This window comes from Martinezella tropici (genome assembly GCF_008370325.1).
Taxonomy (GTDB): Bacteria; Pseudomonadota; Alphaproteobacteria; order Rhizobiales; family Rhizobiaceae; genus Rhizobium; species Rhizobium tropici_B.
This window is the reverse complement of sequence record NZ_VNIP01000001.1, coordinates 505,211-562,601: the sequence shown is the minus strand read 5'-3', so window position 1 is coordinate 562,601 and position 57,391 is coordinate 505,211. Positions and strand designations below refer to the sequence as shown.

Genomic DNA, 57,391 nt, shown 5'->3' with positions numbered 1-57,391 from the left:
CGGACTGATCGGCCATATTGCCGGATATGCCTTCGTTCTCGACGAAATGCTGCGCCAGCCGTTTTGGCAGGATCTCGGCAAGGGCTGTCTGCGCGGATTGCCGACCATTCACCTGCTTGGCCTTCTTGAGAAGCTCGAACAGGTCGATATCAGGCTCGATCACGACGGTGATATCCTCACCCTCCCGCCAATAGGAGGAAATCTGCAGGATGGCGGGGCCGCTGAGGCCGCGATGTGTGAAGAGAAGGGCCTCGCGGAAGGCTGTCTTGCCATGGCGGATCTCGGCGGGCGCGGCAATGCCCGACAGCGGCGCCAGATGCTGAAGCAATTGCGGATCGAGCGTCAGCGGCACGAGCCCCGGACGAGTCTCGACAACGGGCAATCCGAATTGCTCGGCGATGCGATAGGCAAAGCCGGTAGCCCCCATCTTGGGGATCGACTTGCCGCCCGTCGCCACGACCAGCGAGGTTGCTTCGAAAACGCCTTCGGAGGTGCTGATGCGATAGCCGCCAGCACTTTGCTCGATGCCGCCGACCTCGGTTCGCAACCGAAGTTGCGCTCCGGCAGCGCGCATCTCGTCGGTCAGCATGCGGATGACGTCCTTGGCGCTGTTGTCGCAGAAGAGTTGGCCGAGCGTTTTCTCGTGCCAGGCAATGCCATGGCGCTCGACCATGGCCAGGAAATCCTTGGGCGTGAAACGCGCCAACGCCGATTTGGCGAAATGCGGATTGGCGGACAGGAAGTTCCTCGGACCGGCATTGATATTGGTAAAGTTGCAGCGGCCGCCGCCGGAAATGCGGATCTTTTCGCCGGGTGCGGCGGCATGATCGAGCACGAGGGCGGAGCGCCCGCGCTGGCCGGCCCGGATGGCACACATCATGCCCGCCGCGCCCGCACCGAGGACGATTACATCATATCTGCCAACCACGCTTCAGCCCTTCATTCTTCGCCGCGCTCTCTCGTTTCCTTTTCCATCATACGGCGAAAGTCCGAGCGGTTTCCCCCTCGCCAATTGGCAAACTGCGGTTATGATGCAGTCTCCGACAAACGCAAATACGGTGTTTTATGCCTGCGAGAAAGACCCCGCTGAAAGCTTCCGTGCCTGTCTCGAAAATCCCTACGGTTCCTCCCAGTCTGAGATCGGCACGCGGCGTGGCAAACTGGAAAGAGGCAGCCCAATGGCTCCGGGCACGCGGGATCGAGGACATAGAATGCATCACGCCGGACCTCGCAGGCGTACCGCGCGGCAAGATGATGCCGACGTCGAAATTCACCTCCAATACATCGCTGGCACTGCCCTCGGCGATCTATCGCCATACGATTTCCGGCGAGTATCCGGAGGAGACCGAAAGCTTCCGCTACGAGCCGCGCGACAGCGACCTGAAGCTGGTGCCCGATCTTTCGACGCTTTCGGTCGTGCCCTGGGAGAGCGATCCGACGGCGCAGGTCATATGCGATATCGTCAATTCCGATGGCGATGCGGTGTCCTACACACCGCGCAATCTGCTGAAGCGCATCATGGGTCTCTACCGCGAGCGCGGGTGGAAGCCGGTGGTCGCGCCGGAAATCGAATTCTATCTCGTCGCTAAGAACGACGATCCGGACTATCCGCTGCATCCGCCGAAAGGCCGTTCCGGCCGCTCGATCCTCGGCGGCCAGGGTTATTCGATTGCCGGCATCAACGAATTCGACGAATTGATCGATGATATCTATCACTTCTCTGAGAAGCAGGGCCTGGAGATCGATACGCTGATCCATGAAGAGGGTCCGGCGCAGCTCGAAATCAACCTGCGCCATGGCGACCCGATCGAGCTTGCCGACCAGGTGTTCATGTTCAAGCGCACCATTCGCGAAGCGGCCATGAAACACGGCATCTACGCCACCTTCATGGCAAAGCCGATCCAGAGCCAGCCCGGCTCGGCGATGCATATCCACCAGTCGGTCGTGAACATCGAGACCGGCAAGAACGTCTTCACCAATCCGGATGGCAGCCCGTCACAGGAATTCTTCCAATTCATCGGTGGCATGCAGCGCTACGTGCCGAATGCGCTGGCGATGCTCGCGCCCTATGTGAATTCCTATCGCCGGCTGGCACCGAACATGTCTTGCCCGGTCAACAATGCCTGGGGCTATGACAACCGCACCACCGCCTTCCGCGTGCCGGTTTCCGATCCGCAGGCACGGCGCGTCGAAAACCGGCTGCCGAGCTCCGACGCCAATCCCTATCTGGCGCTCGCCGCCTCGCTCGCCTCCGGCCTGCTCGGCATCATGAAAAAGGTGGAGCCGACCGCGCCGACCGAGGATTCCGCCAATGAAGGTTCCATCGACCTGCCGCGCGGGCTTCTCGAAGCCATTGCGCTCCTGGAAGGCGAGCCGGCTTTCGAAGAGGTCCTGGGTAAGGATTTCATCGACATCTATGTCGGCGTCAAGCGCGGCGAATTCGAAACCTTCATGCAAGTGATCAGCCCGTGGGAGCGGGAATTCCTTCTGCTCAACGTGTGAAGGAGCTGCCCATGACACTGCAGGAAACATGGCAGAGCCCGATTGCGCCGGGCCTTTCCTTCTATCAGGCGACAGTCGGCCCGCGGGCGAGCTATCCTAAGCTCGACGGTTCGCGCCGGGCCGATGTTGCGATCGTCGGCGGCGGCTATACCGGCCTGCAGGCCGCCTATAATCTTGCCAAGGGCGGCGTCGACGTCGTCCTGATCGACGCCAACCGCTTCGGCGATGGTGCCTCCGGCCGCAATGGCGGCCAGCTCGGCACCGGCCAGCGCTGGTGGCCGGAAGAGATGGAAGAGAAGATCGGCTACGAGCGCTCGAAGGCTCTCTTCGATTTGGCCGAGGACGCCAAGCGCCATCTTCTCGATTTCTCTTCCGAGCATGGCATCGACATCGACTTCCTACCCGGCCAGATGAATGTCACCCACAAGCGCGGCTACAAGCGCGACTACATGGACAATGCGGAGATCGCGGCGACCCGCTACGGCTATCCGCACGTAACGTTCATGGATCAGGCCGAGACCCAGGAGCGGCTGGGTTCGCAATTCTATCTCTATGGCGTCCGGGATATGGGCACGGGCCATATCAACCCGCTGAAGCTTCTCATCGGCCTTGCCCGCGTCGCGGCCGAAGCCGGTGCCTCCCTCTTTGAGATGACCCAGGCAAAGGGCTTTCGCCAAGCGGACGGCAAGACCGTTATCGAAACGGATGGCGGCGAGATCACCGCCGACCGGGTACTGATCGCCTGCAACGGCTATATCGGCAACCTCGAGCCGGTGACCTCGAGCCACGTCATGCCGATCCGCTCCTTCATCGGCGCCACGGAACCGCTCGATCGCTTCCCGCAGGTTCTTCCGGGCAACGAGGCCGTTGCCGATTCGCGGTTCGTCGTGCGCTATTTCCGCAAATCGAAGGACGGGCGCCTGCTGTTCGGCGGGCGTGAGGCCTATACATCAGACAATCCACGCGACATAACGCAGCACATCCGCCGGCAGATCACCGAAATCTATCCTGCTCTGAGCGATATAAAGATCGACTATGCCTGGGGCGGTTCGGTAGGCATCACCATGCCGCGCCAGCCCTTCGTGCGCGAAGTCATGCCCGGCGTCACCTCGATCGGCGGTTATTCCGGCCATGGGGTTATGCTGTCAAATTATTGCGGTAAACTCTATGCGAAAACGGTACTCGGGAATGCGGATGAACTTCATCTCTTCAAGGAGCTGAACATTCCGCCCTTCCCCGGCGGTGCGCGCATGCGGGCGCCTCTGCTGTTCCTGGCGCTCTCGTGGTTTGCGTTGCGCGACAGGTTTTGAAAACCGGAAGATGATTTCTTCCACCGGCAATCCGTTCTAAAAAGCCGACCTGAATTTTGCGATGCACACTGGCCTTTTTAAATCGATTAGATTAAAAGGGGCCTCAACCAAGACCGATTGAGAGATAGCTCATGAGCAGCCAAATCATTCCCGTTGAACCATTTGATTATGTCGTTTTCGGCGGCAGCGGCGACCTTGCAGAACGCAAGCTCCTGCCCGCTCTTTACCATCGTCAGGTCGAAGGCCAATTTTCCGAGCCGACACGCGTCATCGGCGCTTCGCGCAGCGCGCTTTCCAACGAAGAATACCGCAAATTTGCCGACGCTGCCCTGAAGGAACACCTGAAGAAGGGCGAATATGACGACGCCGAAGTCAAGAAGTTCCTGGCTCGCCTGTTCTACGTGCCCGTCGATGCTCGCAGCGACGCCGGCTGGGACCAGCTGAAGAAGATTCTGGACGAGGGCAAGGAGCGCGTGCGCGCCTTCTATCTCGCCGTCGCTCCGGGCATCTTCGGCGACATCTCGCAGAAGATCCACGATCATAAGCTGATCACCAAGCAGACCCGCATCGTCGTCGAAAAGCCGATCGGCCGCGATCTCGCATCGGCCCTGCAGCTGAACGACACGATCGGCAAGGTCTTCAAGGAAGAGCAGATCTTCCGCATCGACCACTATCTCGGCAAGGAAACCGTGCAGAACCTGATGGCGCTGCGCTTTGCCAACGCCCTCTACGAGCCGCTGTGGAACGCCAACCATATCGACCATGTGCAGATCACCGTCGCTGAATCGGTGGGCCTCGAAGGCCGCGCCGGCTACTACGACACGGCCGGCGCCCTGCGCGACATGGTCCAGAACCACATCCTGCAGCTGCTTTGCCTGACCGCGATGGAAATCCCCTCCTCGATGGATTCGGAAGCCGTCCGCGACGAGAAGCTGAAGGTTCTGCGCGCGCTGAAGCCGATCAACGCTTCCAATGTCGAGCAGGCGACGGTTCGCGGCCAGTATCGCGCCGGCGCTTCGGCGGGCGGCCCGGTCAAGGGTTACCTCGATGAGCTCGAAGGCGGCGTCTCCAACACGGAAACCTTCGTCGCCATCAAGGCCGAGATCGGCAACTGGCGCTGGGCCGGCGTTCCCTTCTACATCCGCACCGGCAAGCGCCTTGCCGGCCGCATGTCGGAGATCGTCATCACCTTCAAGCACATTCCGCACACCATCTTCGATCAGGCTGCGGGCCGCATCGTCGCCAACCAGCTGATCATCCGCCTGCAGCCGGACGAAGGCGTCAAGCAGTCGCTGATGATCAAGGACCCGGGTCCGGGCGGCATGCGCCTGCGCAACGTCTCGCTCGACATGAGCTTTGCGTCTGCCTTCAACGTCCGCAATCCGGACGCCTATGAGCGTTTGCTGATGGACGTCATCCGTTCCAACCAGACGCTGTTCATGCGCCGCGACGAAGTGGAAGCCGCATGGAAGTGGGTGGACCCGATCCTCAAGGGTTGGGAAGAAGCCGGCCAGCAGGTACAGGGCTATACGGCCGGTACCTGGGGTCCGAGCCAGGCTATCGCGCTCATCGAGCGTGACGGCCGCACCTGGCACGACGATATCTAATCCGGGACGATAACGATGACAGCGAACATGCATGCTTTTGCTAATGGTGCCGAACTCGCCGGCAAGCTCGCGGACAAAGTGGCCGAGACCCTCACGTCCGGCATCGCCGCGCGCGGCTCCGCAAACATCGCGGTCTCCGGTGGCTCGACGCCGAAGGCCTTCTTTCAGGCGCTGTCGTCGCACTCGATCGACTGGAGTAAGGTGACGATCACCCTGGTCGACGAACGGTTCGTGCCGGCGGACAATCCGCGCTCGAACCATCTTCTCGTTCAGGAAAACCTGCTGAAGGACAAGGCGGCAGCCGCCAACTTCCTTCCGCTCTACCAGGCCGCGGCTTCCGTCGAGGAGGCCGCCGCCATCGCCACGGAAAAGACCAAGACTGTCGGCCATCCCTTCGATGTCGCCATCCTCGGCATGGGCAATGACGGACACACGGCTTCCTTCTTTCCGGGCGGCAGCAATCTCGCAACCGCACTCGATCCGAACACCCCGCGCGGCATCATCACGATGGAAGCGGAAGGTGCGGGCGAGCCGCGGCTGACATTTACCTTCTCCAGTCTTCAGGATGCCCGATTGCTGGTGCTCCATATCGAGGGAGAAGGTAAAAAGGATGTCCTCGCCAAGGCGGAGGCAGCAGGCGAGGAAACCGAGATGCCGATCCGCGCCATGCTGCGCCGGGCCGCTGCTCCGGTCGAGATTTATTGGGCTCCGTGATACGGCCGGCAGGCCTCGTCATCGAACCCTGAAAGACACAGCAACATGTGCTGCGCCATGTGCCCGCAAGGGTGCGCCGGCAGAGCATTGACTTTTGAACCCCGCGCCAAGCCCTCTACCACGATAGATCGAAGCAGGTCTTCCGGGCACAGCGCAGAACAGACGGAGGCAGATCGACCATGGCCGCTGACGCCCGCATATCAGCGATTACCGCACGCATCGTCGAGCGCTCGAAGCCGACGCGCGAGCGCTATCTGGACCGCCTGCGCAATGCCGCAACGAAGGGGGCGCAACGCTCCGTGCTCGGCTGCGCCAATCTTGCGCATGGCTTTGCCATCTGTTCCCCCTCCGAGAAGGAGGCACTGGCGGGGGACCACGTGCCCAATCTCGGGATCATCACCTCCTATAACGACATGCTCTCGGCGCATCAGCCCTTCGAGACCTATCCTGCGATCATCCGCGAGGCGGCGGCCGAAGCGGGCGGCCTCGCTCAGGTTGCCGGCGGCGTGCCGGCCATGTGCGACGGCGTCACGCAGGGCCAGCCGGGCATGGAGCTTTCGCTCTTCTCGCGCGATCTGATTGCCATGTCGGCGGCTGTCGGCCTGTCGCACAATATGTTCGACGCGGCCGTCTTCCTCGGCGTCTGCGACAAGATCGTGCCCGGCCTCGTCATCGCCGCCCTCTCCTTCGGTCATCTGCCCGCCGTCTTCATTCCGGCCGGACCGATGACCTCCGGTCTGCCGAACGACGAGAAGTCGCGCGTGCGCCAGCTCTATGCCGAGGGCAAGGTCGGACGCGCCGAACTGTTGGAGGCGGAATCGAAGTCCTATCACGGCCCGGGCACCTGCACCTTCTACGGCACGGCCAATTCCAACCAGATGCTGATGGAAATCATGGGGTTCCACATGCCGGGCGCCTCCTTCGTCAATCCCGGCACGCCGCTGCGCGAGGCTCTGACCCGCGAGGCAACCAAGCGTGCGCTCGCCATTACCGCCATGGGCAATGAGTTCACGCCGGCCGGCGAAATGATCGACGAACGTTCGATCGTCAACGGCGTCGTCGGCCTGCATGCGACCGGGGGCTCGACAAACCACACGATGCACATCGTCGCCATGGCGCGTGCAGCGGGCATCGTACTCACCTGGCAGGATATTTCCGAGCTTTCCGACATCATCCCGCTGCTTGCCCGTGTCTATCCGAACGGGCTTGCCGACGTGAACCATTTCCATGCCGCCGGCGGCATGGGCTTTCTCATCAAGGAGCTCCTGAAGAACGGGCTGCTGCACGACGACGTGCGCACCGTCTACGGCCAGGGCCTCAGTGGCTATTCCATCGACGTCAAGCTCGGCGCCGACGGCAATGTCGCGCGCGAGCCGGCACCGGACAAGAGCCACGACCCGAAGGTGCTGGCAAGCATCGACACACCTTTCCAGAGCAGTGGCGGTTTGAAGATGCTACGCGGCAATATCGGCAAGGCCGTCATCAAGATTTCCGCCGTCAAGCCGGAGCGCCATATCGTCGAAGCGCCGGCCGTGATCTTCCACGACCAGCTCGAGATGCAGCAGGCCTTCAAGGACGGCAAGCTAAACCGCGATTTCGTCGCCGTCGTCCGCTTCCAGGGACCGAAGGCCAACGGCATGCCGGAACTGCACAAGCTGACCCCGGCGCTCGGCGTGCTGCAGGATCGCGGTTTCCGCGTGGCACTCTTGACCGACGGACGCATGTCCGGCGCATCGGGCAAGGTTCCGGCTGCCATCCATGTGACGCCGGAGGCCGTCGATGGCGGTCCGATCGCCCGTATTCGGGAAGGCGACATCATCCGCATCGACGCGATCGCCGGCACGCTGGAAGTGCTTGTCGATGCCGCCGACATGGCCGAGCGCGAGCCCGTGGTCGCCGATCTCTCGGGGAACGAGTTCGGCATGGGCCGCGAGCTTTTCACTCCCTTCCGTCACGCCGCAGGGCCGGCGGACCAAGGCGCGAGCGTCCTGTTCCACCACTGAAGCTAAGCCGCCGGAATTCGGCTAGGCGGCATCGAGGGCTGATCAAGGCGCCTTCGATGCCGTTTTTTCCGCATTCGCCGGAGCCTTGTCCGTCCACGCCGGCGGAAGACCGAGACGTGCTCCTACAAAGCCCGTCACACCCGGTGACTTGCCGAATACCTTGCAGGCCTCATACTTGGGTGCCCGGCCGACGAGCGCCGCCAGTTTCGCCTTGGAAGGGAAAGAGGGCGTCGCTCCGAACGGCGTCTTACCCTTGACCAGCATCTTGCTGAAATCGCCGCCGAATTTGGCGGCGAGGCTGTAGGCATCTCCCTCCTTGGCGACCGTTCCCGAATCAAGAAATGCGCTTGCGCCGCGTCCCCAGATCATGACAGCCTTCTGCACGCCCTGGGGGTTGAAAGCTTCCGCCTCGAGCGAGAGGCTGCCCATGCCGATCGGGATGCGCGGAACGGGCATAGGCACACCCGGCAGCAATACGCTCTTGCCCACGGATGCAACTTTCGAGACTCCGACAGCCGTCGCATTCGTCGCCTTGACCTGTGTCACGAGGGCGCGAACGGTCAGATCCGCCGGCTCGGACAGGCCGACTACGACGAAGCGTTCGCTCAATCCGGAGCAAAGCGCCCTGTCGACCGCATTGGTGACGAGATCGCGCTGCTTGGGCGTGAAACCGGCGCTTTCAGCGCGCATCGAAAAAGCTGTGGGAATGATCTTCACGGCCTTCGCCGCAAGAACATCATCCTTGCTCACCCGAAGAAGCGAGTGCGCGACCAGCCCGTCTGATCGGGTCATACCATCATAGGACCGCAGGGATCCCGCACGATCCAGCGGCGCGGCGGCACAGCCTCCTAACAGGCCCATCAGCAGAGCCATCGACCACCTATCAGCCCTCCGGCGGCTTTCGGCGGCACATGGACGATAGGTCCTACTTCCATCATGATTTGAGATTGTATTGGCTGGCATTGATGTTTGTGCTCCTGCACCCGGTTATGAACATTCAGCATCAACATTAAATATCGCACTTGATGTAAAAATTAATGTTGGCCACTTTGCGGCAATCGGGAGGCGAAGCGAAATAATTATTTTACCGGGAATTGAGATCTTCGAGAAAGGAGCCGGAGGGCATGCCATAATTTGAGTGGCGTTGCGACTCATGCCAAAATGATCGGATGCACGATGCAACATCAAAGCCTGAAGGCTTGCGCGAACAGAAGCGCCGACTGACCTTTCAACGCATAGCGGACGTCGGAATGAAATCCTTTCTTGCGAAAGGCTATCAGGAAACAACGATCGACGAGATTGCGGCAGCGGCCGGTATTTCCCGCCGGACTTTCTTTTATTACTTTAAAAGCAAGGACGATATTCTTTTGGCACACCAGCGCCGATATATGGACGCGCTGCGGACTAGCATCATGGAGAATGCATCAGCCGGGCGACCGCTCGAGGTCGTCCATCAGGCCACCCTGGGACTTGCGGCCCGCCTCGAGGCGGAAGCACCGCGGCTTCTTGAGACGGCCAGGCTTTTACGGCAAAGCGAAATCCTGCGCGCTCGCTCACGGGGTAACTCGCTGCAGCTCGAACAAATCGCCTATCAAGCCCTGTGCGAATTGTTTCCGACGAGGGACCGGGACGGTCTGCAGCTGGTTTCAATGATCGCAGTGAGCCCGCTTCGCCTGTCGGTCAACAGATGGCTGCAGGAAAATGGCAGACTGCCGCTGACTGCGTATCTTGAGGATGCCCTTCGGAAATGGCGAACGGAAATCTGATCCGTCAGCCGAATGGATCGCTATAAGCCTGCCTCTTATGGTCGTCGATCAGGATCTGATGTCGAGTACGCGGTTCTTATGGGCCGGATGCGAGCTGTAGACGAAGATCTTGTTCATCTCCTTCTCCGTGAGAAGGCGCAGGAAACGGACTTCCACCGTATTGTTGGGGAATACTTTCATGAGCACGCAACCGATCTTGGTGATGCGCGCGTCGGGAATGTCCAGATAGAACTGCTTCGGCAGGTTATACTGGGTCAGGATCGCAAGCACCGCGCTGCTCTGCGAGATGCGGATAATATCGCATCGGCGGGACGCAAGGTTCATCACACCCTTTTCGGTGTATTCGAGCCGCGCCGCGTTCATCGTGTCTTCCATGCGGAACCGCACTTCGCGGTCATACATGAAGGATTCTTCTTTGTTGAGGAAATGCTGACCTGAATTAGCTCTGCCGAAAGCGGCCATCTTAGTAAATCCCTGCGGTATATTACAAAGACGAGACTATCAGCGGGTATTTAACAGAAGGTTTGAACGCGCCAGCCCAAGTTGAATTTTGTTGTTTATCTTAGCTCGAGCCGGCGGCGTCCCGTAAAGCATGTCGAGCAAAAGTGTTCAGCGGTTTTGCCGAACCGACATGCGTAAAATCAAAGACTTAAAGCGCAGGAAGCGAATCTGAAAGATCGCTACGTGCTTTAAGCGCCTACTTGCGATAGGAATGGCCCTCGGCATCGAAGAGATGCAGCTTCTGCCGGTCGGCGGCGAAGCGCATCTTCTGGCCGCGGTGGATATCGGCGATACCGGGGATCTTGACGATGATCGGCTCGCCATCGACCAGGCCCTCGATATAGAGCTGCGTCACTTCGCCGAGCGCCTCGACGATGGAAACCTCGCCTTCGAAGAGATAGTCGTCACCGGTCGCGATACGCAGGTCTTCCGGGCGCACGCCGAAGCTCGCCGTCTTGCCCTTCTCGGAGGCTGCCGTCGGCATGTCGAGCGTCACCGATTTGCCGCCGGTCAGCGTCACGGTCGTCGTCGCGCCGGCTTCGGTCACGGTAGCGGGGATGATGTTCATGGCCGGCGAGCCGATGAACTTGGCGACGAACAGGTTGGCCGGGCGTTCGTAGAGTTCGAGTGGGGCGCCGACCTGCTCCACGCGGCCGGCCGACAGCACGACGATACGGTCGGCAAGCGTCATGGCCTCCACCTGGTCATGCGTGACGTAGATCATCGTCGTCTCGGGCATGGAATCGCTGAGTTTGGCGATCTCGATGCGGGTCGCGACGCGCAGGGCGGCGTCGAGATTGGACAATGGCTCGTCGAACAGGAAGACCTTAGGGTTGCGGCAGATGGCGCGGCCGATGGCGACACGCTGGCGCTGACCACCTGAAAGCGCCTTCGGCAGACGCTCGAGATATTGGGTGAGCTGCAGGCTCGCCGCCGCCGCACGCACGCGGCGATCGATCTCCTGCTTGCTTTCGCCGGCGATGCGCATGCCGAAGGCCATGTTGTCGTAGACGGTCATATGCGGGTAGAGCGCGTAGGACTGGAAGACCATGGCGATGCCGCGCCGGGAGGGCGGCACCTCGTTCACCTTCTGCCCGGCAATCATCATGTCGCCTGAGGTGATGCTCTCCAGCCCGGCGATCATGCGCAGCAAGGTGGATTTGCCGCAGCCGGACGGGCCGACGAAGACGATGAATTCGCCCTCGTTGATCTCCAGATCGATGCCGTGCAACACGTGCACGCTGCCGTAGGATTTTTTAATATCCTTCAGAACAAGTCCCGTCATTATGCTCCCTCCTCCCAAAGGTCAGGCAAGACGCGCGAAATAAGCGCCCCAGGCCGGAATATCGATCTTGCTGCCGTAGTTGTTGCTGGTGAAGCCGTGTCCCGTCAACGCCTGCCAGTTCCCGTCAGGCAGAGCCACCATCGCTTCGACAGGGCTCATGTTGAAGGCACAAAGAATGGTCTCGCCAGCGTAAGCGCGGCTATAGACGAGGACGTCGCCCTGTGGTTCCCAGAACGCGATCTCGCCCTTGGCGAAGGCCGGATGCTGCTTGCGGAAGGCGAGGAAGCGGCGGTACTGCTCCAGCACCGAAGTCTCATCGCCCTGCTGGACGCTGACGGCGCGCAGGATGTGTTCGACCGGCACCGGCAGCCAGGGCTTGACGGTGGAAAAGCCGCCCTGCGTAACCTGGCTGTCCCAGACCATGGGCGTGCGGCAGCCATCGCGGCCCTTGAACTCCGGCCAGAACTGGATGCCGTAGGGGTCCTGCAGATCCTGATAGGCGAGATCGGCTTCCGTGAGCGCCAGCTCCTCGCCCTGATAGAGGCAGACGGAACCGCGCAGCGTCAGCAGCAGCGCCGCATAAAGCTTGGCGAAGGCATCGCGATCGGCGACCAGATTGCCCCAGCGGCTGACATGACGCACGACGTCATGATTGGAGAAGGCCCAGCAGGCCCAGCCTTCCGGAGCCGCCGCGGCAAAATCCTTCATGACCTCCTCGACGCGATCCGGCGACAGCGCGTCCGGCGACAGGAATTCGAAGGCGTAGCACATATGCATCTTGTCGCCGCCGGAAGTATATTCGCCGACGATCTCGAGGCCGCGCTGGCTGTCGCCGACTTCGCCGACGGCGGCGATGGCCGGATATTCGTCGAGGACGGCACGGAAGCGCTTCAGGAATTCCAGGTTCTCGGGACGGTTCTTGTCGTAGAGATGCTCCTGGAAATTATAGGGATTGACCGCCGGCGCGGTGGAGGCGTTGCGGCGCGCGGGCTCCAGCGCCGAGTTGTCGCGCAGCTCCTTGTCGTGGAAGTAGAAGTTGATCGTATCGAGGCGGAAGCCATCGACGCCGCGGTCGAGCCAGAAACGCACGACATCAAGCAAGCGCTCCTGCACTTCCGGATTGTGCAGGTTCATATCCGGCTGCGAGGTCAGGAAGTTGTGCAGATAATATTGCATGCGGGTCGGATCCCACGCCCAGGCCGAGCCGCCGAAGATCGACAGCCAGTTGCTGGGCGGCGTGCCATCCGGCTTGGCGTCGGCCCAGACGTACCAGTCGGCCTTGGGATTGCTCTTGCTCGAGCGGCTTTCGACGAACCAGGGATGACGATCCGAGCTGTGCGACAGCACCAGATCGATCATCACCTTGATGCCGAGACGATGAGCTTCCATCACCATCGCATCGAAATCGGCCAGCGAACCGAAGATCGGGTCGACGTCCTCGTAATTGGAGACGTCGTAGCCGAAATCGCGCATCGGCGAGGTGAAGAACGGCGAAATCCAGATCGCATCGACACCGAGCGCTGCGACATGCGGCAGACGGACGGCGATGCCCTTGAGATCGCCGATGCCGTCGCCATTGGAGTCCTGATAGGAGCGCGGATAGATCTGATAGATCACGGCGCCGCGCCACCAGTCCTTGTCAACTTCCGAAGCCGATTGAGGGGCAATGCTCATGCTGAATGGGTCCTGTGTGAGTATGCGTTTTTGGATCAGCCCCCCTTCACCGACCCGGCAAGCAGACCGCGCACGAGATAGCGCTGCAGACCGAAGAAGACGAGGAGCGGAATAATGATGGTGACGAAGGCCGATGCCGTCAGGATTTCCCAGTTGCCGCCGCGCGAGCCTAGCAGCGCGTTGAGCGCGGCCGTCAAGACCAGGTGGTCCTTGTCGGTGCCGAGAAACACCATGGCGATCAAAAGATCGTTCCATACCCAGAGGAACTGGAAGATCGCGAAGGAGGCCAGCGCCGGGAAGGACAGCGGCAGGATGATCTTGACGAAGATATCGAAATCGCTGGCGCCGTCGACGCGGGCGGATTCGATGATCTCCTTCGGCAGGCCGGCAATGTAATTGCGCAGCAGATATATGGCGAGCGGCAGGCCGAAGGCCGTATGCGCCATCCAGATGCCCGGATAGGTCTTCGACGGCACGCCGAACATCTGGCCGATCTCGTTATAAATACGTAGGAGCGGGATCAGCGACATTTGCAGCGGCACGACGATGAGGCCGACAACGAGCGCGATCAGGATGGCGCGTCCGGGAAACTCCATCCAGGCGAGTGCATAGGCCGCAAAGGCAGCGATCAGGATCGGAATGACGGTTGCGGGGATCGTCACCGTCAGCGAGTTGATGAAAGACTGGCCAACGCCCTCGCCCGTCAGGACGTTGCGATAGTTCTCCAGGGTGAATTGCGGCGGGGTGGCGATGGTCAGATAGATGCGCTTGGCGCGCGCATCCGCCTCGAAAGGTGCATTCTTCTGGTAGCGATAGCTGCCATCGGCATTGACGGTGAGCGTCTCGCCGTTGCCGAGATCGGCGGGTGAACCGACCTTGTAAGCCGCCGGCTCCTGCACGCGCATGCCGAAAGATTCGATCCTGCCGTTACCGCTGTTGCCTTCGCCGGCAACCGTACCGGCGATGACGTAATTAGGGCCGTCCTGCACCGCCTTGTCGGGGCCGGCCAGGCGCACGGCCGCCGTCTGCGAGGAACCGGCAAACGCCGTCCACCAGCCGGAAGCGACGATCTGATCCCTGTCGCGCAGTGCGGTCACGAAGATGCCGAGCGTCGGCAGCAGCCAGAGGAGGACGATGAGCAGCACCACGGCATGAACGAAGATGCGGGCGGGGCCGATGCGACCGAGATTTCCAATCATGTCAGCGCCCCTTCGTTTCTGCGTTTGCGCGGCGGATGTTCCAGATCATGATCGGCGTGACCGCGACCATGATGACGAGCGCGATGACGGCGCTTCGGCCGCTGTCGCCGCCGCCGCGGAACATCCAGTTGAACATCAGGTTGGCAAGCACCATCGTGTTCCACTGGCCATTGGTCATTGTGAGAACGATGTCGAAAACCTTGAGGACGAGGATGGTGATGGTGGTCCAGACCGTGGCGATCGTGCCCCAGACCTGCGGCACCATGATCTTCCAGAAGATCTGCCAGCCATTGGCGCCGTCGATGACGGCGGCTTCGATGGTTTCTTCGGGAATGCCGCGCAGGGCCGCCGAGAGGATGACCATGGCAAAGCCGGTCTGAATCCAGATCAGCATCACCATCAGGAAGAAATTGTTCCAGAACGGAATGGTGATCCAGACCTCCGGCGTCCCGCCGAAAAGCTGGACGACGGCATTCAGAAGGCCGATCTGCGTGTCGGTGCCGCCACGATATTCATAGATGAATTTCCAGATGACCGAGGCACCGACGAAGGAGATCGCCATCGGCATGAAGATGACCGCCTTGGCGATATTGCCCCACCAGATACGGTCGGTCATGACGGCAATGACCAGGCCGAAGAAGGTGCAGGCGGCCGGCACGACGGCAAGCCAGAGGATGTTATTGAAAATCGATTGGCGGAATTCGGTGTCGTTGAGCGCCCAGAGATAATTGGCGCCGCCGACGAATTTATTGCCGTCCGGGCCATAGAAGGACAGGATGAATGTCGCCACGACGGGATAGACGAGATAGACGACCAGCAGGAACAGCGCCGGTCCCAGGAACAGCCAGGGTCGGATGAGACCGCGGCGTCGAAGGTTGACGGCGGCCTGATGGACGTCGTCTCCCTCCCTTGCCGGGAAGATCAAGTCCAAGAGCTTATTGGAGAACCAGAAATAGGCGGCGCAAATGGCAACGCCGAATATCATGGCGCCAATCGCCGATACGATCTGCGAAAACATCCATTCCCTCCCCGAATTTACCTGCTTGAGTCCACCAGTCCGGCATCGGTCGCGCATAGGGGGCGCGCCGTTATATATTATTTGGCGCCGCCGGCTTTGACCGGCGGCGCTGGACTATGATGTCTTACTTGATGGCGTCCCAGGACTTCTGAACACCGTCGGCAACATCCTGAGCAGACTTGCCGCCGACGAAGTCGACCATACTGGTCCAGAACGAACCCGCGCCGATCTTGCCCGGCATCAGGTCGGAGCCGTCGAAGCGGAAGGTCGTCGCCGAAGTCAGGGTCTCGCCTTCCTTGCGCAGCGTGTCGTTGGCATAAGCTGTGGTATTGACGGACTTGTATGGCGTCAGGAAGCCGGACTGCGCCATCCAGACCTCTTGGGCGATCGGCGTCTGCAGGAACTGGATGAAGGCACGGGCAGCCTTCGAATCCTTGGTGATGGCCGCCAGCGTGCCGGCGCCGAGAACCGGCTTGCCGAGCTCCGGATGCGCGGCGAAAGGCGGGAAGTAGAAGAAGTCCGCATCCTGGCCGAGCTTGGTGCCTTCCGGGAAGAAGGACGGGATGAAGGATGCCTGCTTGTGCAGGTAGCACTTCGGCGGAACTGTGAAGAGGCCCTTCGGGCTGTCGCGGAAGTCCGTCGAGGCGACCGCTGCAACGCCGCCGGAGACATATTTCGGGTTCTTCGCGAACTTGCCGAATTCCTCGATCGCCGCAACGACCTTCGGATCGTTGAACTTGAGGGTGTTGTCGACCCAGTGATCATAATCCTGCGGCGTGTTCAGGCGCAGCATCAGATCTTCGACCCAGTCGGTCGCCGGCCAGCCGGTGGCGCCGCCCGAACCGAGGCCGATGCACCAGGGCGTGCCGCCGTCCTTGACGATCTGGTCGGAGAGCTTGATCAGGTCCTCCATGGTCGTTGGAACCTTGTAGCCGGCTTCTTCGAAATTCTCCGGCACATACCAGACCAGCGACTTCAGGTCGGCCTTGTATGGGAAGGCATAGAAGGCATCCTTGCCGTCCTTGCCCTTATAGGTGCCGTAGCCGACCCAGCTGTCGCCGGCACCGTAATTGGTCTTGACCCAGCTTGCGAGATCATCGCCAAGCGGCGTCAGATACCCCTTGCTGGCAAGATTGGCGAGAAGGCCCGGCTGCGGGAGGATGGCGACGTTCGGCGGCGAACCGGCCTGCGTGTCGATGACGATCTGCTGCTCGTAGTTTTCCGAGGACGAGTATTTGGCATTCACGCCGGTCGCTTCGGTGAAGTAGTTGAGGACGCTGGTGAAGAGACCTTCGTCTTCGCCGCGCCAGGGACCGAAGATGGTCAGCGTCTCGCCCTTCAGGTCGGCATGCGCAGACTTGAACTCGTCGTAGCTTTTCCAGTTGAACTTGGAGTCCTGGCCGGGCTGGAACTTCAGATCGGCCGCCATCGCCGTACCGGCCACCAAGGCGGCGGCAGCGACGGTCATCAAAAACATCTTTTTCATGCGGTTGTCCTCCCAAATAACGAAACCCATGAGCCCGAGCACGACTTGTGCTGCCGCGCCCATTCCTCAAAGCGCTTTGGCTACCTCTCTCATCCATTGAGAGCAGAAAAAAGTCAAGCGCTTTTCAAATTCTGGCTAATATTCATAGAATATCCCGCGTTGCAGCATAAAATAGGCGGCGATGTTTTGCTATTTATCTTGTCTCGGGCGCATCGCCTGCTACATATTAAAAGCGCTTTGGATGTCAGCGATATTCGGGAGGTGTGCTGGCAGCCGAGCAGTCGGGAATTGGAGGAGCCGAAATTCGTGAATCTGAAGCAGCTATCGCAAATGCTCGGGCTGTCGCAGACGACAGTTAGCCGGGCATTGAACGGATATCCGGAGGTTAATCGCGAGACTCGCGAGCGTGTTCTCAAAGCGGTTCGGGAAACCGGCTACCGGCCCAATAAGGCAGCGCAAAGACTTGCGACCGGCAAGGCCGGCTCGATCGGCTTGGTCATGCCGACATCACCCGGCAACTCCTCGGACGTGCATTTCTCGGAGTTCCTGACGGGGTTGGGAGAAGAAGCGCTGCGGCATGACTTCCATTTCGTGCTGACGCCTGCGGATCCGAATGATGAGGTCGGCGCGTTACGACGGCTGGCGGCCAGCGGCAATGTCGACGCGCTCTTCGTCAATTACATGCGCGGCCACGATCCGCGCCTGGAAATGCTGAAGACGCTGTCCATCCCGTTCCTCGTGCACGGACGCTCGATCGGCTCCGAGCCGGACTATCCCTTTCTCGACCTCGATAATGAAGCCGCCTTCTACGATGCCACGAAACTGCTTCTGCAGCTCGGACATCGGCGCTTCGCCCTGTTGAACGGCCCTATCTATCTTGACTTCGCCATCCGTCGGAAGAACGGCATGGAAGCCGCCCTTGCCGAACGCGGCCTTACGCTCGACGAGGCCTGCACCAGCCATACGCCGATGACTGACGAACAGGGTCTGTTCGCCATGGAGCGCATCCTGCAGATGGAGAAGGAAAAGCGTCCGACCGCCGTGCTCTGCTCCAGTACGGTGCTGGCGCTCGGCGCCGTTCGCGCCGTCAACCAAGCCGGGCTCAAGCTGGGTGAGGATATTTCGCTCATCGCCCATGACGACGTGCTGACGCTTTTGAAGCCGGAAAGCTTCACCGTGCCGCTGACGACGACCCGCTCGTCGCTGCGCGCGGCGGGGGTGCGCATCGCCGAACGGCTGATCGGCGAAATCAAGCATACGGAGACGTTTCCGTCCCAGGAATTGTGGAAGGCCGAGCTGATCGTGCGCGCCTCGACCGGCGTTGCGCCGGCCGACTGACATCTCACTTAGAACTTTGGGCTTAGAATTTCGGCGGCTTTCTACCTGCGGCACGATGGGCTGCGATGACGGTATTGGCCATCAGCATGGCGATCGTCATAGGGCCGACACCGCCCGGAACCGGCGTGATCGCTCCGGCAACGTCAGAGGCTTCCGCATAGGCGACGTCGCCCACCAGCCGGCTCTTGCCCTCGCCGCGCTCAGGGGCCGCGATCCGGTTGATGCCGACATCGATGACGGTGGCACCGGGCTTCACCCAATCCGCCTTGACCATCTCCGGACGGCCGACGGCCGCCACCAGAATATCGGCACCGCGTGCAACGGAGGCGAGATCCTTCGTGCGCGAATGCGCCGTCGTGATCGTCGCATTGGCAGAAAGCAGCAATTGCGCCATCGGCTTGCCGAACAGGTTGGAACGACCGATGACGACAGCGTTCAGACCCGACAGGTCCCCACCATGGATCGAACGTACCAGCAGCATGGCGCCGGCTGGCGTGCAGGAGATCAGCCCGGTTTCGAGATCGCCGGTTGCCAGCTTGCCGGCATTGACGACATGCAGGCCGTCGACATCCTTCTCCGGCTTGATCGACTGGATGATCGCATCGGAATTGAGATGCTTTGGCAGCGGCAGCTGTACGAGGATGCCGTGGATGGACGGATCGTCGTTCAGCGACTGCACCAAGCCAGCCAGCTCTTCCTGCGTCGTCTCGGCCGGCAGGGTGTGCTGGATGGAGTTGAAGCCGCATTCCTTGGCCATTTTACTCTTGGAATTCACATAGGCGTGGCTGGCCGGATCGTCACCGACGATGACGACCGCAAGCCCGGTCTTCACACCGGCCTCAGCCTCAAGTCCCGCCGCCGCAGCCTTCACAGCCTCGATCACCGAAGCCGCCGCTTGTCTCCCGTCGATCACTGTCGTCACGCTCGTCTCCCGATCATGAATTCGGTGGCAATCTACAGACCATCGGCCCGGCATAATTGCCTGCTAACGCCCTATGGTGTCTGAAAGCGGTAATTGCAAGGGAAAACGATGGGGCGATCAGCCGCGGTCCTGATGCCTGCGCACCGCGTAGATCTCGACCTTGGCACGCAAGGACGCAAGCTCGCGCTGAATGCGGTCCCACTCGTCCGCAACGTCAAGCCGGCCTGCGATTGCGGGGGTAGCCGGCGGCGGCTCAGCCGCGATAGCGGGCAAAGGCGGAAGCGATATATTGCTATCCTGATGGAAAGAACGGACGGCCGGCATGACGCTGTCGTCAGCCATATGGTCTTCCGCGGCTTCGGCACCACTCAGCCACTTGCGCAGGAACACCGTGCCAAATGCCATGCCAAGGGCGGCCACGAAACCGATTGCCTGGTTGCTCGCAAGATCATCGTCTATCGGTAGAGCCGATGCGACGGCTTGCGAAATCAGCGTCAGCGGCTGTTTGGCTTCCGGCACTGACAATGCGGCATTCTGCTGATCGGCCTCATAGCGGCTCTGGGCGGCGGCCACGGCATCCTGCAATTGTGCAAGGCGGATGGCATCGACATCGATGTTCTTCTGGCTGAGGGCCGTCATCCGTGCCGAAAGAGCTGTCTGCTTTTCGAGGGCCGCCTTCACATCGGCATCGCTGCTGACGGCAAGTCGCTGCAGTTGGCTGCGGATGTTGGCGGCAAGATCGTCGACCGTCGCTTGCTGCGCAAGCAAACGGGGATGGCGTGGGCCAAGCTGCGTCGAAAGCTGGGAAAGCTGGGTCTTGGCGGCACTATAGCGGCTGCGCAGGTCGTCGAGCCCGGCGGATGCGACATCGCCCGACAAGGTGCCACTCAGCACAGAGGCCGGCGTGGCTGACTTGACCGACGCGAAGCGAGATCTGGCGGCGCGCAAGGCCAGCCCGGCCGCCTTTATTTCGCTGTCCAACTGCTGACGCTGCTGCTGGAGCACCAACGAGGCTGCGATCTTGTCCTCGCCGTAGTGCGCCTTGAACTCGGCCAGAGCCGCCGATGCACGATCGAATTCCTTGCGGCTGCGATCGGCTGCCGTTTCGACTCCGAGCGAGGTGCCAGCCGCCTTTGCGACGGCGGCATCATACAGGGTGGCGACAGCGAGGCGATTGGCAATATCGGCCGATCTGGCGGGATCGCCGCTGGTCACGCTCAAGCGCAACAGACCCGTCTGGCCATCGATGCCGATGGCAATGCCCTTGCGAAGGGTCGCCTGGGCGCGCGAGGGTGCATCGGAGGCGTTGCCGCTGCCGGATAGGAGCTCGACGGCAATGCCGAGAGCACCCGCCCGGCTGCCGGTAAATTCCGGATCGCGATCGAGCTTCATCCTGGCGACGATATCGGACAGCACGGACGGCGCGACAGCACGTTTCGCCGCGACGTCGAGCAATGTCCGGCGCCCGCTGCCCTCGCCTTCCGCATGCAGGACAGCTTGCGACATATAGAGCGGCGGCGATGCGAGCATCGTCGGGATGGCCGCTCCCGCCAAGGCGATTGCAATGACGAAACCGAGAGAGCGGATACCGAGAGACCAGCGGCCGGCAGGCGGCCTATGCTCGGCGAGATTGGAGATCGCAGTCTGCGCGGGAAGTCCCGTCACTCCTTCGAGCAGGTCGGGCACGAATTCCAGCAGATCGGGCACGGGCTCCGATGCCGGTTCCCGCATTTGCTCGCGCTCTGCGTGGCGGAACGGCGGAGTGCCTTGGACGTATCCGGCGGGCCGATAGTCCGACAGCCCCGCGCCCATCGGTCCGCTTCGCCCCGAGACCGGATAGGGATCGCCATCCAGCGCCCTGCGCAGAATGGCGCGCAGCTCCGTATCTCGCGGGTCGTCGGAATTGGCGGCTCGCAAATGGGCTGTGCGGCGCAAGCCATCTTCGCCGCGACGGGGAGAAACGTGCCTGCCCGGCCCCCGCGGCACCTCGAAGGTTTCCGCATCGTCTCGGTAAAATCCGGGCCTGGCTTTGCTTTCAAACATGGCGGGCTATCTCGCGCACATGGTCGGAGACCAATGCAATGGTTAACCCACTCTAAACTTTCATGCCAAAGAAAGAGTTAACGCCGCGCCCGTGAATACAAGAGCGGCTCGGCATTTTTCCTGAAATTGCCCTAACTTGCCAATTTATCCGGCGAGGCGATACGCCGCTGCGGCAGCTGTTGCGGTTCCGCGCGAAGGACGCGCTCCTTGCGGCCGAACTGATGCCTGATGACCTGATAGAGGAAGAGCGGTACGCCTAAAATATAGCGCCGCCACAGCCTGCCCGGCTCAAGAGCCAGGCGGAACAACCACTCGCTGCGCATCGCGCGCACAAGCCTGGGGGCCCGCGGCACCGTTCCGGACACAAAATCGAACAAGGCGCCAACGGTCAGCACCAATCGAGCGTGCTGCGGCCCGACATGCTCGGCCACCCATTTTTCCTGCAAAGGCGTTCCCATGCCGACGATCAGCACATCGATCTTCTGCCGGCCGATTTCCGCGGCAACGGCGTTGCTTCTCGCGGGATCGAAGAAGCCATCGGAAACGACAATGTACTCGTGCCACGGCGCATGCCGGCGAAATTTCTCCGCCGCATCTTCGACAACCGAGCGCTTGCCGCCCAGCAGGCCGATCCGCTTCGTCCGCTCCATGAAGGTCAAAAGCGCGGGCACGAAATCCGTGCCGTTCAAGTTCGCCGGGAATGGCTCGCCATGAGCGACGCGCGAGGCGATATCGAGGCCGACACCATCGGGAAGCACCAGATTTTGCTCAAGAACATAGCGATAGCTGTCATCGCGCAGCATGACCAGCATATTGTGGGCGTTGACGAAGGCGATCGAGGTCTGGCCGACCGGCAGGGATGCGAGCTCATTGACGAAGGTCAGGGCATTATCCCAATCGAGATCGCAGACCGGCAGATCGAAGATCCTGCGGCGTGACGCGACGACGGCAAAATCGGCAACCTGGTTCAATCCAACAACCTCCTGCCCGAGATCGCGCATGCGCATGATGCCGGGAATAACAAGGCTCATGCGCCCCACCGTTTATCGGTGCGGCGACTGAGGCGTCACTGGGAGGTGTTTATAACAAGATAAATCCAACGTTCCGTTAGGATGGAAAGTGGGATTTATCGGAAACCATCAAGGATTCATTAATGTATCGCCGGGCCGGAGCCCGGCTTTGCCGCCTTGGAATGGAGTGGTATCGCGCGGAGCCAGGACATCATTACTCCAGCGGCACCTTATCCTTCGCCGCATCCTGCACGATCTTGACGGGCTTGACCGTTTTCTTGCCGATGCTCTCCCCGCCATGGGTTTCTTCCTTGGAGAGATAATCGAGCTGTTCGATCAGCACGTCGGCGACATAATCGCCGCCGAGCCGCTCGTTCATCCGCTTCTTCAGGTCGCTGCGGAAGGCGGCGACGTCAAAGTTCTGCGTGTGCGCAATGTCGATCACCTTGTTGCCGATCAGCAGCGAAAAGAGCTCATCCGTCGTCAGTTCCGGCAGGGGTATCTGAAGCGCATTCGCCTTGCCCTTCTCCATCATGAAGGAGATGCGGGTCAGGAAGTAGCCGGTCACCTGGCCATTGGCGATGACGGGGACATTGATCGATTCGCCCTTGATCAGTTCCTGCTGCGCCTTCTTGGCGTCGTCAGGACTGATTGCGGGCGCTGTCGCCACCTGCACCGAGAAATAGACCGAGGCCAATGTCACGGCGCAGACCCACAGGCCGGTGAGAGCGAGCTTGATCATCCGGCCTCACGGACGCGGAATTGCTCCTGCGAATAGGTGCCGTCCGCATCGGCATTCTGCACCGCATTCTTCAGAATGTCGGCAACGGCGCGCACGGCCTCGAGGTGAGCCTCGACCCGGCGGGCGTTCAGAACCAGCTTTTTCTTCAGATCGTGCAGCTGCCCGATATGGGTGGCGGCAAGATCGGCCGGATCGGTATCGCGAAACAGCATCGACAATTCATAGAGGCAACGGCTCTTGTGAGCATTCGATACCTTGAGATCGAATTCCGGGTCGGTGCCGATCCGGTTGTTCTCATTGTCGATAATCATCTCCAGGCGGCCAAGGACAGACTTGATCCGATAGTCCTGCGACATCATTTCCATGTTTGCTACCTCGCTCATGCTTTCTGGGACGTCAAATTATTCTGATTGGTGATGCTGGCATTGCCGTCATTATCGGCATCCGCGGCGGCGAGCGCTTTGCGCTGAAAATCGGTAATCGCGCTCAGAGCCATTTTCTTGTCGTTTTCATCGGTCGCGGCATGGACGGCGCCGGTGTTGCGCATCTTGTCGACCTGTTCCTGATACATCTTTTCGGCAATGCCAACGCCGCCGTTCTTGGCGAGCGTATTGCCCAGCTGCTCGGCCATCATGCCTTTCCAGATCTCGCCGGCCGAACCCTTGCCATAGAGCGTCTCGCTGCTCGGCAGCATGTTCTTCACGAAAATCTGCAGCACCATGGCCTCGAACTTGCGATAGGGCTGCGGCACCTTCGTTCCCGCCACATGCGTGTTGGCATTGGCGAGGCCTGCCTGGGTGGCCGCGCTGTTCATCGCATCCACCGTCGCGCCGAAGCCGTTGCCGTTCTCGGCGAGGCTGGTGGCGGCAAAAGCGGCCCGGTTGGCGGCAAGCTTGGCCTGCGCGGCCTCGACATCGGCCGGATTGGCGGCCTTGACGACATCGAGGACCAAATCACTCGGAGGCGAAATAGCCACGTCACGTCTCCTTCTGCTATCGCACACCCTGAAGCCGCGCAGGGCGGCAATCGAATCAGGGCACCGAATCAAAACTTCAGAACAGGCCGGCAACCCAACGATGCGCATCCTGTTCCATGATCGCGGCGATTATGGTTTTTGAACCTTGCTGGAGGCTGGCGTTGCGGCTGCGAAGCGCTGATCGATGATGTCGTAGACCGCATTGTCCTCGGCCTCTCGCATTTCGAGCTCGCGGGCATCCTGCATGTGCTCTTCGAGCCGGTCGGCCTTGGTGCGCTCCTGCTGGACCTTCATCTGGATGAGCGTCTGGATGCTTTCCAGCTGCTGATCCCGGATCATCAGACGGCCGTAACGCTCGGCATAGTGGATCGAGAATGCCATATGCACGGGATCGATCGAGCCGATCGCCACCATGACCCGCTCCATCGATTCGGTGACCTCCGCGCGCTGACGGGTCGTATCGGCCAGCTCGTTTTCCGCTATCCGCTCCAGGTGGCGTTGCACCGCGATCAGGCGCTTCAGTTTTTCAGACCGGTTTTTTTCCGCCATCGTCTACCTACCCGCCGGCTGCATTTTGCCGGCTCTGCCCGAATCAGGCCTCGTCCACTTGGTGGGCTAATGCCCATTGAAGACCGTGAGAAACGCACTGGAAAACTGGCTGACCAATGCCGCGATGCTGAGATAGAGCATGAACAGCCCTCCCATCAGCAGATATGGCGTGGAAATGAAATAGATCGGAATCTGCGGCGCGAGCTTGTTGATGAAGCCGATCGAAATCTGGAACATCAGGCCATAGAGCAGGAAGGGGCTCGCCAGCCGCAGCATGATGAAGAAGGTGGTTTCCAGCGTATCCGTGATCGAGATCAAAGCGGCACGCGGCTCGATATGACCGCCGAGAGGTACGACGGAATAGGAATCGACCAGCGCCTGCAGGATATAGTGATGAAAATCGAGGATGAAGAGCATCATCAGCCCGCAAAAGCTGATGAGGCTCGTGAGCGACGTCTCGCTTGATTCCTCGACGATATCGGCACCGCCGGGTGCGTTGAAGCCGATCAGCATCGATATGCTCGCGCCGGCGAATTGCAGGCCCAGCGTATAGATCCGCGCCATCATGCCATACATCAACCCGATGACCGTTTCAGTGAAGATGAGGCCGATGAAGCTCGCGTCGCCCTTCGACACCTGAGGATAGATCGTGTTCCAGAGCAACGGCAAAATCGCCATCGACAGGGCCACGGAAAGAAGCAGCCTGATCTGCGTCGGGATACGACCCGATGAAAATCCCGGGAGGACCATCATGCAGCCGCCGATGCGGCAGAAGGCGACGAACAGCGCCAGAATGGTCCCCTGCGGGTCTGTTATCATGAAATCGAACCTAGAATCTTGATCTCGATCCCCTTGGCCAGCTCCACATGCGACAGGACCGGAAGGGTCGCGAACAGGCGTTCGATGATCATGCGCACATAGGAGCGCGTTTCCGGCGATGTGACAAGAACGAAGGGCATGCCGCGATCCATGTATTCACGGATAACTTTGCCCGCCTGCTCGCTGAATTCCTCCAGGCTGCGCGGATCGATGTCGAATTCGACGATCTCGCCCTTCTGGTCGCGCTTCAGCGCCTGATGGAAGATCAGGTCCCATTTGCTGCCAAGACGCAGGACGCGCAGCACGCCATTGTCGGCCAGGTCGCCGCAGAGCTGCTGTGCCATGCGGACGCGCACGTGTTCGACGATCTGTTCCGTCTTGCGCACATGCGGCGCGAGTTCGGCGACCGCTTCAAGGATGAGATGCAGGTTGCGGATCGAGACACGCTCGGCGAGCAGCAGCTTCAGCACCGCCTGCAGGCCGGAATAGGACATGTGCGACGAGCAGATCTCGTCGGCGAGCTTCTTATATTCGGGATCGAGACGCTCGATCAGGATCTTCACGTCCTTATAGGACAGCAGTGCCGGCAAGTTGTTGCGAATGACTTCGCTCATATGGGTGAGCACGACGGACACGTTGTCGATCGGCTGGAAGCCCTCGCGCTTCAGATCATCGGTGAAGGCCTCGAGAACGGAAACGGCGGGCATGCCGAAAGCGGGTTCGCGAATCTCGTCCCCGGGTACGGTCGGCTTGCGACCCGAGCCGGTGACAACGAGCACTTCGCCGACGCGCAGCATGTTGGAGGCGATCGTCGTGCCGTGGATGCGGATCTGATATGATTTGTCGGCGATCGCCATGTCGTCGATCACCTTGATTTCAGGCACGACGAAGCCGTATTGCGTCGCGAATTTCTTGCGCATCTTGCCGACACGGAAGGCAAGCTCCTGATGGGCGCCGAGCAGGCGGGTGGAAACGATCTTGCCGAGGGCGAGTTCGATCTCGGCGGTCTTCAGAACCGACTTGACCGAATCCTTCTCCATCTCCTTCGTCTGCATCACCTTCTGCTCTTCGGCATCGCGGCGAAGCTTGTTTTCGGCCTCGATCTGACGCGGGATGAACCAGGCGCCGGCCGCCATCAGGCCGCCGAGGAACACGAAAGGCAGGAAGGGCATGCCGGGCATGACGGCGAGGATGCCCATGAGGACCGCCGAGACGGCGAGCGCACGCGGGTAGCCGCTCAGCTGATTGACGACGGCCTGGTCGGTTGAACCGGCCGTGCCGCCGCGCGAAACAAGGAGGCCTGCGGCGAGAGAGACGATGAGCGCCGGCATCTGGGACACCAGACCGTCACCGACGGAGAGCTTCACGAAAACGTCCGCAGCCTGGCCGATGGGCATGCTGTGACGGAAATAGCCGATGATGATGCCGCCGAAGATATTGATGCAGGTGATCAGAAGGCCGGCAACCGCGTCGCCGCGTACGAATTTCGAGGCACCGTCCATCGCGCCGAAGAATGAGCTTTCCTCTTCCAGCTCGCGACGGCGGCGCTGTGCCTCCTTTTCATCAATCAGGCCGGCCGAAAGATCGGCATCGATCGCCATTTGCTTGCCGGGGATGGCATCGAGCGTGAAGCGCGCGCCGACTTCCGCGATACGCGTCGCGCCCTTGGTGATGACGATAAAATTGATGGTGATAAGGATCATGAAGACGATCAGACCGATGACGAAATCGCCCGACATCACCAGGCTGGAAAAGCCCGCGATGACGCCACCGGCCGCGTTATGCCCTTCATAGCCATGCGAAAGGATGACGCGTGTCGTCGCGATATTCAACGCCAGACGAGTCATCGTGGCGATCAGAAGAATGGTCGGGAAGGACGAGAACTCCAGCGGCTTCTTGATCCACAAAGCCACCATGAGGATCAGCACCGAAAGCGCGATCGAGAAGGCGAGCCCAAGGTCGATCAGAAACGGCGGAATCGGCAGGAACAGCACGCACAGGATGACCATGATACCGAGGGCGAACCCGATATCACGAACGCTGGGATTGGCTTTTGGGAGTGCTAATGCGGGTGGTTGTGCCATCGACCGGTTTCCGTCTCTTCATGAGAGGAGGCAAACGGCTGACCCGCCTGCCTATTGGAACCGAGTTTTAGAAGTCGAAGCTTGCGCGAGCATGGCTTGCGCCGGCAAGGCGCATGATCCGAAAGCCGTTTCGACCATCGGACCAGATGTTTAGAATCCAGACTGGATTCTCGAGAAGACGAGATTGGTGAAGATCGAAATCTGCGAGCCGACGAAGGGAGCCGTGACGCCAATCGTCACCATGACGGCAACGATCTTCGGCACGAAGGTCAGCGTCGCCTCCTGCACCTGAGTCAATGCCTGGATCAAGGCAATCACCAGACCAACGACCATGGCGGCGAGAACCGCCGGACCGGAAGCCACGAGCACCGTCCAGATTGCCGCCTGGAAGATATCCAACGCATCGGCTTCATTCATGGCAACGTCATCCTCTGTTCAGCAGCTACTCATTAGCTGCCGGTCGAATCCGTGTTCGACGAATCGCTGTTGCCAGTATCCGTCGAAGCGGGCGGCGTATCAATGGTCGTACCCGCAGGAGCGATCGTCACGCCAGCCTGGATCAGGATCTTGTCGCCGGCATTGGTCTGCGCGATGACACCGTCCGAATAGACGGTAACTTCCTTGATGGTGCCCGTGGTCTTGCCGTCGGCACTCATGATCTGCTTGCCGATATAGTCGGACGCCTGCGAGATCCACTGGTTCTGCAACACGGTTTCCAGATGCGAATTCGTCTGGATCTGCTGCTCGACCTGGGAGAAGCTCGCCAGCTGAGAAATCTGCTGGCTGGCGTCCATCGGGCTCGTCGGATCCTGGTTTTTCATCTGTGCGATGAGAAGCTGCAGGAAGTTATCATAGTTCAGGGTAGCGCTTGTGGCAGCAGTTGCGGCTGTTTTCGAGGAGCTGCTGTTCGTGCCTGTAACGGCGTCTACCGCTGCCATGGAGCGATCTCCCGGCGGATATGCTCGATCGTCGCCGCCGGCATTTCCTGATTGTTCAGAATATTGTCCTCAATCGGGTAGAGGCCGCGGATCGCCTTCAACGCGTCGAAAGCGCGCCCAGTCGCAACGAGGCCATCGATACGCTTCAGCTCGGCCAGCACTTCCTCGTTGTGGAAGCACGAAAGCAGCATGACGATCGACTTACGGAACATGGTCGTCGACTGCTCCTTGCCCTCCGGATTGACGAGGATCATCTGCGCGATGAAGTAGAGCTGACGCAAAGGCGTCGTCGCGTCTTCGGGCTGGAGCACGTGGTTCTCAAGCAGGAATGTCACATCATTCAGGAATTCCAGGGCGACCTTGCGATCGACGCGCAGGACGGCCCCGTTGATAAAGATCTTTTCCCCGGCTTTGAGCGATATGCGAAGCGTACTTTTCATTTAAGTCCATCCCTGATGATGGTGGTGACATCGATGATGCCTTGATAATTTTCCGACTGACGCCGCCGGATTCGATCGCATTCCTTCAAAATCCAGATGGCGATCGAGATGAGGTTGGCACGTAGTTCGACATTGAGCTGGTTCTCCGGACTTTTGAGGTCCTCCACGAAGCTGACCCATACGCGCCGCGTATAGAAAAGCGCCTCGATCGCTTCGCGGCCGTATTTCCCCGCATCACGGGCCGCGGAGAGGAGAGCTATCGACCGGTCCAGAACTTGCCGTTCTCTTTCCTTGGCGTCGGCCACCGCATCCTGCATGACTTCCGCATATGAGAACTGATACATTCACGCATCCTTCCTGGTCATTCCTTCCCTTTGATCATCAAAGGTAATTTACAAGGCTAAGCTGCTGGATCTTTGAAACAATGGTGTAAGCAGTCTGGAGCTGCGTCTCGAGGCTGTTGACCTTGGTCGACGCTTCATAAGGATCTACGCCCGTCAGATCGCCCAGGCTGGTATTGAGAATGGTCTTCTGGGCATTCAGCGTCGTGTTCGCATCCGAGAGGCGCGACTGCGACAGGCCGAGCTGGCTTGCCTGGCTGTTCAAGCCGTCGACCGCCTGGCGCGAATAGCTGATGGCCTGATCGGTCACCGCATTCAGCGCATCCGAACTCAGGGCCGGCGTCGTCTTCATCAGCGCATTGGTGACGCTGGTTGCAAGCGCCAGATAGCGAATGCCGGAGGAATTCGAATTCGTCGATGTCTCCACCACTTCCGAATTGCTGATGCGGCTCGTCATATTCTGGTCTGATGCGCTCGACCAGCTTGCCCAGCTGGTATCGGAGGTGAACATGGGCTCGACCTTTGTCGTGATGAAGTCCTTCATCTGGGCGCCCGTCAGATTGCTTGTCGATGTTACGGGCGGGGTCTGAGCGGCCATATACGCGGTGAGCGCGGTCTGAATTGCCGTATTCGTCGCGGCGGAGTTATCCGTCATCGGCTGAACATCGGTATTGGTGCCGGCGAAAAGATATTCGCCATTGACCATCGTATTGGCGGAAGCAATGACGCTCGAAAGGGTGGAAGTCGCAGTCGACTGGGTCAGCGCTACGCTGCTTCCATCCGTATTGCCGCGCAGGGCCACCAGCTGATCCATCAGCTTCTGCGCCTGGCTGCCCATATCGCTCAACGCGGTCTGGGATGAGGTCATGCGCTGATTTGCAATGGAATTGCTGCTGAGAATGGAGTCGATACGCGATACTTCCCGTGTCAGGTTCACGCTGAGCGATGTACTGCTGCCCAACGAGACCCCGATGTCGGCATAAACGCCCGTGGTTGCTTCTGTGGAAGCGCTGGTCATCTCATTCTGCGCCTGACGGATCGTCTGACGCATGGCGTTCTGAATGGCCGTGCTCGAAATGAAAGAAAGTTTCATGGCTTAGCTCGCAATATCCAGTACCGATTGAAGCATCTCATTGACAGCGTTCAATATCTTCGTTCCAGCCTTGTAGGACTGCTCGATATCCATCATCAGCGTCAGTTCTTCGTCGAGGTTGACGCCGGTCGCATTCGAATAAGCGCCAGAAGAGCGCGATAGTGCCGCGGATGTGTTCTCGGCCGCGGTCGTTGCCGTGCTGCGCTGCCCTTCGAGCCAGCCGATGGAACTCGATGCATAATCCATGAGGCTGGCCTTGGTATCGGAGCCGGCCGTGGCATCGAAATCCATCTTCGTATTCATGGCAGTGATAAAGGCATCCAGCTGGGTGGAATAACCACTGCCACCGCTGGTGTTCTTCGTGTAACCCGTCTCTCCAGTCGCGGCATTGTTGTTAATACCACCATCACGCAGCAATGTCGGATCGCCGCCTTGAGACGTGATTAACTTTGGATTAACGGTTATCGAGCCGGCCAGGCCTGTGACCACGGTAGCACCGGTCGGAACGCTGCCGCCGCTCCAGGTAAACAGGCCGGGTAGAGTCGGCTTTGCGGGATTACTATTCGTTTCCGCGAACGTCGTCACCAGGCCGCGCGCGATCTCATCGAGCTGCTTCTGATAGGTCGGCGCGGCATCGTCCCTGACCTGCAGCGCCGCCTGGAGGCTGCCCTGTGCTGTGGTGTTCGCACTCTGGCCTGGGGTCAGCGCAACGCCGTCGATATAGACATTGTTGCCGACCGTGCTTGCCGTATAGGAATTTGTCGGCTGAAACGTCACCGTGCGCGGAATGGTTTCGAACAGGGTCGTTCCGCTCGTGGTATAGAGCGCCATATCGTTGTTGTCGCGCGTCACCGTCGTCACGCCGACAATCTTCGAGATCTGGTTCAGGATCGAATCGCGCTGATCGAGGGCATCGGCAAGGGCGCTGGACGTCGGCCCGGCGGTCGTCGTTGCCGATTTCACCGTATCGTTTGCTTCCTGGAACTGCTTCAGCAGGCTGTTCAGCGAATCGACGTCAGAGCTGATTTGCTTGTCGGCATCGGTTCGTGCGTTCTGCACGGAGGTCGTCGCATTGTTCAGCGACGTGACTAGGCTCTGGGCCGCGTTGATCGCCGACTGCGCCGCCGTGGTGCTGGACGGAGAACCGGAATAGGTCTGCATCGCCTTCTGGAATGCCGAAAGAAGGGTCGCCGGCGCGATTTCATTGTCGTTTCCGCCGAGCGTAGCCGACTGAAGATTGCTGTAGGCGCTCAGAAGCAGCTGCTGTGCCGAATCCGATGACGAAGAGCTGAGATAGGCCTTCTGCAGCGCCGGCTCGCTGCTGCGGTCGATCTTCACCACCTGGGCGCCGGCCATGTCGGTGGTCACCACCGCCTGTCGACGCGAATAATTCGTGTTGCTGGCATTGGCGATATTGTTCGACACGACACTGCTCTGCGTGCCGGTATTGTTGAATATTGCCTGCGCGTTATTGAGAGCTGTTGTGAGCGACATGACTGACTCGATACCCTATTCGTTTTAGCGCCGCAGGATGGCCGATGGCGCGCCGGAAGTGTCGGAATAGCCTGTCAGAGCGAGGCCGGCGAAGTTCATCAGATTATCGTTGGCACGGCATGGATGGCCGCCTGAGCCAACCGGGAACGACCATCTGCAAGCAGACTGGGATACACGAACACCGTGGCTGCGGAGATCGGGACCGGCAGCCTGAACATGCAAGACGCCCGCCCCTGCCGCGCCGGCAGGATGAGACGACGTGGCACCGGCAACGCCGTCAAAAGCAGGGCCTAGACGAGCTGCCCGTGCGTCCACTTCCGCAAAAGCGGTCTTCATGCTGCCGAAATTCCTCATCTGGAATCCTCGTTATCCTTCATACGACTGAGAGTAGGTGGCGGGCCTTGCGTGAAGCTGTCTGAGAGGACGAAAAGCCGATCATCGCGAAAAGCATATCCGCAAGCGCCGCATTGCGGCTTTATCGCCGGCCAACGCCGGCGAAAATCGTAAGGGATCACGTACCTATCGCGGTGATGACGATCCGGCGCGGTGCAAAAGGATAGGCCCGAGAATCGGGTGATTCTCGGGCCTATTCATGAATTTAGCATCCTGGATGCCGATCGGAGACGTCAGCTCCAGTCGATGCAGTAGCCGAGGAAGCGCTTGGAATCGACAGGATCGAAACCGAGCTTCTTGCGCAGCTTCTTGCGCAGCTTGGAAATATGGCTTTCAACCACGTTTTCTTCGACCTCTTCGTCGAAGATGCCGTAGATGGCGTTGAAGATCTGCGTCTTCGTCACCCGGCGACCGCGATTGGCGATCAGGTATTCGAGGATGCGGCGCTCGCGGCGCGGCAGGGCGAACACGGAACCGTTGATTTCCGGATCACGGCCGTCTGCGAAGACGCGAATCGGGCCGATATCGGTATAGTTGTTGATCGCCTTCAGCCTACGGCGGATCGCCGCGGCCCTGGCTAGGATCTCCCGGGGATGCACCGGCTTGCGAACGACATCGTCGACGCCGCAATCGAAGAGTGCAAGGGTGGCCTCCAGCGAGGGCTGGTCGCTGACCGCGATCACAGGTGCCGTCGTCCGATCACGAATCGCCCTGGGAAGTTCGAGCACATGCTGGCCCTGCCCAATCAGAAAGGCCTCAACAGCAGCAATATCGCCCTCTGCCGCCGTCGTTACCCATTCGCCGAACTCGCGTGGATCAAACCCTGTGGAAGGGATGCCCTCGCGCCCAAACAGTGATGTATATCCGTCCTTAACGAGCTCTCGCTCATCAACCACTACGATCATTCGTCCGCCTCCGAATCAGTGTGGTGTTTCGATGACCTATGGGTACGAATCGGGCGAATCACGAACAACTGTCGGAAATGAGTGACGTAAATTAATAATTGATTAACTTTCGAGGTGCGATTTGCACTAGATGTAGTAGGTGCATTGCATTCTACACCGATAAAAAACTTGTTAGTTAGCGTATTATCAACAAGCGCATTTTGGGCAAATCGACGGCAGTCAACCACCCTTGTTGGGTTAGTGCTGGCTAACCAGAAGCGCGATGCAACCTATAGGTTGTCTAGTTCTGACAGAAGGTTGCCGCATTGGGCGTCCATTTGCCGTAGCCAGTGGCGACCAGATTGGCGATCACACGGCATACATAGACCTTTTGGGCGGGGTCGTTGTTCGGGCCGGCATGGTATCTCGCTACCGCCATCGTCCAGGTTTCATGCCTGTCATGCAGATTGCGGAGAAACTTCGCGGCATACTCGACGTTGCTGCGCGGATCGAACATTGCGTCGACGGAGGTAAAGTTTTCGCCGTGAAAATACTGGTTGATCTGCATGCAGCCGACGTCGATAAGCTTTGCGCCGCTCTGCCTTGCCGCGGCGAAGACCTGCAAGGCAGCGCCCTCCGACGGCGGGAAGATCGGCCGTCCCTCGACATTGAGGGCGTAGGGATAGAGCGATCCCTTGCGCCCCGTCTCCGTCAAGCCGACCGAATAGAGGATCCCTTCCGGTATTCCGTACTTCGCGGCAGCAGACTGGATTTCGCGCTCGCAGAGGCCGGCCGCACCATTATCCGGTGGCGCCGGATTTCCCGACGCATAGGCTTCAGAGGTAAACGGCGCCAGAACGAGAGCGCTGAACGCCACCAGCAGCGCCGTCTTCAACACCGCCCTCACCCGAACTGCGATTGCCATTGTTTCCATCTGACTGCTGTCCCGAATAGTTCTGGCCCCTGGGACGCGCGTCGCCCCCTTGCCCCTGGTTCAACAGGGACTGTTGCTGGTTCGACCCGGAATTGCGGCCGCTGTCCGACTGCTGATCCGCATTGGAGGCCAGGGTGACGGTAATATTGTCCACCTGGTAGCCTTGGGCGCGCAGCGCATCGACCATGTGGCTCTGATCGGCATGGAGCTGCCTGTAGGCCTCGCCCGTCTGCACTTTCAGGTCGACGCTCAGCTGACCTCCGGAAAGCCGCATGGTGGCTGTGACGTCGCCGAGATTGTCGGGACGCAGCTGGATCTTGAGCGTGTTGACGACCTTGCCCACGCTCGACTGATTTGCGGTATTGGAAAGCGCCGAACCCGGCTGCATCGCAGCCGACCACTCGCGATCGCCCGCCAATGCCCCTGCGACGAGCGACGAATTGGAATTGGTGGCAAGCCCCAGATAGCGGCGGGAATCCAGGACCGTGATCGTCGGGGTATCGCCGCCCGTGGAAGCCGCGACCTTGACGTCTGCCGCCTCATCTCCGCTCTTGCTGATCGAGAGGTCGAGCGCGCCGCCGCGACCGTCCGACCGCGTCAGGCGGAAGGTCTGCGCAGCATCCGACCCCTGGCCGTCATCCGGCAGCGTCACTGCCGCATCCGATGCATCATCCGTAACAGCCGCGTTGCCGAGCGACATCCCCTGAACCTTCGCATCGTCGGCCGTCTTGCTCGGCTGCGCCGTGGCGGCTTGTGCGGCGACGACGGGCTGCGGAACGTTCAGCAGCGACAAGGCATCCGAAATCGTATTGGCAGCTTGGCTTGCTTGCGTCGGCGTAGACTTACCATCATCCGTCGACTGCGCGTCCTTCCCGCCTTTCACGGCGGGTGCTTTGCCATCGCCCTTTACTGGCGTGGCTTGACCGTAGGCCGTCGTGAGATCGGCCAATTGCTGCGCGAGCTCGGCAAGCTGATCGAGCGTGGCCGGTTGTGCCGATACATTGCTCGTGACGACGGCGGGCGTTGGCGAACCCGTGACTGCCGCGGTCTCATCGCCTTCTGCCGGAACCGTGTCGTCCTCCGTCGCCGATACCGCGTTCTGCAGTTCGATCAGCGATTTCGAAAGCGCGGCTGCGCCGGCGCCCTGGGACGGCTTTGCCCCCTTGGTCGGGCCAGCGAGGTTGGCGAGATTGGCTCCGGAGGTATCGATCATTCCAACTCCGGCGTTGGCGCCCACATCGATGGCTAAGGTTGTCGACGCGGAATTGCTTGCTGTCTTTACGGCATCCGCATCGTCATCGGCTGTGGTGTTTGCGTTCGCCGCCGCATCCGTCCCAGCATTCGGACCGGAGGATTTGCGCCCGTTGCCGAACGAGCTGCTCAGCGCATCGATAAAACCTTTACCGTCGCCCTGCTTCGCGGAGCGGGGGCCCTTGGCGGTAGCAAGAATATCCGCCCCGGGTGAGGCGCTGGATACACCGATGTCGTTCATGATCAATGACTTTCCTGCTTCAACAGGCCGTCGATGGCATCCAGCTTCGAGCGGCTCGTCGTGACGAATGCGTTGAACGAAGAGCCGGCCTCCTGCCGCCCTCCCTCCGGGGCGGGAGCCGCGTTCGCCGAGGCTCCCTGCTCAACACCCGCCGTGCCGGGAGATTGGCCTCCCGATTGATTCGTCACAGCAGCATCGTGTTCAGTATTCTGTTGATTGGGCAGGTTAGAAACATTGGCTTGCCCGAGGCTTGCTGGATCGGGGGCGCGTAATATCTCCTGCGCGACCGCCTTTGCGGCGTCGCGCAGGGCACGATCGCGCGCATTCAGCTCGCCCGCCGGCATCTGATTGAGATCGTTGATCGCCGACTTCAGCTCCGGCGTGGATATGCCCGCCACGCCGCCATAGAAGTTGGCCAGCGCGCCGAAAGCGTCGCCGTCGGTGGTGGAGATCGCCTGGGCGCGGCTGGCCGCCAGCGCGGCGAGATCAGCCTTGCCGGCAATCGCCGCCCGGCGCGCCATGCGCAGATAGATCTCCCTTTGCCTGGGAGGGTCCATGAAGGACAGGATGTCAACAATATCCTGCTGCTTGATGTCGGAATCGTGATCCACCACAAGCTGCACGAAAAGATCGGCAAACTGGCTGGCATAGGGCGAATGTAGAAAGCGCCTCGTATAGCGCCGCGCATAATCGAGCCCGGCCGGCACCATCCCGGCATCGGCGCATAAAGCCAGAGAGCGACGCAGCGCCGATTCCTCGACAATCGTGCCGGGCGCCATCAAACGCGCCCAATCGTAAAGCTGCAGGGCCGCCTTGCCGTTCTTGCCGGACATCACGTTACCGGCAACGAGCGAGAGATAGGAACCGATCGGCCTGTCGCGATATTCCCTGGCGATATCGGCAAGCGTATTGACGACCAGCAGCCCCTTGCCGTTCAGATATTTTCTAAGCACGTCCGCGACGCGATTGTCGAAATTGCCGTTGAGATCGCGCGACATCAGATATTCAAGCGTTTCGGGGTTGCCGCCGCTCATGGCATAGATCAGCGCCGCATCGACGTTGCGGCTGTCCTCGAACACGGATTTATCGGCATTGCGCAGGCGTTCGTCCATGGTGGCAAGCAGGAAGCGCTGCATCTCTCCGGCGGAGCTGTCGCCCGCCGCGACTGAATCCTGGACGAATTCAAGCGAGCGCATCATCTTGTAGAGCGGCAGGTTGTCCTGCCCCTCGGCGCTCGCGATCCCCGGCATCAACATGCCGAGGGTGAGGGTGAGCGCGAGGTGATGACGATGCTGTTTGCGCGCCATGGACTAGCCCTGCTTGCCTTGACCTGACTTGCCCTTCCCCGAAGCGGGCTTGGCGGGGCTTTGCGCATCCGGGCTCGCCCCTTCCTTCACAGCCTGGTCCGAAGGATTGGCAATCAGGATCTCGATACGGCGATTGGCATCGTTGAATGGATCGTTGGGCAGCTTCAGCCGTCGGTCCGCAAAGCCGGAGACCTGCACGACCCGCTTCTCGTCCAGCCCACCACTGGTCAGCATATAGTAGGCGCTCTGGGCGCGATCGAGCGACAGGCGCCAGTTGTCGTTGCGGCCGCCGACCATATAGGGACGCCCGTCCGTGTGGCCTCGGATCAGAAGCGATCCCTTGCGCGCAGCCAGGATCTTGCCGATCTTCTCCATCGCCAGCACCATCTCCCGCCGCGGAACGGCCGAGCCGATGTTGAACATCGGATCATTGCTCTGATCGGAAATCGTGACCAGCACGCCGCCTTCGGCCGCGGTGACCTGCAGCCCCTCGGCGAGCTGGCCGGCAACACCATTGATCTCGGCCTGGATCGCCTGCTGCAGATCCTTGGCTTCCTGCTGCTGTACCTTCGTCGGCGTCACATCCTTACGCTGAGGCAGGGCGGCATTGTCTTCAGGCATCGGCGCGTCGCTTTGTGCGGAGGACTTCGCAATTTGCTGGGCTTGCGTCTGCTTTTCCTGCTGTTTGCCGGTTGCCTGCGGCTCGCTTACCGTCGGCTGCTGTTCAGGCGTCTGCGGCTGATCGGCGGGTTGGCCGGTGTCCGCAGCCGTCGCCTTCGACAGGGCGATCACTTCGCCCTTGTCCGTTTGATCCGACTTCGCGGACTGTTCCTCATTCGCCTTCTTCGAGGCGCTGGAAACCCGAACCTGCTTGGTCCAGAAATCAGGATCGAAGGGATCGCGATAGGCCTGGCCGCCATCCGCGCCGGTGGCAGGGCCGGACTGGGCGGCACCGCCCTCGCCCTTGGCGCTGACATTGGCCTGCTGGCCGACTTCCTGTGCGATTTCCGCCAGGACCGAATAGGGATTCTCGAAGAAATCGGCTTCGGAATAGTTCGTCTGGTCGCCCGACGTCGATGTCAGATCCTCACCGGTCTTGGCGGACTTGCCATCGTTCGGCTTGTCCTGCGGCTTATCCGATTTCTGCTGGTTCTTTTCACCCTGAGCCTGGTCGACGGGCTTCTTGAGCCCCTTCTCGGTCGGCTTTTCGTCCGCCAGCTTGATGGGATTGAAATAGGAGGCGACGGAGGCCTTCGTCTCCTCGTTGGCGGCGTTGACCAGCCACATCACCAGGAAGAAGGCCATCATGGCCGTCATGAAGTCTGCATAGGCGATCTTCCATGCGCCACCGTGGCCGGCGTCATGATCGCCGCCGCCGTGGCGCTTGACGATAATGATCTCGTGCTTGCCGTGATTTTGATCGCCGTCGCTCATTTCAGGATCTCTTTCAGACTAGCGGCCCAGGCTGACATTCGGGTCGCGAGAACGCTCTCGCCGATGGTGACGGTGAGATCGACGTCCTGCGTCTCGACATGGCGCAACAGGGCGCCGTCATCACCGAGATACGCGTGAAGAGCCTCGAAGAGATGATGCGGTCCGCTGACGGAGATCGATCCGGCGCTACCGTCGAGAATGGCACTCCTGACTAGGTCGGCAAGATCGGCAACGGCCTTGGCTGTCAGCGTTTCGGTCATGATCGGCGCAAGGATCGCCGCGGTTTCCGCGCTGATCGCCTGCCCGAGCATGGTAGCCATGCCGGTCACGCCAGCCGCGATCTTCTCGGCCGCCTGCTCTTCGTAGCGCGTCCGCAAGACCTCCATTTCGGCCTGAAACGAACCGGCCATGGCATCGAGCTCGGCCTGATGCTTCTGCAACAGTTCCTGCGTCGCGGCCTCATGTCCTTCCGCATAGGCGGCCCTGCGCTCGGCCTCGATATCGACGGGCGGCTCGATCGGGCTTTCGGGAAACTCAATCATCTCCGCGAACGCCGCGTCCTCCGCAGGCGGCGGCAGGGCCTGCTCGGCGCTGAAATCCTTGAGGTATCGGGATAGTGCCAGGCTCAAGCGCGCATCTCCCCACTCGCATCGGAAAGACGCAGCGCGTCGGTGCCAGCGGAGGGCAGCTCCATTCCCATTCTCAAAACGTCGATCATCACGCTTCCGGTTTCCGTCCTCGGGCTGCGCTTTCCGGAAATGACTGACGTCACCGGCACATTGCGCAACCATGCCACTGCGAAGGACCGTAGGCAGTCAAACTTGTGCGAGGATGAATGCGGCGGCCTTGCCGGTCGAGGGCCGGTCGAGGGCCGATCGAACCGGGCCGCCGCACCCATCATTTCGACTGAAGGAGAATCAGCACCTTGCTCGCCATGCTGTTGGCGATCGACAACGCCTGGATACCCATCTGCTGGGCCGTCTGCAGCGCATTCTGCCGCACCGACGCCTCTTCCATATGCGTGTCGACGAGATCGCCGACGCTGCTCTTGATGGCGTCGCTGAGCTTGGAAATATAGTCCGACTGGTCGTCGATATTCGATTTCATCAGACCCAGTGTCGAATCCGCCGAAGTCGCGGACTTCAGAAGCGAGTTGGTGACATTGATCATATCGGTCAGCTCATCATCCGTCGTGCTGCTCGATATCCCAATCTCCGTTCCGCCCGCCGGGGCCGTGCCGGCGTCGGCAGCCAGGAGATAGTAGTTGCGGGCCGTGGTGCTGCCGCCGGAGGTATCGAACGTGCTCGCATCGACATTCTTCGTCAGCAATCCCCGGCTTGCATCGGCGGTATCGATCATCAGGGTCTGGGAACTGTCATAGCCGATCGTCGTGAGGCTAATCTGGCCGCCAGCGCCGCGCGTGAAATTGCTGATCACGGATTGCTGCGTGCTGGGGTGCTGGTCAGTATTGTAGAGCCAGTTTTCGCCGGAGAAGGATGCCGATTGGGTAACGGATTGCAGCTGATTCTTAAGCTGCTGAATATCGGAATTGATCGCATCCTTATTTGTGCCCGCCTCTTTTGCCGAAACCAGCTTCGACTGGATCTGCGTCAGAAGGCTGACGACCGTATCCATGGCGGTGGACGCGGTGTCGACCTTGGAGGAGCCGAGGCCGAGCGCATCCGTGATCGTGGAGAGGCTGCTCCGGTCCGAGCGCATGGTGGTCGCCATCGACCAGTAGGTCGGATCGTCGCTCGCCGTCTCGATGCGATAACCGGACGAGACCTGCTGCTGCACGACACCGAGATCCTTGTTGATTCCGCGTAACACGGTCAGCGCCGCCGACGCAGCATGATTCGCCGTCACATTGCTCATCTGAGAATCCGTAATTTCATTGGGACTGACAAACCGGGCCGATCCGGTAGCAACGATTGGCCTCATGCCCACCAGCGGGGAATATCCCAGCGCGGCCCGTCGCTAAAGCAAAGCCCGACTCTCGTTCTGAAGGCGATCGAAGGCCGGACCCTGCACAAAGATTGCAAATCAATCAGCGACAACGTTAACAAAAGCTGATGTGCAGCGACAAGAGGGAAATGCCGCCGCGCCATCCTAACGCAAGCTCCAGTCAAGGCTCACTTGAAGAGGGAGAGAACGTTCTGCGCGCTGGTGTTGGCGATCTGAAGCGACTGGATGGCCAATTGCTGCTGCGTCTGTAGGGCCGACAACCTGCTCGATTCTTCTTCCATATCCGCATCGACGAGCTTGCCGACGCCGGAATCGATCGTGTCGCGCAGCGTGGAAACGAAGCTCGTCTGCAGATCGATGCGCGTTGAAAGCGAACCGAGTTGCGAGGCCGTGGTCGTCATGGCGTTGAGGGCGCCCTGAATGAGATTCATGGCCTTGCCGATGTCGCCGCCCGTCATGTTGGTGATATCGAGGCTGAAGACCGAATAGGATGTGCCGTTGATATTCTGCTGAGTGCCAAGAATACCGGAGCTGGTATCGATCGTGCCGCCGCTTGCGCCGAACAGCACATTTCCCTGCGAACCGGTATCGAAACTGTAGCTGGTGCTGTTGACGGAAACGGTGCCATTGTTGTTGCGAACGAAGGAGGAGACGACAGAGGCCGATGCGCCGTTGACCGCGTACATCCAGTTCTGCCCGGAGAAGGAAGCGGACTGTGCGATACTCTCCAACTGCTGCTGAAGCTGGGTGATTTCCTCTTGGACATCAGCCTTCGAAACGCTGTTTTCGGTTGCTGCGACGAGCTTGTCCTTGATCTGCTGCACGACGGTGATGGAATTATCCATCGCCGTATAGGCCGTGTCGACCTTGGCGGCACCCAGGCCCAGTGCATCCGACACGGCGGAAAGCGCGCTGTTGTCGGAGCGCATGGTGGTCGCGATCGACCAGTAGGCGGCATTGTCGGCTGCCTTGGCGACGCGATAGCCGGAGGATACGCGGCTCTGCGTGTCCTGCAGGTTCGTGTTGATGCCGCGCAGGGTTTGAAGGGCGGACATTGCCGCGTCGTTGGTGAGAATGCTGGTCATCGAATGGTGCCCCTTGTGGCTGAATTTGGAAGGGACATCCGGTCTGCGGCCGGGAACGGCAATCAGCCTCATGCTTGTTAACCGCCTCTTAAGAGGGATTAACCAACCGTTGCGTTAGCTGCAACTGACAGCATTAGAGTTAATAAAAAGTTAACGCCGCCGACAAAAGTTAACGAATTCATGCGGCTGATGACTGGCAGGTTCGCAAGTCAGCCTCGCGCCACCTTGGACGTCGTAGCATAGAGGCGATCCGTCCGATGTTGGACGGAAAGCGGCCGGTCCCCTTCACAAGGGGCATTCCGACGGCAGCGTCGATATGCCCTTGTGAAGAGGGGCGGCCATAGACGAGGTTGAGATGTTCAGTTTGCAGGACGCCGGACAAGCGGCGGATGATCGCCGCGCGCGAACAAGCCTCGACCCGGACGACTGGCAGGCCTTGCGCAAACAGGGTCATCAGATGCTTGACGACATGTTCGATCATCTCCAGACGCTCGGCCCGAAGCCGGTTTGGCAACATGCCCCCGCCTCCGCCCGCGCCTTGTTCGATGCGCCGTTGCCCGTGGAGGCCTGCGATCTGGCTGAAGTCCATGCGATCTTCCGGGAAAACGTCCTGCCCTACGGCAGTGGCAACATCCATCCCGGCTTCATGGGCTGGGTCCAGGGCGGCGGCACCGTCGCCGGCATGCTGGCCGAGATGCTGGCCGGCGGGCTGAACGCCAATCTCGGCGGACGCGACCACATGCCGATCGAGGTCGAGCGCCAGATCATCCGCTGGACGCGCCGGATCTTCTCCTTTCCTGAAACGGCCGGCGGCATATTCCTGACCGGCGCATCGCAGGCCAATTTCGTTGCGGTACAGATCGCCAGATGCCGCAAGCTCGGCCGTGACGTGCGCGCAACCGGCTTGTCCGACGAATCCCGGCTGGTTGCCTATGCGTCGAGCGAGGTGCATGGCTGCGTTCCGCGCGCCTTCGAAATGTCCGGCATCGGCAGCGATCAGCTGCGGCGCATTCCTGTCGACGCCCTCGGCCGGATCGATCTCGATGCGCTGGAGCAGGCGATCCTGCGCGACGAACAGGAAGGCTTCACGCCGTTCCTCCTCATCGGCAGCGCAGGAACGGTCAACACCGGCGCCGTCGATGACCTCGCCGCCCTGCGCGGCATCGCCGACGCCCACGATCTTCATTTTCACGTCGACGGCGCGCTCGGCGCTCTTGGCGTTCTCAGCGAGGAGCTCGCGCCTTTGTTTGCGGGGGTCGAAGCCTGCGATTCGCTCGCCTTCGATTTCCACAAGTGGGGTCAGGTACCCTATGATGCCGGCTTCCTCTTGGTGCGGGACAGCGAGTGGCAGCGGCAAGCCTTTGCTTCGGATGCCGCCTATCTCAGCCGCGCAGCGACCGGACTTGCCGGCGGGGACTGGTGGCCCTGCGACTACGGTCCGGATCTTTCCCGCGGCTTCAGGGCGCTGAAGACCTGGTTCACCCTGAAAACCTATGGCGTCAAAGCATTGGGGCAGGCAATGGACGACAATTGTGCGCTGGCACGCGAGCTTGCACGGCGGATCGAGCAGGAGCCTACCCTGAAGCTGCTCGCACCCGTCGCCCTCAACATCGTCTGCTTCGCTTACGTCGGTGCCGATGGAACCGTGCCGGCATCGGTCAATTCCCACATCGTCGAGCGTCTCCACGCCGAAGGCCGCGTCGCTCCGTCCCTGACCCATCTGAACGGTCAGCCGGCAATTCGCGCGGCGATCGTCAATCACCGTACCCGACAGACGGATATCGACGCGCTCGTTCGGAGCGTTTTGATAATCGGCTCCCAACAGGATCTTCCGCAATGCTGATGACCAAAGCCCCCATCGCCGATCCGGCCCCACTGAACATGCAGGCCGGCGCCCGAATTCTAGGCATGCGGAAAATAGTCTCTCTCGTCTATGCCGGCCATGACGTGACCCCGCTCTGGAACGAACTCTTGCAACGCGTGACGGCGGATCCAACCGCCGCCGCCGCGCTGTTGGACATGGCGATCATCCTGCAAACCCTCGGCCGTGGCGACGAAGCCCGCCAGATCCTGAAGAGCGCCGTGCAGATGCGCCGCGACTATTGCGTAGTCCATGGCAATGGGACTGGTCCGCGACTACTCGCTTTCGTGACCGAAGGCGATTTCATGGCCAACACGCCGCTCGATTTTCTGCTGGCCGGCAGCGACTGCGTGCTGTGGCTGCGCTATGTCGACCTTGAGACATCCGTCCTCGCCGATCTGCCGGAGCACGACGTCGCCTTCATGGCGGTCGGGGAATCGACCGAAAACGCCCCTCTTCTCGCCCATATGCAGACGCTGCTCGCCAAATTCGACGGTCCGGTGATGAACCGCAATCCGGGACTGATCGCAAGGCTGACGCGCGACGGCGTCAGCGGCATGCTGGCGAATGAGCCCTCCATCCTTTCGCCCTCTACCTGCCGCGTATCGCACGCCGATCTTATGGTCGTCGCCACGCACGCGAAGCAACTGGACGATTGCGCTCCGGGCCTTGCCTACCCGCTCGTCGTGCGCCCGATCAGCACGCATGCCGGCAACGGCATGGAACGCATCACCGACTCCGCCGAGCTTGCCGCCTTCCTGAAGGCCCAGCCTGTTCCGGAACTCTACGTCGCGCCCTTCATCGATTTTCGCGGTTCCGACGGCTACTACAACAAGCAGCGCATCGTGTTCATCAACGGCAAGGCGTTCGCGAGCCATATGGCGCTCTCAGACCATTGGATCGTGCATTATCTGAGTGCCGGCATGGAGCAGAGCGCGGCAAAACGCGCCGTCGAACAGGCATGGATGGAAAATTTCGATCAGGATTTCGCCCTGCGCCACAAGGAAAGCTTCGCTGCCCTTTGCCGCCATATCCAGCTCGATTATTTCGGCATCGATTGCGCCGAACTTCCCGACGGACGCCTGCTGGTGTTCGAGCTCGATGTCGCAATGGTGGTCCACGACATGGATGATCCGATCGTCTATCCCTACAAGCAGGCGGCTATGCGGAAACTGTTCGATGGCTTTGTCGATGCCGTCAGGCAAAGGGCTGCCGCAGCCCTGGGAAAGGCGTCCTGAGCCGTTCGGCGGCGATGCGCCGGGCCAAAACGAAAACCGCGCCTTCCGGAGAAGGCGCGGCGAAGGTTTGTCTCTTGCCATCGACCAACGCGTTGCGTTGGTTCTTCCTATTAACGGAAGAGGGACAGGATCGACTGGCTCGAAGAGTTGGCGATCGACAGGGACTGGACGGCCAGCTGCTGTTGCGTCTGCAGAGCGGACAGCTTGCTCGATTCCTGTTCCATGTTGGCGTCAACCAGCTTGCCGACGCCCGATTCGATCGAGTCGGAGAGCGAGGAAGCGAAAGTCGTCTGCAGATCGATACGGCTGGAAACGGAGCCCAGCTTCGAGCCGAGGCTGGTCATGGAGTTCAGAGCGGTCTGAACCATGTTCAGGGCGCTGGAGATCTGGCCGCCGGTCATGCTGGAGATGTCGAGGCTGAAGACCGAAGCGCCAACCGAACCATCCGACGTACCCAGGATGCCCGAGGTCGTATCGATCGTGCCGCCGCTCGAGCCGAACAGAACGTTGCCCGTTGCGCCGGTGTCGAAGGCGTAAGCGGTCGTGCTGATCGAAACGGTGCCGTTGGTGCCGCGGATGAAGGACGAGACGACCGAAGCGGAGTCGCCGTTCTGAGCCATGACCCAGTTTTCGCCGTTGAACGAAGCCGACAGGGCGACGCTCTGCAGCTGCTGCTGCAGCTGGCCGATTTCTTCCTGGATGGACTTCTTGTCAACCGAACCTTCCATGGCGGTGGCAAGCTTGCTCTTGATCTGGCTGACGATGTCGATGGCGCTGGTGACGGCGGTGGTTGCAGTGTCGACCTTTGCTGCGCCGAGGCCGAGAGCGTCGGAAACGGCGCCGATGGCGCTGTTGTCGGACTTCATGCTGGTGGCGATCGACCAGTAAGCGGCGTTGTCGGAAGCCTTGGAGATGCGCAGGCCGGAAGAAACGGCGCTCTGCGTCTGCTGCAGGTCGGAGCCGATGGTGCGCAGCGTCTGGAGAGCGGCCATTGCGGCGTTATTGGTAAGAATGCTCGTCATGATATTTGCCCCTTTGGCAGTGGTTGAATAAGGGACATTCCGGACCTAAAACCGGTAACGGCATTCAGCATCATGCCTGTTAACCAAAATCGTTAAGGTTAACTCGCCGCTTCGATGGTCCTAAGAAACAGCAATATAGTTAAGAAAAGCTGAACTGACTTGAGCCAGAAAATATAAAAAAAACCGCACCTTAGACAGGTGCGGTTAACTTCTTGTTTAGGATTTTCGACCAACGCGTTGCGTTGGTTCTTCCTATTAACGGAAGAGGGACAGGATCGACTGGTTCGAAGAGTTGGCGATCGACAGGGACTGGATAGCCAGCTGCTGCTGCGTCTGCAGAGCGGACAGCTTGCTCGATTCCTGTTCCATGTTGGCGTCAACCAGCTTGCCGACGCCCGACTGGATCGAATCGGAGAGCGAGGAAGCGAAAGTCGTCTGCAGATCGATACGGCTGGAAACGGAGCCCAGCTTCGAGCCGAGGCTGGTCATGGAGTTCAGAGCGGTCTGAACCATGTTCAGGGCGCTGGAGATCTGGCCGCTCGTCATGCTGGAGATGTCGAGGCTGAAGACCGAAGCGCCAACCGAACCATCCGACGTACCCAGGATGCCCGAAGTCGTGTCGATCGTGCCGCCGCTCGAGCCGAACAGAACGTTGCCGGTTGCGCCGGCGTCAAAGGCGTAGGAGGTCGTGCTGACCGAAACGGTGCCGTTGGTGCCGCGGATGAAGGACGAGACGACCGAAGCCGAGCCACCGCTCTGAGCCATGACCCAGTTTTCGCCGTTGAACGAAGCCGACTGGGCAACGCTCTGCAGCTGCTGCTGCAGCTGGCCGATTTCTTCCTGAACAGCCTTCTTGTCAACCGAACCTTCCATGGCGGTGGCAAGCTTGCTCTTGATCTGGCCGACGATGTCGATGGCGCTGGTGACGGCCGTCGAAGCGGTGTCAACCTTTGCTGCGCCGAGGCCGAGAGCGTCGGAAACGGCGCCGATGGCGCTGTTGTCGGACTTCATGCTGGTGGCGATCGACCAGTAAGCGGCGTTGTCGGAAGCCTTGGAGATGCGCAGGCCCGAAGAAACGGCGCTCTGCGTGTCCTGCAGGTTGCCGCTGATGTTCTTCAACGTCTGGAGAGCGGCCATTGCGGAATTGTTGGTGATAATGCTGGTCATTGAGTGTGTCCCCTGGAAACTGGATACGAAAGGAGGACATACCGGACTGAGAATACCGGCGATGACGGAGCAGCTTCATGCCCCTCGATCCATTTTCCTGGAGGACCAAACCCGTCATGTTGCGAGGAAGGTCGCACCCATTGCTTGCCAATTTCTTAAACGCAGGCCCATCGGGAACCGCCTGTCCTGAACGTGGCTAACAATGCGTAAAGGCCTTGTTGGAGTTGCTTCGGTTTCAGGCAAGCTACGTGCGCAATGATCCGGCGAATCCATGATGTCGGCCCCTCGCCCTCAGGCGAGAGTCGGTCGGCATATTGCTCGGAGTTCTCGCTCTTGAATACGAAAAACGCCTTTGCGACTGCATCCAGCTTCTATCAGAAGGGGCAATATACGCGCGCGCTCGAAACGCTGAACGAGTTGCTTAATGTCGACAGATCGCCCAAAACCTATGCGCTGCTGGCAAAAACACTGCTCAAGCTCGGGTTCAGATCGGATGCGGCGAGCGCCTATGAGTTGGCGGGCCGGCAAAAGCCGCAGCGCGACGACTATCTTCGGGAAGCTCTGTTGCTGCACAACGATTGCGGCAATGACGAGCAAGCGCTTGCCGTAGGAAGCCTGATCCTCCCGATGGCGTTCAAGGATCCGGATCTTGCCTTCATTCTCGCCCGCATTTTCCTGAGCCGAGAGCAGAAAGAACTCCTGAGCGGCTTCAAGACGGTACTGGTCGAGGGGCCGGAGCTCAAGCATCAGCTCATGGCAGGGAAACTCCTCACCGACGATCTCTATGACGAAAGCAACCGGCACCTCGTTGCGACGCTGTTCAAGAAACATCCCGACAGCAGCATCACTCGCATTCTCCATCTGATCTTCGCTCGCGAAATATCCGATCTCGCTGTTGTCGACAAGCACATGGCGCCGATCACAGCGGCACTCGCAAAAGGCAATCTCGACTACGTGATCCCGGACAATCCTTTCTTCCACCTGCATTGGTGTGGCGATGAAGCAATCAACAAGCATGCGGTCCACGACACAAAACCCCTGCCCGCCGGCCATGCCGAGGCTCGTCGCAAATTGCCGCACGCGTGGAGCAACAAGATCCGCATCGGCTATCTCTCGTCCGATTTCTGGCCTGGCCACGCGACGATGAAGCTGATGCAGCGGACCCTGGAGCTGCATGCCAGGGATCGGTTCGAGATCACCCTCTTCGACCATTCCGATCTCGCTTCCCAGAAGGAACAAGGGTTCGACCAGCAGAAGTGGGGAACGATGGTCGACGTTCGCGGTCTGTCCGACCAGGGGGTGGCAGAGGAGATCCGAGCCCGGAATATCGACATTCTTGTCGATCTCAAGGGGCACACCAAAGGAAGCCGCGCGCTTATCCTCAACCATATGGCAGCTCCGATCCATGTTTCCTGGCTCGGCTTTCCGGGCTCTGTCGTCAACATCGACCTCGACTACATCATCGGCGATCATTATGTGCTTCCGGATCATTCGAAGCCGCATTTCCACGAGAAGTTCTGCCGCCTGCCCGAATGCTACCAGCCGAACGATCCGCTCAACCGCCCGAAGCCGCGGCCGACGACCCGCGCACAGCACAAGCTGCCTGAAGACGCCTTCGTCTTCGCCTCCTTCAACGGCAATCGCAAGATCACCTCGCAAATGGTCGACGTGTGGTGCAATATCCTCAAGCGCAGCAAGAACAGCGTGCTTTGGCTGCTCTGTAACGGCCCCCGCGCAGAGGCCAATCTTTGGGCACGTCTGGAAGCGCGTGGCATCAACCGCAAGCGGGTCGTCTTCACCACCCGCATTCGCTACGAGGATCACATCGATCGCCAGCAGCTTGCCGATCTCGGCCTGGATACTTTCCCCGTCAACGGCCATACGACCACCTCCGAGCAGCTATGGGGCGGTTTGCCGGTCCTCACCATGAAGGGCACCAATTTTGCCTCGCGCGTCAGCGAAAGCCTGCTGAACGCCATCGGTGTGCCGGAGCTGGTCGCCGAGGACATTCAAGCCTACGAAGATATGGCGGTGCAGCTCGCCAGCCAGCCGGAACGCATTGCGCAGTTCAAGGAGACGCTGGCTGCCAACCGCTACATCAAACCGCTCTTCGACGCCGAGCGCTTCACACGCCATCTGGAGACGGCCTTCGAGACGATGGTGGAACGGGCCAGGCAGGGTCTCGCGCCCGACCATATGGACATATCGGCATTGCCGGCGCGCACCGAGCCGTTCGCGGATACAGATCAAAACGCGGCGGCAATCGCGGCCGAATAAGGCTCCGCGATCGTCGGAACAGGAATTTCCGACGATCGCCCTATAGCGCGTCGCGATCGTTCAGATCGGCTTCTCGAGCTTTAGGTCTTTGACTTTGCGAATGCCGTTGTCGCAAGGCCACCGCACATTTTTGTTTGCGCGAGATGATTTAAAGCCGATTGTCAGTGGAAAGAACGGACCAGGCTGCCGACCAAAAGGTTCCAGCCGTCGATCAGCACGAAGAAGAGAATCTTGAACGGCAGCGAGATCGAGGTCGGCGGCAGCATCATCATGCCCATGGCCATCACGATGGTCGACACGATCAGGTCGATGACCAGAAACGGCAGGACCACAAGGAAGCCGATTTCGAAGCCACGCCGGATCTCCGAGATCATGAAGGCCGGGATCAGGACGCGATAATCAATCTTGTTATCGACCACGGTCGTCTGGCCGCGCTCCTGCGCCAGATCGACGAAAAGCTTCAGATCCTTGTCGCGCGTATTGTTCGACATGAAGGTGCGGAACGGCTCGGCGATGCGCTGCACGGCGTCGGCCTCCGAAATCTGATTGGCAAGCAACGGCTGCACGCCGTCCTTCCAAGCCTGATCGAAGGTCGGCGACATGACATAGAAAGTCATGAACAGGGCGAGGCTCAGCAGGATCATGTTCGACGGCGTCGACGAAAGGCCCATGCCGGTGCGCAGGATCGAAAACGCGATGATGAAGCGCGGAAAGCTCGTCACCATGATCAGGATGCCCGGCGCAATCGACAGGATCGTCAGGAGGCCGAACGTGCGGATGATCCAGGCGGCGACAGAGCCGTTGACCGGAGCATTCAGAAGATCGGTGGGAAGCTGTTGCGACAATTGCTGCGCCATCGCCAGTTCAGGCGATAATACAGAAATCACTAATATAGATAGGGCAAGTATTAATCGAATCATTCGATCACGAAAGTTCTGAACATAACTTTCGATACTCGTCCTTCCGAGCGTAGGTCAACACGCTCCTGAATGTCATCCCGAAGATATTGCAGGCCGCGCGCACCCTCGATCTGCTGTAGGGAAACCGTACGGATATAGGCAAGAATATCCTGATGGATCGCCTGGGCGAGCTGAGCATCCGTAGGCCCCTTGAAGACCAGGGCGAGCTCCAGCCTTACCCAGCTCTGCGAGGGGTAGGCAAGATTGGTGGTGATCGGATCGAGCGCTATGATGCCGTTCGCCTGTGCGGCGGCGGCCGCCTGCTTGCTGTCACCGGCGGCCAGGATCGTCTTCTGCACGGCAGCGGTAGCGGCCTTGATCCTCGGCGCGACGACGGTTCCAAGCATCCAGCCGCCGCCGCAGCCAAGAATGGTCAGCACCAGCAGTCCGACGATCGTCATGATCAGCGGCGATCCCTTGCCCTTTGCCGGTTCGTCTGTGGCTGCCATGTCCCTATCCGTTCGTTGTCTGCCAGAGCATGATACCGTCAGCCGTCAGAGCGGCGACAGCAGATCCACGGCCTGCTGGCCCCGCGGCGGCTGCTGTATTTCCGTCAAACGACCGCGTCCGCCGTAGGAGATGCGCGCCTCGGCGATCTTGTCGTATGAAATCGTGTTATCCGCGGTGACATCCTGCGGCCGCACGATGCCGGCGACGTTGAGGATGCGGATTTCCTGGTTCATGCGGACTTCCTGCGAGCCGCTGATCATCAGGTTGCCGTTTTCGAGAATGCCGGTCACGACCGCGGCGACCAGAAGGTTGATCTGCTCGGAACGCTGCATCTTGCCCTTGGCGTCGGTGCTGGTGTCGGAACCCGAGGTTGCGTCAGCGTTGGTGGCGGGTCTCCAGCCGAAGATCTTGGCCGAAATATCCCAGTTCATATCGCTCTTGTTCGTGCGGCTGCGATTGGTCTCGTTGTCCCAGTTCGCCTTGTCGTTGATCTGGATCGTGACGGTCAGGATGTCGCCGACATTGAGCGCGCGTGCGTCCTTGAAGAGGGCCGCCTGCGAATCGTTCCAGAGCGAATAGCCTTGCGCAACCTGATGCGGCCGCTTCGGATATTGCAGCATCTGCGGCGTCTGCGCATATTGCAGGCCGCTGCCGATCGGACTCATGGCAGGCGCCCTGCCGATTTCCCTGAGGGCCTGCGACTGGCAACCGGCGAGAAAGACGACGATTGCGCAGGCGGCCGTAAGACGCGTGTTCATGAGGGGTCCTTCGACTTCGATGTATTCGGGTCGGATGCGCTGGCGATGATGTTGGTGATGACGGCCGCCTTCTTCGCATCCATTTCCGCAAGGATCAGGCTCGATTGGCGCGACGAAAGCTTCATGATGATCGCAGCGGCAATCGTGGTCTTGACGTCGTTGAGGCTTGCCGCCGCCGCATCCGGCTTCATGTTCTTGTAAATATCGACGAGGCCGAGATCTGCGGTCTTGAGGAAATCGTCGCGGCGTTTCAGCCAGTCCTCGTATTCGGCCTTGCGCTTGTCCATGGTGGCGATGCGTTGGTCGATATCTGTCCGAAGCTGTTCCAGCTCCTGCTTTTGCAGCAGATAGCGCTGATCGCGGGCCGGATCGGCAATATTGGTGCAGAACTGCCGGATCTCGTCCTGGCTGGAGGCGGGATCGGCGGGCTGCCGCGCTTCCTGCGCCGCGGCCATGCCGATCGGCACCAGCACCATGGCACCCGTTGCGAGGCTGCAGGCAACCAGCATTCTTCTGGCGATGACGGTCAGGATCATTGCAGCACGAGCTCCGCTTGCAGGGCGCCGGCCGACTTGATGCCTTGTAGGATGGCGATGATGCCATCCGGCTTGACGCCGATATTGTTGAGGCCGGAGACCAGCGTCTTCAGGTCAGGCCCTTCCAGCACCGCGACGCGGCCGCCGCTCTTGGTGGCGGTGATGTCGGTCTGGTCCTGGATGGCAGTCTCTCCGTCGGAGAAAGGTTCAGGCTGGATCACCTGCGGATTCTCGCTCACCTGCACGGTCAGCGTTCCGTAGCTGACGGCGACTGGCGAGACGCGGACGTCGGCGCCGATGACAATCGTTCCGGTGCGTTCGTTGATAACAACCTTGGCCGGCGTATCGGTCTGGACGTTGAGGTTTTCGATATCGGCCATCAGCCGCGTCAGATCCGCCATCTTCGGCTTGGCGACCGTCACCTCCTGCGAATCCTTGGCCTCCGCGATCGGCGCACCGAAACGCGAGGTCGCCCAGGTATTGACCGTGTCGGCAATGCGGATCGAGGTGGAGAAGTCGGGATTACGCAGCTGCAGGACCAGGTTGACCGAATCCTTGAAGCGTGACGGCAGCTCCCGCTCGATGATCGCGCCGCCGGGCACGCGGCCGGCCGTCGTAACGCCCTCGGTCACCGTTGCAGCGGCGCCCTGCGCCTGGAAGCCGGAGACGATGACCGAGCCCTGCGCCACGGCATAAATCTGCCCATCCGCACCGCTCAGCGAGGTCATGATCAGCGTGCCGCCACGCAGCGACGACGCATCGCCGAGCGAGCTCACCGTCACATCGATGCGGCTACCGGGGCTTGCAAAGGGCGGCAGGTTCGCCGTTACCATGACGGCGGCCGTATTCTTCGCGGCGGATTGACCGCCTTGGGTCGAGATGCCGAGGTTCTGCAGCATCGCGCGCATGGATTGCTCGGTAAATGGCGAGGAACGCAGGCCGTCGCCCGTCCCCTGGAGGCCGACGATCAGACCATAACCGATCAACTGGTTGTCGCGGCCGGATTGCAACGATGCGATATCCTTGATGCGCGATTGCATCGCGAGGGCCGGATCGGCGACGATCAGGCTCGGCAATGCGAAGAGGACTGCGAGAAATTGACGAAGCCGTTTCATTTCGCGACCACGCGGATCGTGCCGTTTTGGAGAACGGTGCCGTTGACGATGATGCCCGAGTCCATATTGCGGGCGCGCACACTGTCGCCGACGGCGCCATCATCGAGCGGCGTGCCTGCCGCCGTGATCGTCATGCTGCCCATGCTCATCACCAGGCGAACATTAGAACCGCGCGTCACTGCAAAGGGCTGGCGCAGTGCGGAAATGGAAATCGTCCGGCCAGGCAGAAGCGTCCGCTTCGATACCAACCCCGTGACGTCACGAAGCCGCTTGGCATAATCGCCACTCAGGTTGGGGTTGGTGACCTCGACCTCTTCGAGCTGACCGCTGCTGATGATATCGCCCGGATAGATCGTCTCGGTCGGCACCACGGCGGTACCGAGCGCGGAACCATCGGCGCTCACAGCCCCGGCGGGCATGGCCGAAGCGAATACGACGGAAAGGCTCGCCGCGGCGAACCATGCCATTGCTAAGCTTTTCATCCGGCGAAACCTCATGTTCGGCCCGTCCCTCTTGCTATTTCAGGTTCTTGCTGACGATCTGCGCCATTTCGTCGGCCGTCGTGATGACCTTGGAATTCATCTCATAGGCGCGCTGCGCCGTGATCAGATCGGTGATTTCCTTGACCGGATCGACATTCGACGATTCCAGATAATATTGTTTCATGTAGGCGAAGCCGTTCTCGTTCGGATCGGAAACGACCGGATCGCCGGAAGCCGGCGTCTGAACGAAGAGATTGCTTCCCATCGGCTGCAGGCCGGCTTCATTGACGAAATTGGCGATCTGCAGCTGGCCGAGCACGGTCGGTGTCGTCGCGGTGCCGATGATCGCGGATATCTGGCCGGACTGGTTGATGGTGAGCTTGCTGGCATTATTCGGGACGGTGATGCCCGGCTCCAGCACATTGCCGTCCGGCGTGACGATCTGGCCGGTATCGCTCTTGTTGAAGGAGCCGGCGCGGGTGTAGGCGGTCGTGCCGTCGGGCATTTTGATCTGGAACCAGCCGCGACCGACGAGCGCGACGTCGAGATCGTTCTGCGTCTGCGACAGTTCGCCCTGGATCTGGATGTTGCGCACCGCGGTCGTCTGCACGCCGAGACCGATATTGGCGCCTTCCGGCACCACCGCCTGGTTCGGCCTGTTGGCAATACCCTTGGCGCGCTCCGTCTGGTAGAGAAGGTCGGAGAATTCGGCGCGCGAGCGCTTGTAACCCGTCGTATTGATATTCGCGATGTTGTTCGCGATTACTTCGAGATTGGTCTGCTGGGCATCCATGCCCGTCGCGGCGATTGCGAGCGCTCTCATGCTTTCGTCCTTGGATCTAGGGCGGAACCTTCGAAGCCTAGGAAGGGCTTACGAAAGACACTCGCCAAATCAGGTGATTAGAACGGGGAAGCCCGCTCTATATCTGCATCTTCGTGATATCGAGAAAGGCTGAGACGACCTTGTCGCGCAGAGCGATCGCTGTCTGCAGGGTCTGGTCGGCCTGCATGACCTTGTCGACCACCTCACGGGTGCTCATCGTGCCCTTGATACCGGCAAAGGAGGCGTTTTCCGCTTCCTTCAGCGAATTGATGGAATCTTTCGCAACGTTCGACATGACCGACGCGAAGCTCATTCCGGCATCCGCTCCCATGGCGACGGCCGGCGAGGCGTTCATCGCGCTGGAGGCGGCGGAGGTCAGATCCGTGGCGATGCTGCTAAGGCCGCGGGTCGCCGAGAGGGAGGCTACATTCTTAATCGTGTCGATCATTGGTTCTTCAGAAGGTCAATAGTGGAGGAGATGAGATCACGGGCCTGCCGGACCGTCTGCAGATTGGCCTCGTAGGAGCGATTGGCTTCGCGCATATCGGCCATCTCGACGAGGACATTGACGTTGGGCATCTTGACGTAGCCCTTCTGATCCGCCGCCGGGTTGTCAGGATCGTATTCTTCGACGAACTTGCCGGTGTCTTCACCGAGCTTCTTGACACCGACCGTGGTGAGGCCGTTGGCGCGATCCAGTTCGGCGCCGAAGGTCACCGTCTTGCGCCGGTAGGGATCGGCGCCGGGCGTATCACCCGTCGACCGGGCGTTGGCGATATTTTCGGAGACGATTCGCAGACGAGTCGATTGAGCCTCCAGGCCGGAGCCTGCAATTTTCAATGCGGCTGATAAGGGGTCCATGGCATCTTCACTTCATCTATTGTTTTACGGCCATCAACATCATGCGATGAAAGGAGCCTATGAGCGCGGTGTTCAAGCTGTACTGGCGCTTGATGTCACCGGCCTTGGCGAGCTCGTCCTCCAGGCCGACGGTGTTACCCGATTCCTGGACGCCAATTTCCTGGGCGAGCGGCGCTTCCTCGACGTTGACGTTGCCGCTCGTACTGAATTCGTTGCCCGAAAGATGCGCGGGATTGGTCCGGACCATGTTGACGTTCTGATTATCCAGAACGGCCTGGAACGGCGTCACATCCTTGGCGCGATATTTCGGCGTATTGGCATTGGCGATATTGCCGGCAACAACCTCCTGACGCACCTGGAGCCACTCGGCTTGCCGCGAGGCCAGGTCAAAGAGCTGTATGGGTTGCATGGCCTTCTCTCCGTTCTTACACTAGAAACCTAGCGGGATAATCTTGCGTGGGACTTGCGGGAAATGCGTTCCTGTAAAGGTCTTCGAAATGCCTGAAACTCCGGCGTTCGCGGGTTCTTCAGTTGTTGCCGTAGACATCGCCCGCCGACGTGACGATGACCCACTTTCCGTCTCGTTGTTCGATCGAAGCCAGCCGGCTGCTGTCGGGCAGAACTGAGCCGACCCGCACGACATACATGCCGGTGTCGTCCTCGATGAGCGCGCGGCCATTTGCGATGTGCAGCAGGTGGAACGGGGACTTGCCGGGGAACGGCTGCTGGTCGGCCGGTTCCCCCTGGTCGTCTTCTCGTCCGGCGTTGCTGACCGTCGCCGTCGTCAGCGGATCGGGAATAAGATCCTTTGGCGCGCTCGGGTTTTTGTTGGCCATGGCAAGCGGCGACACGCTGACGACCTCACGGCCGGGCCAATTCGGCAGATCGCGCGTGCGCTCGCCTTCGGCGACGTGGATGCCGAACTTGTCCGGATTGAGAAAGACATACCAGGGGAAGAAGGCCGAGGCGCCGGCAAGCGCCAGCCCCGTAAAGGCCAGCGCCCTATCCGCAACGGTTCGCCTTCGCGCCTGCTTCGGCGGGGCGACCGGATCATCTGCGTCGGATTCTCTCACTTCTGGCCCCTCTTTCGGCACGAAACTTGGCGATACCCGGCTGGATGCAGGCAAGGACAAATCGCGCTGAGCTTCCTGATGGTCATCACTTGCCCCTGACCGGAACGCCGCTCGAGGCGTTCCTGAGAGCGGTAGCAAGATCTGTGAAGGCATCCGCCGACGGCTCTTCGCCCGGGGTCTGCTTCAGGATGTCGTAGATGATCGGCACCTGGCGCACCGCGATATCGAGATCGGCGTCGCTGCCCTGGCGATAGCCGCCGATCAGGCGCAGATCGCGCGTTTCCTCGTAGCGATGCACAAGAGCCTTCAGCCGGGATACCAGCTTTTCCTGATCGGACGACCAGGCCTTGCGGGCGAGACGCGATACGGATGCGAGCGGATCGATCGGCGGGTAGCGGCCTTCCTCGGCAAGGCTGCGCTGGAGAACGATATGGCCGTCGAGAATGCCGCGGGTGGAATCGGCGATCGGATCGTTGTGATTGTCGCCATCGACCAGGATCGAGATGATGGCGGTGATCGTGCCGGTGCCCTCCGGTCCCGGGCCGGCGCGCTCGAGAAGGCGCGGCAGCTCGGTGAAGACCGAAGCCGGATAGCCGCGCGCGATCGGCGGCTCGCCGGATGCGGTCGCCACTTCGCGGATGGCATGGGCAAAACGCGTGACGCTATCGACGATCAGCAGCACATTGTCGCCCTGGTCGCGGAAATGCTCGGCGATGGAGATGGCCGAAAGCGGCGCCATCTTGCGCAGCATCGGGCTTTCATCGCTCGTTGCGACAACTGCCACCGATTTCTGCATGTGCGAACCCAGCGTATCCTCGATGAATTCGCGCACTTCGCGGCCGCGCTCGCCAACGAGCGCGATCACCACCTTGTCGAAGGCTTCGGCTCGCGCCAGCATCGACAGCAGCGTCGATTTGCCGACGCCGGAGCCGGCAAAGATGCCCAGCCGCTGGCCAAAGCAGAGCGGCGAGAAGATATCGATGGCGCGCACGCCGGTCTTGAACCCGGTTTCGACGCGCTTGCGCGTCATGGACGGCGGGGCGGTATTGGAGATCGAGCGCGATTGAAGACCCGCCGTCAGCGGCCCGAGCCCGTCAATCGGCTCGCCCAGCGAATTGATCGTGCGGCCGCACCAGCTATTGTCGGGCGCGATGCGGAAGGCACCCTTGCGGATGATGGTGTCCTGGATACCGATCGGCTCGCCCGGCTCGATTGGACAGACATAGGTGAGTTCCGGCTCGACACGGACGACTTCGCCGAGATGGATGCCGGTCTGGGAACGATGCGCGACGAAATCGCCGAGACGCACCTGCCTGGAGAGGCCTGCGACGGTGTAGTGCCCGGCGGCGATGGTGCGCACGTGGCCGCCATGGGCCACGGCATTCTCCGCCATCGCATATTGGCCCACCAGAACGGCCATA

Annotated in this window: 57 protein-coding genes (2 of these 57 cut by a window edge); 11 read left to right on the top strand and 46 right to left on the bottom strand. The window is 60.4% G+C overall.

Annotated elements, in window-relative coordinates; genetic code table 11:
• Positions 1-928: the 5' portion of an NAD(P)/FAD-dependent oxidoreductase gene (locus FP026_RS02800; protein ID WP_149633094.1), read on the bottom strand. Its footprint begins 254 nt before the window's first position; 928 of the gene's 1,182 nt are visible here — the first part of the coding sequence; its start codon is at positions 926-928; its stop codon lies beyond the left edge, outside the window.
• 137 nt (positions 929-1,065) lie between these two features.
• Between FP026_RS02800 and FP026_RS02795 the strand changes: the two genes are divergently transcribed.
• The 5 genes from FP026_RS02795 (at position 1,066) to edd (ending at position 8,136) form a co-directional block, all read left to right on the top strand.
• Positions 1,066-2,502: a glutamine synthetase family protein gene (locus FP026_RS02795; protein WP_149633093.1), complete on the top strand. Its 1,437-nt coding sequence runs from the start codon at positions 1,066-1,068 to the stop codon at positions 2,500-2,502.
• 11 nt (positions 2,503-2,513) lie between these two features.
• Positions 2,514-3,812: an NAD(P)/FAD-dependent oxidoreductase gene (locus FP026_RS02790; protein WP_149633092.1), complete on the top strand. Its 1,299-nt coding sequence runs from the start codon at positions 2,514-2,516 to the stop codon at positions 3,810-3,812.
• A gap of 131 nt (positions 3,813-3,943) precedes the next feature.
• Positions 3,944-5,419: a glucose-6-phosphate dehydrogenase gene (zwf, locus tag FP026_RS02785; protein WP_149633091.1), complete on the top strand. Its 1,476-nt coding sequence runs from the start codon at positions 3,944-3,946 to the stop codon at positions 5,417-5,419.
• A gap of 15 nt (positions 5,420-5,434) precedes the next feature.
• Complete coding sequence (gene pgl / locus FP026_RS02780; protein WP_149633090.1) at positions 5,435-6,133, top strand: 6-phosphogluconolactonase; 699 nt, start codon at positions 5,435-5,437, stop codon at positions 6,131-6,133.
• Positions 6,134-6,312: 179 nt separating this feature from the next.
• Positions 6,313-8,136, top strand: a complete 1,824-nt coding sequence (gene edd / locus FP026_RS02775; protein ID WP_149633089.1) for a phosphogluconate dehydratase — start codon at positions 6,313-6,315, stop codon at positions 8,134-8,136.
• A 42-nt stretch (positions 8,137-8,178) separates the two neighbouring features.
• Here edd and FP026_RS02770 read toward each other — a convergent pair whose 3' ends face one another.
• Positions 8,179-9,009 carry a DUF3313 domain-containing protein gene (locus FP026_RS02770; RefSeq protein ID WP_432444075.1) on the bottom strand — a complete coding sequence of 277 codons (831 nt, stop codon included), beginning with the start codon at positions 9,007-9,009 and terminating at the stop codon, positions 8,179-8,181.
• Between the two features lie 79 nt (positions 9,010-9,088).
• Between FP026_RS02770 and FP026_RS02765 the strand changes: the two genes are divergently transcribed.
• Positions 9,089-9,274: a hypothetical protein gene (locus FP026_RS02765; protein WP_149633087.1), complete on the top strand. Its 186-nt coding sequence runs from the start codon at positions 9,089-9,091 to the stop codon at positions 9,272-9,274.
• Positions 9,275-9,305: 31 nt separating this feature from the next.
• On the top strand, positions 9,306-9,902 hold the full coding sequence (locus tag FP026_RS02760) for a TetR/AcrR family transcriptional regulator (protein WP_149633086.1): 597 nt from the start codon (positions 9,306-9,308) through the stop codon (positions 9,900-9,902).
• 48 nt (positions 9,903-9,950) lie between these two features.
• On the opposite strand, the gene FP026_RS02755 is transcribed toward FP026_RS02760, so the two are convergent.
• The 6 genes from FP026_RS02755 to FP026_RS02730 form a co-directional block, all read right to left on the bottom strand.
• On the bottom strand, positions 9,951-10,304 hold the full coding sequence (locus FP026_RS02755) for a hypothetical protein (protein ID WP_149633085.1): 354 nt from the start codon (positions 10,302-10,304) through the stop codon (positions 9,951-9,953).
• A gap of 295 nt (positions 10,305-10,599) precedes the next feature.
• Positions 10,600-11,688, bottom strand: a complete 1,089-nt coding sequence (locus tag FP026_RS02750; RefSeq protein WP_149633084.1) for an ABC transporter ATP-binding protein — start codon at positions 11,686-11,688, stop codon at positions 10,600-10,602.
• 21 nt (positions 11,689-11,709) lie between these two features.
• Positions 11,710-13,362, bottom strand: a complete 1,653-nt coding sequence (locus FP026_RS02745) for an alpha-glucosidase (protein WP_149633083.1) — start codon at positions 13,360-13,362, stop codon at positions 11,710-11,712.
• Positions 13,363-13,397: 35 nt separating this feature from the next.
• The gene (locus FP026_RS02740; protein ID WP_149633082.1) at positions 13,398-14,561 is read right to left on the bottom strand and encodes a carbohydrate ABC transporter permease; all 1,164 of its coding nucleotides are present in this window, start codon (positions 14,559-14,561) and stop codon (positions 13,398-13,400) included.
• 1 nt (position 14,562) lies between these two features.
• Positions 14,563-15,579, bottom strand: a complete 1,017-nt coding sequence (locus FP026_RS02735; RefSeq protein WP_149633081.1) for a carbohydrate ABC transporter permease — start codon at positions 15,577-15,579, stop codon at positions 14,563-14,565.
• A 124-nt stretch (positions 15,580-15,703) separates the two neighbouring features.
• Positions 15,704-17,065, bottom strand: a complete 1,362-nt coding sequence (locus FP026_RS02730) for an ABC transporter substrate-binding protein (RefSeq protein WP_149633080.1) — start codon at positions 17,063-17,065, stop codon at positions 15,704-15,706.
• Positions 17,066-17,371: 306 nt separating this feature from the next.
• Between FP026_RS02730 and FP026_RS02725 the strand changes: the two genes are divergently transcribed.
• Positions 17,372-18,403, top strand: a complete 1,032-nt coding sequence (locus FP026_RS02725; RefSeq protein WP_149633079.1) for a substrate-binding domain-containing protein — start codon at positions 17,372-17,374, stop codon at positions 18,401-18,403.
• Between the two features lie 22 nt (positions 18,404-18,425).
• On the opposite strand, the gene folD is transcribed toward FP026_RS02725, so the two are convergent.
• The 24 genes from folD to FP026_RS02605 form a co-directional block, all read right to left on the bottom strand.
• The gene (folD, locus tag FP026_RS02720) at positions 18,426-19,325 is read right to left on the bottom strand and encodes a bifunctional methylenetetrahydrofolate dehydrogenase/methenyltetrahydrofolate cyclohydrolase FolD (RefSeq protein ID WP_149633078.1); all 900 of its coding nucleotides are present in this window, start codon (positions 19,323-19,325) and stop codon (positions 18,426-18,428) included.
• Positions 19,326-19,442: 117 nt separating this feature from the next.
• Positions 19,443-21,368 (bottom strand): succinoglycan biosynthesis transport protein, encoded by a 1,926-nt coding sequence (locus FP026_RS02715; protein ID WP_149633077.1) that lies wholly within the window; start codon positions 21,366-21,368, stop codon positions 19,443-19,445.
• Between the two features lie 131 nt (positions 21,369-21,499).
• Positions 21,500-22,339, bottom strand: coding sequence for a WecB/TagA/CpsF family glycosyltransferase (locus FP026_RS02710; protein WP_149633149.1), 840 nt, complete (start codon positions 22,337-22,339; stop codon positions 21,500-21,502).
• Between the two features lie 253 nt (positions 22,340-22,592).
• Positions 22,593-23,120, bottom strand: coding sequence for a hypothetical protein (locus FP026_RS02705; RefSeq protein WP_149633076.1), 528 nt, complete (start codon positions 23,118-23,120; stop codon positions 22,593-22,595).
• Positions 23,117-23,485, bottom strand: a complete 369-nt coding sequence (locus FP026_RS02700) for a hypothetical protein (protein WP_149633148.1) — start codon at positions 23,483-23,485, stop codon at positions 23,117-23,119. The genes FP026_RS02705 and FP026_RS02700 overlap by 4 nt, the downstream gene beginning before the upstream one ends.
• Positions 23,486-23,499: 14 nt before the next feature.
• Complete coding sequence (locus tag FP026_RS02695; RefSeq protein ID WP_149633075.1) at positions 23,500-24,096, bottom strand: rod-binding protein; 597 nt, start codon at positions 24,094-24,096, stop codon at positions 23,500-23,502.
• Positions 24,097-24,225: 129 nt separating this feature from the next.
• Entirely contained in the window at positions 24,226-24,645 is a 420-nt protein-coding gene (locus FP026_RS02690; protein ID WP_149633074.1) for a hypothetical protein, read from the bottom strand.
• 66 nt (positions 24,646-24,711) lie between these two features.
• Complete coding sequence (gene fliR / locus FP026_RS02685) at positions 24,712-25,464, bottom strand: flagellar biosynthetic protein FliR (RefSeq protein ID WP_149633073.1); 753 nt, start codon at positions 25,462-25,464, stop codon at positions 24,712-24,714.
• Positions 25,461-27,548 carry a flagellar biosynthesis protein FlhA gene (gene flhA, locus FP026_RS02680; RefSeq protein ID WP_149633072.1) on the bottom strand — a complete coding sequence of 696 codons (2,088 nt, stop codon included), beginning with the start codon at positions 27,546-27,548 and terminating at the stop codon, positions 25,461-25,463. The genes fliR and flhA overlap by 4 nt, the downstream gene beginning before the upstream one ends.
• Before the next feature lie 150 nt (positions 27,549-27,698).
• Positions 27,699-27,965, bottom strand: coding sequence for a flagellar biosynthesis protein FliQ (gene fliQ, locus FP026_RS02675; protein WP_004114921.1), 267 nt, complete (start codon positions 27,963-27,965; stop codon positions 27,699-27,701).
• A 32-nt stretch (positions 27,966-27,997) separates the two neighbouring features.
• The gene (gene flgD / locus FP026_RS02670) at positions 27,998-28,486 is read right to left on the bottom strand and encodes a flagellar hook assembly protein FlgD (protein WP_149633071.1); all 489 of its coding nucleotides are present in this window, start codon (positions 28,484-28,486) and stop codon (positions 27,998-28,000) included.
• Positions 28,474-28,926: a flagellar biosynthesis repressor FlbT gene (gene flbT / locus FP026_RS02665; RefSeq protein ID WP_149633070.1), complete on the bottom strand. Its 453-nt coding sequence runs from the start codon at positions 28,924-28,926 to the stop codon at positions 28,474-28,476. The genes flgD and flbT overlap by 13 nt, the downstream gene beginning before the upstream one ends.
• Positions 28,923-29,270, bottom strand: coding sequence for a flagellar biosynthesis regulator FlaF (gene flaF, locus FP026_RS02660; protein WP_037203287.1), 348 nt, complete (start codon positions 29,268-29,270; stop codon positions 28,923-28,925). Before flaF ends, flbT begins: the two co-directional genes overlap by 4 nt.
• Positions 29,271-29,307: 37 nt before the next feature.
• On the bottom strand, positions 29,308-30,360 hold the full coding sequence (locus tag FP026_RS02655; protein ID WP_149633069.1) for a flagellar hook-associated family protein: 1,053 nt from the start codon (positions 30,358-30,360) through the stop codon (positions 29,308-29,310).
• Positions 30,361-30,363: 3 nt separating this feature from the next.
• Entirely contained in the window at positions 30,364-31,854 is a 1,491-nt protein-coding gene (gene flgK, locus FP026_RS02650; RefSeq protein WP_149633068.1) for a flagellar hook-associated protein FlgK, read from the bottom strand.
• Positions 31,855-31,878: 24 nt separating this feature from the next.
• Entirely contained in the window at positions 31,879-32,190 is a 312-nt protein-coding gene (locus FP026_RS02645) for a hypothetical protein (RefSeq protein ID WP_149633067.1), read from the bottom strand.
• A 290-nt stretch (positions 32,191-32,480) separates the two neighbouring features.
• Positions 32,481-33,152, bottom strand: coding sequence for a transcriptional activator Rem (rem, locus tag FP026_RS02640; RefSeq protein ID WP_149633066.1), 672 nt, complete (start codon positions 33,150-33,152; stop codon positions 32,481-32,483).
• Positions 33,153-33,432: 280 nt separating this feature from the next.
• On the bottom strand, positions 33,433-34,026 hold the full coding sequence (locus FP026_RS02635; RefSeq protein ID WP_432444084.1) for a transglycosylase SLT domain-containing protein: 594 nt from the start codon (positions 34,024-34,026) through the stop codon (positions 33,433-33,435).
• Positions 33,968-35,557, bottom strand: coding sequence for a flagellar hook-length control protein FliK (locus tag FP026_RS02630; protein ID WP_149633065.1), 1,590 nt, complete (start codon positions 35,555-35,557; stop codon positions 33,968-33,970). The genes FP026_RS02635 and FP026_RS02630 overlap by 59 nt, the downstream gene beginning before the upstream one ends.
• 2 nt (positions 35,558-35,559) lie before the next feature.
• Positions 35,560-36,864 (bottom strand): chemotaxis protein MotC, encoded by a 1,305-nt coding sequence (gene motC / locus FP026_RS02625; RefSeq protein WP_149633064.1) that lies wholly within the window; start codon positions 36,862-36,864, stop codon positions 35,560-35,562.
• 3 nt (positions 36,865-36,867) lie between these two features.
• On the bottom strand, positions 36,868-38,298 hold the full coding sequence (locus tag FP026_RS02620) for a MotB family protein (RefSeq protein ID WP_149633063.1): 1,431 nt from the start codon (positions 38,296-38,298) through the stop codon (positions 36,868-36,870).
• A complete protein-coding gene (locus tag FP026_RS02615) occupies positions 38,295-38,927 on the bottom strand; it encodes a hypothetical protein (RefSeq protein WP_149633062.1) in 633 nt (210 codons plus the stop codon). The genes FP026_RS02620 and FP026_RS02615 overlap by 4 nt, the downstream gene beginning before the upstream one ends.
• Before the next feature lie 268 nt (positions 38,928-39,195).
• The gene (locus tag FP026_RS02610) at positions 39,196-40,173 is read right to left on the bottom strand and encodes a flagellin (RefSeq protein WP_149633061.1); all 978 of its coding nucleotides are present in this window, start codon (positions 40,171-40,173) and stop codon (positions 39,196-39,198) included.
• A gap of 257 nt (positions 40,174-40,430) precedes the next feature.
• Positions 40,431-41,348 carry a flagellin gene (locus FP026_RS02605; protein ID WP_149633146.1) on the bottom strand — a complete coding sequence of 306 codons (918 nt, stop codon included), beginning with the start codon at positions 41,346-41,348 and terminating at the stop codon, positions 40,431-40,433.
• Positions 41,349-41,703: 355 nt separating this feature from the next.
• On the opposite strand from FP026_RS02605, the gene FP026_RS02600 reads away from it, so the two are divergent.
• A complete protein-coding gene (locus FP026_RS02600) occupies positions 41,704-43,191 on the top strand; it encodes a pyridoxal phosphate-dependent decarboxylase family protein (protein WP_149633060.1) in 1,488 nt (495 codons plus the stop codon).
• Positions 43,185-44,447 carry a tetratricopeptide repeat protein gene (locus tag FP026_RS02595; protein ID WP_149633059.1) on the top strand — a complete coding sequence of 421 codons (1,263 nt, stop codon included), beginning with the start codon at positions 43,185-43,187 and terminating at the stop codon, positions 44,445-44,447. Before FP026_RS02600 ends, FP026_RS02595 begins: the two co-directional genes overlap by 7 nt.
• 110 nt (positions 44,448-44,557) lie before the next feature.
• On the opposite strand, the gene FP026_RS02590 is transcribed toward FP026_RS02595, so the two are convergent.
• Positions 44,558-45,469 carry a flagellin gene (locus tag FP026_RS02590; protein WP_149633058.1) on the bottom strand — a complete coding sequence of 304 codons (912 nt, stop codon included), beginning with the start codon at positions 45,467-45,469 and terminating at the stop codon, positions 44,558-44,560.
• A gap of 255 nt (positions 45,470-45,724) precedes the next feature.
• Positions 45,725-46,636: a flagellin gene (locus FP026_RS02585; RefSeq protein ID WP_149633057.1), complete on the bottom strand. Its 912-nt coding sequence runs from the start codon at positions 46,634-46,636 to the stop codon at positions 45,725-45,727.
• Between the two features lie 333 nt (positions 46,637-46,969).
• Here FP026_RS02585 and FP026_RS02580 point away from each other — a divergent pair, with 333 nt between their 5' ends.
• Positions 46,970-48,913: a glycosyl transferase gene (locus FP026_RS02580; RefSeq protein WP_149633056.1), complete on the top strand. Its 1,944-nt coding sequence runs from the start codon at positions 46,970-46,972 to the stop codon at positions 48,911-48,913.
• Positions 48,914-49,074: 161 nt separating this feature from the next.
• Here the strand turns inward: FP026_RS02580 and fliP are convergent, their stop codons facing one another.
• The 12 genes from fliP to fliI all read right to left on the bottom strand — a co-directional run.
• Positions 49,075-49,833 (bottom strand): flagellar type III secretion system pore protein FliP, encoded by a 759-nt coding sequence (gene fliP, locus FP026_RS02575; protein WP_112343820.1) that lies wholly within the window; start codon positions 49,831-49,833, stop codon positions 49,075-49,077.
• Positions 49,830-50,321, bottom strand: coding sequence for a flagellar basal body-associated FliL family protein (locus FP026_RS02570; protein WP_149633055.1), 492 nt, complete (start codon positions 50,319-50,321; stop codon positions 49,830-49,832). The genes fliP and FP026_RS02570 overlap by 4 nt, the downstream gene beginning before the upstream one ends.
• Positions 50,322-50,366: 45 nt before the next feature.
• Entirely contained in the window at positions 50,367-51,080 is a 714-nt protein-coding gene (gene flgH / locus FP026_RS02565) for a flagellar basal body L-ring protein FlgH (protein ID WP_112343818.1), read from the bottom strand.
• Positions 51,077-51,616, bottom strand: coding sequence for a MotE family protein (locus FP026_RS02560; RefSeq protein ID WP_149633054.1), 540 nt, complete (start codon positions 51,614-51,616; stop codon positions 51,077-51,079). The genes flgH and FP026_RS02560 overlap by 4 nt, the downstream gene beginning before the upstream one ends.
• On the bottom strand, positions 51,613-52,731 hold the full coding sequence (locus FP026_RS02555; RefSeq protein ID WP_149633053.1) for a flagellar basal body P-ring protein FlgI: 1,119 nt from the start codon (positions 52,729-52,731) through the stop codon (positions 51,613-51,615). The genes FP026_RS02560 and FP026_RS02555 overlap by 4 nt, the downstream gene beginning before the upstream one ends.
• A complete protein-coding gene (gene flgA / locus FP026_RS02550; protein WP_432444074.1) occupies positions 52,728-53,213 on the bottom strand; it encodes a flagellar basal body P-ring formation chaperone FlgA in 486 nt (161 codons plus the stop codon). The genes FP026_RS02555 and flgA overlap by 4 nt, the downstream gene beginning before the upstream one ends.
• A gap of 34 nt (positions 53,214-53,247) precedes the next feature.
• Positions 53,248-54,036: a flagellar basal-body rod protein FlgG gene (gene flgG, locus FP026_RS02545; RefSeq protein ID WP_149633051.1), complete on the bottom strand. Its 789-nt coding sequence runs from the start codon at positions 54,034-54,036 to the stop codon at positions 53,248-53,250.
• A 97-nt stretch (positions 54,037-54,133) separates the two neighbouring features.
• A complete protein-coding gene (locus FP026_RS02540; protein WP_149633050.1) occupies positions 54,134-54,484 on the bottom strand; it encodes a flagellar hook-basal body complex protein FliE in 351 nt (116 codons plus the stop codon).
• The gene (gene flgC, locus FP026_RS02535; protein WP_149633049.1) at positions 54,481-54,897 is read right to left on the bottom strand and encodes a flagellar basal body rod protein FlgC; all 417 of its coding nucleotides are present in this window, start codon (positions 54,895-54,897) and stop codon (positions 54,481-54,483) included. Before flgC ends, FP026_RS02540 begins: the two co-directional genes overlap by 4 nt.
• A 16-nt stretch (positions 54,898-54,913) precedes the next feature.
• Entirely contained in the window at positions 54,914-55,306 is a 393-nt protein-coding gene (flgB, locus tag FP026_RS02530) for a flagellar basal body rod protein FlgB (protein WP_149633048.1), read from the bottom strand.
• 118 nt (positions 55,307-55,424) lie between these two features.
• On the bottom strand, positions 55,425-55,970 hold the full coding sequence (locus FP026_RS02525) for a flagellar protein (RefSeq protein WP_149633047.1): 546 nt from the start codon (positions 55,968-55,970) through the stop codon (positions 55,425-55,427).
• A gap of 85 nt (positions 55,971-56,055) precedes the next feature.
• Positions 56,056-57,391, bottom strand: the 3' portion of a protein-coding gene (fliI, locus tag FP026_RS02520) for a flagellar protein export ATPase FliI (RefSeq protein ID WP_149633046.1). Its footprint extends 50 nt past the window's final position; the window shows 1,336 of its 1,386 coding nt (coding positions 51-1,386); its start codon lies beyond the right edge, outside the window; the stop codon is at positions 56,056-56,058.

Excerpts from the sequence above, each read along its gene's own strand:
- FP026_RS02705 (WP_149633076.1), bottom strand. The coding sequence starts at position 23,120 with ATGATCAAGCTCGCTCTCACCGGCCTGTGGGTCTGCGCCGTGACATTG.
- FP026_RS02630 (WP_149633065.1), bottom strand. The coding sequence starts at position 35,557 with ATGAACGACATCGGTGTATCCAGCGCCTCACCCGGGGCGGATATTCTT.
- flhA (WP_149633072.1), bottom strand. The coding sequence starts at position 27,548 with ATGGCACAACCACCCGCATTAGCACTCCCAAAAGCCAATCCCAGCGTT.
- FP026_RS02540 (WP_149633050.1), bottom strand. The coding sequence starts at position 54,484 with ATGATCGACACGATTAAGAATGTAGCCTCCCTCTCGGCGACCCGCGGC.
- flbT (WP_149633070.1), bottom strand. The coding sequence starts at position 28,926 with ATGAAAAGTACGCTTCGCATATCGCTCAAAGCCGGGGAAAAGATCTTT.
- FP026_RS02590 (WP_149633058.1), bottom strand. The coding sequence starts at position 45,469 with ATGACGAGCATTCTTACCAATAACGCCGCAATGGCCGCTCTCCAGACG.
- flgG (WP_149633051.1), bottom strand. The coding sequence starts at position 54,036 with ATGAGAGCGCTCGCAATCGCCGCGACGGGCATGGATGCCCAGCAGACC.
- FP026_RS02770 (WP_432444075.1), bottom strand. The coding sequence starts at position 9,009 with ATGGCTCTGCTGATGGGCCTGTTAGGAGGCTGTGCCGCCGCGCCGCTG.
- FP026_RS02760 (WP_149633086.1), top strand. The coding sequence starts at position 9,306 with ATGCACGATGCAACATCAAAGCCTGAAGGCTTGCGCGAACAGAAGCGC.
- motC (WP_149633064.1), bottom strand. The coding sequence starts at position 36,864 with ATGGCGCGCAAACAGCATCGTCATCACCTCGCGCTCACCCTCACCCTC.
- FP026_RS02570 (WP_149633055.1), bottom strand. The coding sequence starts at position 50,321 with ATGGCAGCCACAGACGAACCGGCAAAGGGCAAGGGATCGCCGCTGATC.
- flgK (WP_149633068.1), bottom strand. The coding sequence starts at position 31,854 with ATGTCGCTCACAACAGCTCTCAATAACGCGCAGGCAATATTCAACAAT.
- zwf (WP_149633091.1), top strand. The coding sequence starts at position 3,944 with ATGAGCAGCCAAATCATTCCCGTTGAACCATTTGATTATGTCGTTTTC.
- FP026_RS02595 (WP_149633059.1), top strand. The coding sequence starts at position 43,185 with ATGCTGATGACCAAAGCCCCCATCGCCGATCCGGCCCCACTGAACATG.
- fliQ (WP_004114921.1), bottom strand. The coding sequence starts at position 27,965 with ATGAATGAAGCCGATGCGTTGGATATCTTCCAGGCGGCAATCTGGACG.
- FP026_RS02700 (WP_149633148.1), bottom strand. The coding sequence starts at position 23,485 with ATGGAAATGATGTCGCAGGACTATCGGATCAAGTCTGTCCTTGGCCGC.
- fliR (WP_149633073.1), bottom strand. The coding sequence starts at position 25,464 with ATGATAACAGACCCGCAGGGGACCATTCTGGCGCTGTTCGTCGCCTTC.
- flgH (WP_112343818.1), bottom strand. The coding sequence starts at position 51,080 with ATGAACACGCGTCTTACGGCCGCCTGCGCAATCGTCGTCTTTCTCGCC.
- pgl (WP_149633090.1), top strand. The coding sequence starts at position 5,435 with ATGACAGCGAACATGCATGCTTTTGCTAATGGTGCCGAACTCGCCGGC.
- FP026_RS02555 (WP_149633053.1), bottom strand. The coding sequence starts at position 52,731 with ATGAAACGGCTTCGTCAATTTCTCGCAGTCCTCTTCGCATTGCCGAGC.
- FP026_RS02745 (WP_149633083.1), bottom strand. The coding sequence starts at position 13,362 with ATGAGCATTGCCCCTCAATCGGCTTCGGAAGTTGACAAGGACTGGTGG.
- fliP (WP_112343820.1), bottom strand. The coding sequence starts at position 49,833 with ATGATTCGATTAATACTTGCCCTATCTATATTAGTGATTTCTGTATTA.
- FP026_RS02620 (WP_149633063.1), bottom strand. The coding sequence starts at position 38,298 with ATGAGCGACGGCGATCAAAATCACGGCAAGCACGAGATCATTATCGTC.
- edd (WP_149633089.1), top strand. The coding sequence starts at position 6,313 with ATGGCCGCTGACGCCCGCATATCAGCGATTACCGCACGCATCGTCGAG.
- FP026_RS02755 (WP_149633085.1), bottom strand. The coding sequence starts at position 10,304 with ATGTATGACCGCGAAGTGCGGTTCCGCATGGAAGACACGATGAACGCG.
- flgC (WP_149633049.1), bottom strand. The coding sequence starts at position 54,897 with ATGGACCCCTTATCAGCCGCATTGAAAATTGCAGGCTCCGGCCTGGAG.
- flgA (WP_432444074.1), bottom strand. The coding sequence starts at position 53,213 with ATGAAAAGCTTAGCAATGGCATGGTTCGCCGCGGCGAGCCTTTCCGTC.
- FP026_RS02560 (WP_149633054.1), bottom strand. The coding sequence starts at position 51,616 with ATGATCCTGACCGTCATCGCCAGAAGAATGCTGGTTGCCTGCAGCCTC.
- FP026_RS02610 (WP_149633061.1), bottom strand. The coding sequence starts at position 40,173 with ATGAGCAATGTGACGGCGAATCATGCTGCGTCGGCGGCGCTGACCGTG.
- FP026_RS02585 (WP_149633057.1), bottom strand. The coding sequence starts at position 46,636 with ATGACCAGCATTATCACCAACAATTCCGCAATGGCCGCTCTCCAGACG.
- FP026_RS02655 (WP_149633069.1), bottom strand. The coding sequence starts at position 30,360 with ATGAAACTTTCTTTCATTTCGAGCACGGCCATTCAGAACGCCATGCGT.
- flgD (WP_149633071.1), bottom strand. The coding sequence starts at position 28,486 with ATGGCAGCGGTAGACGCCGTTACAGGCACGAACAGCAGCTCCTCGAAA.
- FP026_RS02690 (WP_149633074.1), bottom strand. The coding sequence starts at position 24,645 with ATGGCGGAAAAAAACCGGTCTGAAAAACTGAAGCGCCTGATCGCGGTG.
- FP026_RS02730 (WP_149633080.1), bottom strand. The coding sequence starts at position 17,065 with ATGAAAAAGATGTTTTTGATGACCGTCGCTGCCGCCGCCTTGGTGGCC.
- FP026_RS02605 (WP_149633146.1), bottom strand. The coding sequence starts at position 41,348 with ATGACCAGCATTCTCACCAACGACGCGGCAATGTCCGCCCTTCAAACC.
- FP026_RS02740 (WP_149633082.1), bottom strand. The coding sequence starts at position 14,561 with ATGATTGGAAATCTCGGTCGCATCGGCCCCGCCCGCATCTTCGTTCAT.
- FP026_RS02715 (WP_149633077.1), bottom strand. The coding sequence starts at position 21,368 with ATGTTTGAAAGCAAAGCCAGGCCCGGATTTTACCGAGACGATGCGGAA.
- flaF (WP_037203287.1), bottom strand. The coding sequence starts at position 29,270 with ATGTATCAGTTCTCATATGCGGAAGTCATGCAGGATGCGGTGGCCGAC.
- FP026_RS02735 (WP_149633081.1), bottom strand. The coding sequence starts at position 15,579 with ATGTTTTCGCAGATCGTATCGGCGATTGGCGCCATGATATTCGGCGTT.
- FP026_RS02750 (WP_149633084.1), bottom strand. The coding sequence starts at position 11,688 with ATGACGGGACTTGTTCTGAAGGATATTAAAAAATCCTACGGCAGCGTG.
- FP026_RS02790 (WP_149633092.1), top strand. The coding sequence starts at position 2,514 with ATGACACTGCAGGAAACATGGCAGAGCCCGATTGCGCCGGGCCTTTCC.
- FP026_RS02600 (WP_149633060.1), top strand. The coding sequence starts at position 41,704 with ATGTTCAGTTTGCAGGACGCCGGACAAGCGGCGGATGATCGCCGCGCG.
- flgB (WP_149633048.1), bottom strand. The coding sequence starts at position 55,306 with ATGCAACCCATACAGCTCTTTGACCTGGCCTCGCGGCAAGCCGAGTGG.
- FP026_RS02795 (WP_149633093.1), top strand. The coding sequence starts at position 1,066 with ATGCCTGCGAGAAAGACCCCGCTGAAAGCTTCCGTGCCTGTCTCGAAA.
- rem (WP_149633066.1), bottom strand. The coding sequence starts at position 33,152 with ATGATCGTAGTGGTTGATGAGCGAGAGCTCGTTAAGGACGGATATACA.
- FP026_RS02645 (WP_149633067.1), bottom strand. The coding sequence starts at position 32,190 with ATGAAGACCGCTTTTGCGGAAGTGGACGCACGGGCAGCTCGTCTAGGC.